We start from the raw sequence: 56,303 nt of genomic DNA on the forward strand, positions 1-56,303 counted from the left end.
GGTTCTACACAGGCTCATGCAGCAATTCGAACCCGACGCGGTCCTCACGAACGAAATCTTCTCCTACCTGTGGGGCAAGCTGGCCTACGGTTCGCTGCTGTTCGCGCAGGCGGTCGGGCAACTGGGCATCGCCGATTGTCTCGAACGTCCCGAACTGCTGCCGCTGTGGCGCGAGATGGCGACCGAAGTGTTGCAGGTAGCGCAGGCGGAAGGCGTGAAGGCGCGCGGCTTCAACGGCTTCGATCCGATGGCGTTCACGCCGCAGTCCGATGAAGACGCGGCCCGCGCAAGCGTGGCGGCGATGGTGGCGTTCAACCGGCCGAACGCCAAGACGCACTCCGGCGTATGGCGCGATCTTGCGGTGCGCAAGCGTCGCACGGAGGTGGACATGCAGATCAAACCGGTGGTGGAGACGGGCCGTACGCACGGTATCGATTGCGCAAAGCTGAATGCCTTGTGCGACATGATCCACGAGATCGAGGACGGCGAACGCACGCTCTCCGACCGCAACCTCAACGAACTACTCGAGACATGAACATTTCCTTCGAAGGGCAGGTGGTGGCCGTCAGCGGCGCGGCCATTGGTTTTGGGCGCGTGATCGCCACGACGTTCGCGGAACTCGGCGCGCACGTCTATGCCTGCGATATCCGCGCCGACGAACTCGCGACGCTCGCAGCGCCGCGCATCGAGACGCAGGTGGTCGACCTGACCGATCGCGCGGCGGCTGCGGCGTGGATTCGCGGGATCGAGGAACACAGCGGCCGCGCGCTCGACGTGCTCGTCAACAACGCGGGCGGCGTGGCGGGACAGGCGCCGCGTCCCGTCGATGAAGTCACCGACGAACAATGGGACCGCGTGATCGAGATCAATCTCGGCACGACCTTTTCGCTGAGCCGCGCGGCGGCGCCCGGCATGAAGCGCGCGGGACGCGGCGCGATCATCAACATCAGTTCAGGCGCGGCCTTGCAGGCTTCGCTGACTGGCGTGCAGGCGTATTGCTCGGCCAAGCATGCGGTGCTCGGCCTCACGCGCCAACTCGCGCATGAACTCGGACCGTATGGCATTCGTGTGAACTCGGTCGCGCCCGGCTTCGTGCGCACCAACGATGCCACGGAAAAGCAATGGGCCGCGATGGGCGAAGCGCGCCAGCGCAGCCTGCTCGACGGCATTGCGTTGCGCCGCTTCGGCACGCCCGAGGACATCACGCGCGCGGTGCTGTTTTTTGCGTCGGAGCTATCGGGCTTCGTCAACGGGCAGATCCTGTCCGTCGATGGCGGTCGATGAAGCCCGTCTCAACCCGAATCAAAGGAAACCAGGATGACAAACGATACTTCGAAGCAGACCCTCGAACCCTGGCAATGGCCGGAAGAAACCTGGCGCGCGAAGGTGAACCACACGCGCGCGGGACGCAGCCTGCGGCCGGCGCATTGGCCGGACGGCAAGCGATGCGCGGTGGCCCTGTCGTTCGACAGCGACCATGAAACCAATGAACTGCGCGACGGCGGCAAGTCCATCAGCCGGATGAGCTGGGGGCAATACGGCGCGCGCGTCGGCATGCCGCGACTGCTCGAACTGCTGGAACGGCACGGTGTGAAGGCGAGCTTCTATGTGCCCGCGGTCGCGGCCATGCTGCATGAGGACGAACAGCGTCGCGTGATCGCTGAAGGACACGAGATCGGCATTCATGGCTGGATTCACGAACTCAATTCAGTGCTGCCTTACGAGGCCGAGCGTGATTTGATGCTGCGATCATCGGACGCGCTGGAGAAGATCACCGGCGTGCGGCCGGTCGGCCTGCGCACGCCTTCGTGGGACTTCAGCCCGCACACACTGCGCATCGCGAAGGAAATGGGCCTGCTCTACGATTCGTCGCTGATGGCGGACGAGGACTGCTACGAACTGATGCTCGAAGGTGAGCCGACGGGCGTGGTGGAACTGCCGGTGGAATGGATTCGTGACGATGCCGTGTATTTCAGCATGCATCGCTTCCAGTCGCTGCGGCCTTATACGCCGCCTACCGATGTGTTCGAGATCTTTCGCCGTGAGTTCGACTACGCATATGAAAGCGGCGGTCTGTTCCAGCTGACGATGCATCCGCACATCATCACGGCGCGCTCGCGCATCTGGATCCTCGACGAGTTGATCCAGTACATGAAGACCAAGGATGTCTGGTTCGCCACGCACGCGGAAGTCGCCGCGTATGCGAAGGCGAATGCGGCTTGATTATTTTGACTCTCCGCGATTCCTGTCGTGGAGTGCGTTCAACTATCCGGACCAAGCATGACGAGTATTCTTTTTTCCCCATTGCGCATGGGTTCCGTCGAACTCGACAACCGTATCGTGGTGGCTCCGATGTGTCAGTACAGCGCCAACGATGGTTGCGCCAGCGACTGGCATCTGATGAACCTCATGCAGCTCGCCGTCTCGGGCGCGGGTTTGGTCATGCTCGAGGCGACCGCCGTCGAACGGCACGGGCGCATCACGCATGGCTGTCTCGGGCTCTATAGCGATGTCACCGAAGCTGCGCTGGGCCGCGTGATGGCCGCGGCGCGCGGTGTCGGGCAGGGCGTGCGCTGGGGCATTCAACTGGGTCACGCCGGCAGGAAGGCTTCGGCGCAGCGTCCGTGGGAAGGACGCGGCGCGCTGGCCGAGGGCGAGGATCCGTGGCAGACGCAGGGGCCGTCGGCGCTCGCGTTCACGGACGGCTGGCATACCCCGCAGGCGATGACGAAGGACGACATCCGCCGCGTGCGCGACAGCTTCGTCGATTCGGCGAAGCGGGCGGCGCGCCTCGGGTTCGAGGTCGTCGAGATTCACGCGGCTCATGGTTATTTGCTGCATCAGTTTTTATCGCCGCTGGCGAATCAGCGCGATGACGAATACGGCGGTAGTATCGAGAACCGCATGCGTCTGCCGCTCGACATCGCCGCCGCTGTGCGCGACGCGCTCGGCGCAGGCGTCGCGCTCGGCTTTCGCATCACCGGCACGGACTGGAAGGACGGCGGGATTACGATCGACGAATGTGTCGCGTTCACGAATGCGCTCAAGGCTATCGGCGTGGATTATGTCTGCGTGACATCGGGAGCGGTCGCGCCGGCTGCCATTCCCGTCGAGCCGGGTTATCAGGTGCATCTCGCTGAAGAGGTGAAGCGTCGTACGGGCATGGTCACGCGGGCGGTCGGCTTTATTGCTGATCCGCATCAGGCAGAAGCCATTCTTGCGAACCGGCAGGCCGATTGCGTGGCGCTCGGTCGTGCTTTCATCGATGACCCGAGATGGCCGTGGCATGCCGCTGAAGTGCTCGGCGAGGTCGGGCGGATTCGCTATCCGGGGCAATACGAACGCGGCGGTGCGCAGTTGTGGCCGGGGGTGGCGTTGCGGCGGAAGAAGCGGGAGACGGTGGTGAGCTGATGCGTCGGGCCGCGCGCGGTTCTTCTTGCGCGCGGCGTTGAAGCGTCATGAAGGCATGTCCGTGAATTGCGGAATGTCAGGATGCTTCAGCCATACGTGACGGCGCTTCGTGAACATTTCGAGCATCGGCTGGATCGTTTCGGCATTGTCCAGGCTGCCTAGCATGACGAACACCGTTCCGGGGAAGGCCCCGGCGTGATTCGTGAAGAGGCGCGAGCCACAGTCGGGGCAAAAGTTGCGGTCGATTCCCTTGCCGGAGTCGGCGATGTAGGCGAAGGACTTGGGCTTGCCGCTGAGCAACGTGAAGTCGTTTTCCGGAATGCCGAAGAACGTGGCCATCACGCCGCCGCTCGCCCGCTGGCAGTCCCGGCAGTAGCAATCGGCGATGAAGCCGGGTTCGGTGTCGAATTCGAATCTGACCGCGCCGCATGCGCAGCCGCCTGTGTGTTTTTTGGGCATTTCGAGGCATCTCCGACGTTGAGGTATCGATGTTCGGATAGCGTCGCAGATGTGGGATCTTCCGGTGGTGTCGCAGTGCGAATGTGATGGTATGCGGGCTGAATGAGAATTTCGAAGTGGTGGAAGGCCCTTGGTTTCGCTCAGCGCAAACATGCAGTCGATTTATTCAAGACTCACGCAACTGCTGCCGATAACAAAATAATTCGTGACATCGACTGTCGCTGTTCCGATCTATAGCATCGGTGCGTGAACGTGCATGCGTCATCTCTGCGCTTTTACAGGCAATTGATCTTCGCAGCCACAGACTACTCGATTAGACCTGCGTGCCTGACGAGATTGCGCTACGCACGTCATGTCTCCCGATCTCAACCTGTTTTAATCGCCGCGTCCGTTCACAGGATGTCAGCGCGGCGGCCCAAGCGTTGAACGATTCCAACAATGAAAGCCTTCTCGACTCTCTCGCTGCCGCTTTCCTCGTTTTCGTTACTCATCTCGCTGCTCTTTGCCGCGCTTGCCGGCTGCGGTGGTGGTAGCCCGCGTCGGTGCAAGCAGCGGCGGCGCGACCTCGGCCTCGATGAGCAACGGCGGTGGCAATGGTGTCAGCACGCTGCCGCAGAAGGGCACGCGGCCGAAAGGTATTGCCAGCTTCGGGATCATACTGACGCCACTCTTCGCAAAGCAGGAACAGGATCGCTTCGGCATGCCGTGCGCGAACGACAACGGACCGCTGCTGAGTGCGCTTGGCATCGAGTCGATGATCGACTACCGACGGCTATCGCATATGGAACCGAAGCGCCTTTATTCGTTCAATTCGGCCGCCAACAACCTCGATCCGTTCTACAAGTCGGATACGGTGATGCGGTTCGCGTGGCTCGACGGCATTCCAGCTTGGGCCAGCCCGACTCACACGACGCACGACTATACCAATCCGTCGTGACGGTTGCGGAGTATTCGTTCACGGCTGGCGTCGGCGTGTCCAGGCGATAAAGCAAAGCTCGATCCATGAAACCGTCTAATACCCCTTCTTTCAGTTCAATGAGTATTACCGATACTCAGGTTCTTTTATACTACTACAAGGGTGCTGCGCCGCTACCGGACTCATCCATAGTGATCTCGTCAGTGACGGCGGCTGAGTTTCTCCTTATTCAGTCTACGACTCCGAACAGCGCAAACTATTACCCCATTCTTCCCGACCGAGCTAAGCATCGCATAGGCTGGTTTTCACCTGCGGAGTCAAGGCTGCCACGGAGATTGTTCGATTCCAGGAGGCATGCGGCTCGTAGAAAACATCGAACAGACCAACTGATTCTCAACTTCAATGGTCGAATGCCATCGTTCATTGAATTTGGAAGTGCTGCGATTAGTCGGATTATCAACGGTGGTTATGAGGATATCTTTTCTGCAAGCATCACTTTGCTCGAAAAGGAAACTCAGAAAAAACTACGAGACAAGCTGCGGTTTCTTATCAGCTCCAATGTTCGATGTCTTGCGATCACGCCAGCTATCGCGGACGTTGGAATGAATATCCTTGACAAATTCCTGGAAAGATACCAGGCCAAACGGAACCTGAGGAACACCATCAATGACGTTCTAATACTTTCCACAGCGGTTGCACATTCCCTGCCACTACTGACAGAGGACAATTTGCTCAAGCGCTTCACCGCGGAACTTTTCGGAGCCTCGCTTTCCGAACAGCCCCCTGACAGGCTGATCGTTGATTTCAGACCTTCGGAAGTTGTTGATCGTCGAAGGCCATTTGAGTCGAAGGGGTACATCCATCGAGGGTGGCGGGTTATGGAGCGCCGTGGTTTTTTCTGATACCAAGCCTGACCTCGCGGCCAGCACTAACCTCGCGCATGGGGCCGGTTATCTCGAACGCTTGATATTACGTCTATTACTATGACCCAACTCAGCCAAGACCTCAAAGAACAGTTAGCCCCTGTTGCTGCAAAACTGCGTGAATGCCTCTCTGTTGTTAGACCGGTGAGCCAGGTAACGCTAAGGCTTCGGCCGGCAAAAGGTCATGACCGATTTACTGAGAGCATCAAGCACGTCCTTAAGTGGATGAATCGTCGGGCCGGTCGCAGCCTTCCTGACGCCGCTTGGCGGGGACAGTCATTCGAGTTGAATGACATAGGGGCGCAACGCACCGCCGCAGTCGCTCTGCCGGAGCATGAATTTTGGTCTGCCCGGCTCGACGACGCCGACAAGACCGTACCGCTACGCAGCTGGGTCACGGAAATCGGTGTCGGCATGGACGCCAACGGCGACACTCTATTTGGAGCACGCCTTATCTGCGTCAGTCGTGGCACTGACGAACCCTTTCAGAGAACAGTTCCGGGCTTTGTGCGCGCCATCATGAGCGATGGACCCGTGGAGGTCGATGGCACTCCACTCACGCGGGATGTACCGCTAATTTCCACAGTTGCCGAGGTTGACCAGTTGGTCGCATTGCTCGAAAGGCCGCACCGACAAACCGACGTGTTGGTGTTCGCGCTCCCTGATGGATCAAGCAATCCATCCGAGGCCGCCGCGTCCGCCAATATGGTGCATGAAGCTACGCTTGGGGCCGCACATGTCTACGTCGTCACTGGACCGGCGAGTTTTCTCTTGACTGATCGCGTAGGGCGCGAGCTATCGGTTTTCAGGCAAGCGGTGCGCACTTACCGCCCAGGCTTCCGCGCTTGGGTCGACGAACCATCCAGACATCCTTTGGCCTTGCCCGACCGAATTGCGTCGTGCTCCCAGACTACTACCGGAGAGTTCGAGCGATGGCTTGTGAACCAATCGCTCGGAAATTCTGCACATGCGCCGGGGCGCGAAGAACGTCTTCCTAGTTTCAACAAGGTTCGCCAACTCGCGGGACAGATTGAGCGGGAACGACTCAGGAAAGCAGGCGGCACAGACGCTGAATTGATTCGGCTTTTCGAGCAAGACAATGAGCAGTTACGGAACGATCTTCAAGAACAAAAGGATCAGTATGACGGCTTGCTCGTCGCTGCGGACGCGGAGCGAGAGGCGGCCATTCAGGAGGCTAGTGCAGCAAAGGCGCAGGCGCTGGAGCGACTTCACAGAATCCGGCAGCTCGAGAAACGGTTCACTGAGTCTACCGCTCCGCAAATAACGCCAATCCCGGATTCATTGGACGAATTCGAATCCTGGTGCAAGGAGAACGTGGTGGGATCGGTTGAGATAGCCAACCGAGCATATCAAGGCGTTCGGAAGTCAGAGTTTCACGATCCCCAATTCATTTATCGTGCGCTGCTACTCCTTCGTGACCACTACGTTCCGATGCGAATTCAAGCAACGCCTGAGCGCAGGACAGCATATGAAGAAGCGCTACGTGCGCTGCAACTCGAAGATAGCGCGACTGGTGAAGCAGTGAAATATTCCCCGGATCTTTACTCCGTGCAATACGGCGGAATGAGGCGGCCTCTCGATCGGCATTTGAAGGGGAGCGATTCTCGTGATAGACGCTACTGTTTCCGCCTCTACTTCTTCTGGGATGATGAGAGTCAGGTAGTCGTCGTAGGCTGGTTGCCGTCACATCTCGATAACCGCGCAAGCTGAATTGGCCCGTGATGACGAAACCGCTGTACATCTGAGCTGCGCGGATTCGAAGTTGCTTGATTGGCGCAGGCTTAACCTTAACCTTTCGGTGACTAAGGGTGTGAGTTGGGTAGATCTTGTCGAACATTCAGTTCTGAAAGCCCACGGACCAGAAGAAAGCCTCTCCCGGCCACCGCGAATTCAAAGCAAGAAAACAACAGCCAGCGCCCGAACTCCCGGGCGCTTCCCACAAATCAACCAACTTCCTTAATGGCAGCGACGTTCCCAATGATGATGCACGCGCACCTTATGGCACACGGCATGATGATGGGGCGGCGCTGCGAAGGCGGGGGCGACGGACAGGAATGCGAAGCCGGAGGCGAGTACGGCGATGACTGCTTTCTTCATGGGTCGAGAGGTTAAACGAGTGGAAAGAGGCGCCATGCTAGCAACTGGAGATTACGTCCAGCTTTGGGTAATTTGTGCCGTGCTTCCTGAGCTACAACTCGCCCGAGCTACTGCTTTCCGCCACCCATAATCGCCCCTGGCGCAAGCATGACCGGCGCTGCGCCGTGCTCGAAATACCTTGCATCATGCAAGCCCCGCAACGTAACGCCGGCAGGCGTCACTTCGATCCAGTCCCCTTCCGGCAAACCGATCACCTTCGCTCGCGGATTCGCCACAAGAAACTCCTCGATGCGCTGATCCCGCGTCTCGCCTTGATGCCCAAACGGCAGCGCATTGGTGTAATGCGGGTTGATCTGAAAGCCGACCAACCCGAGCGCGTCGAAACCACGCGGATCGACGATCGGCATGTCATTGGTCGTGCAGATAGTGGGACATGCGAGATTCGCCCCGGCGCTCCAGCCGAGATAGCGCGCGCCGGCCTGCACGGCCTCTCGAATCGCCTGAAGCAAACCACGCGCACGGCATTGCGCGAGCAACTGGAACGTGTTCCCCCCGCCCACGACGATCAATTCCGCCTGAGCAACAGCCGCCTGCGCCTCGGCATCGCTCGCAAACGCATGCACCGAACGCAACGCAATGTCAGCCGGCGCCAATGCAGCGGCAACCGTATCCGCATACTCATCCCAGCTCAGCGTAACCCCAGCGAACGGCACGAAGAGCGCCTGCGTCCTGGTCTGCGCACGGCTCGGCGTGAGTGCGCGGATGGCATCGAGCGCATGAACGAGGTAAGCGCCATCGGGACCTCTTGAATTACTCAACAAAAGGGCGTTCATCAAAAGTCTCCGGAAACAGTCGCACAATCAGCGCAAAAGGAAAGCCCAGTCACGCTCCGCACTCACCGGACGTCACGCGCGACGCCCCGTCAGATGCACAAGCGACCCATAAAGTTCAAGCAGCCTCGCATAGTCCACCTCATCGTAAAACGAACACGTGCCGCGCCCGAACTCCTTCGCGACCTCAACCGCGAACTTCACCACCAGCGCAATGTTGGTTTCATGACTCGCCCCCGTGCCGCACCCCGGCACCGCGACCTGCGTCGTGAGCGCGACACCGACAACCGGCGCGCTCGTCGCGATCGACGGCTGCATGATGCTGTTCAGATGATGCACGCCGTTGTCATAAGGCGTGATGTCCTGCGTCGTCACCGGAAAAGTGACGGCGGGCTTGCCGGTCGTCATCTCCATGATGCGCAGCAGGTCTTCGGAGACACGCAAAATATACCCGTCCTTCACCGTCGGCGAGAGGGCATAGCCGCTGTGATTGATGACGCGGTTGCCTTTGGTCGTGTCGAGCGAGAGCACGGCGTCCATTTCACCCCGGACTTCATGCGCAAGAAGGCGGTCGGTTTCCACCGGCGTGTCCATGAATTCGACCGGATCGTGCGGGCGCGTGGGCGCGGTCGGGCAGATATGCGTCGTCAACACGACGTCGCCCGGCAGCGGGTCGCCATTGCGGCGCATCTGCGCAAGCTTGAGCGCGCTGGCAACGGCGGCGATGGCGCCATCGGCGTCCGACACCATGCCGATACGCGACGGCCGCGCGCCAATGCCGCCCAGCCGCCCGACGACGCCGAGCGTCTTCGCATCGCCGCCGCTGTGCTTGCCCCAATCGCCCGGAATGCCGATCCGGACGAAGTCAGTCGTGCCCTTCGGGCTGCTCAGTTCGAGCACCTCCACGCTCACGCCAACGTCGGCGAACGGCGCGAGGAGATCGATTACAGTCTGGCCGCTCGCGTGGCGGCTATCGAAGGCTTCGAAGACTTGCAGGGTCTGCGCGAGGCTCATAACGGCGATCTCCGGGTTGGGCACTGCGTTGAAAAGGTGGATGAATCAGCGCGACTTGATGAGCGAGCCGCCGAAGCTGGTCAGCGCGTCTGCCGCAATCACGCCCGCTGCGAACACTTCCGTGCGGCTCTTCGCGCCCGGTCTGAGCCGTCCGATCACGAGGCGAATGCCGATCCCCACGAGCAGCGCCCATCCCGCGAACGGACTGGCGATCAGCAGGCCATTCGCGAACAGCACGCCGAGCTGGCGCTTCGGCCCGCCGACCCACTGGAGCGCGGCGCCGGCCACGGCCCACACAAGCAGCGCATGGACGACGCCGGGCGCGATGCCCGCCTGAATGGTCGAGACATACACCCGCGCAACAGGCGGAATCAGCCCTTTCGCAAAGAGCCCGCGATACGCGAGCAGCACGACCGGAATCGCGATGACGAACGCAAGCATCGCGGCGATCAATTGCTGGCGTCGGCCCGCGAGTTCGAACGCCGGATCCTGGCCGTGACCGCGCAGGATGAACCCCGCCTTCAGGTCATAGCCCATGTCGGCGAAGGCTGGCCCGGTGGCGGCAGAAAACCCGCACAACATCACGAGCGACACCGCCGGAAAGCCGATCAGCATGCCGATCAACAGCGTGATGAGCGCCACGGCGAAGGCCGGGAACCAGCCCGAGTGCATGGCCGCGATGCCGACGATCAGTTCATGCACGAACGCGGCCGCCGCCGCATACAGCACGAATGCCGCCAGCATGCCCGGCGACATCTCGCCCCAGAATCCGCTCAATAGCGCGACGAGCGCCGCGAGCACGAGGTAGGCGACTCCGCCGAAGCGCAGCGAACGCGCGATGACCGAAGCCGTACCGGACGCGCCCGGCGCACGGCCTGGCGGATTGCGGTCGCGCAGCACGAGCATGCCGACCTGGAGCAGCGCGACGAGCCCCGCGCCGATCATCATGCCGTGCGGAATGAGGGCCTTGCTGATGTCGACGTGGAACAGCGGGTTCGCATAGCCCCGAATCAGGAAGCCGATGCCCAGCATGCCGAGCGCCCACACATTGCCGATGAACGCCGTGCCGAACGCGGACATGGGAATGCCGAGCCACGACCCGGTCAGGCCCATCACGATGCCGGCGCCGAGCAGACGCGCCTGCTTGCCGCCCTGGTCGCCGGCCTTGATGGCTTCCGCCGCCGCGACGCCATGCGGCCACGCGCCGGAAGCAGGAAACACGCTGGTGTTGAACAGCCGGTACAGCATGTAGCCGTCGAGCAGCATGCCGAGGGCGACGCCCGCGAACATCGGCACAACGAGGTCCTCGCGGCCGAACAGGAACGGAATGGCGATGGGCAGCAACAGGCTGTTCGCCGCGCCGAAGGTGGCGGCCGAGATGGCGCTTTGCGCGAGGTTCTGCACATGCACCGAGCGGTACGCCCGAAAGAAACGCAGGGGCACGCGTGCGCAGATCATCGCGGCCAGCGCGCCGACAATGGACGTATTCGGTGTCACGCCCACCCGCACCAGCAACTCGATCCCGATAATCGCGCCGATCACGCCCAGCACCGCGAGCAGCAGCAGGCTGGACGGGTTCAGTGCCGAGGGATGGGTCCGCAACGCGCGCGGCGCGTCCTGGAGGACGGATGCCGTCGCGCAGGAGGGACGGTGTTCGGACGATGGTGATCCATGCATGGCGTGTTCTGGTTGATTGCCCGCCGCGATGGCGGTCGTGAAAACAGTTCTATCTTTCGGCGCCGACCCAGAACGGGTCGCCGAGCGAGCGGCCGATCGTGATCGCCTGGTCCAGCAGCGCCTGGCCCAGTTCGGCGAGCGCGGCGTAGTCCCGCGTGCCCGCCGGAAGGCTCAGGCAGAACGCCAGGCATTCGCCGCTCGATGGATCCGCGACCGCGCAGCCGAGCGAGCACACGCCGTACAGCGCCTCGTTTTCCGCGAGCGCATAGCCACGCGTGCGGGTCACGGTGATCTCGTCGAGCAACGCGTCGAGCGTGGCGGGGCCGCGCGCCGGCGCGTACGCGTCCTCCGGCGCGGCGTGGGTGTTCGCCAGGCCGGCCGTGGGTGGCGTGTTGCCGCCCCGCAGTCCGGACGCAAAGCGCGCGCGGATGGCCTGGTCGGATTCGCGGGCCAGCAGCGCGCGGCCCGTGGACGTGGCCCACGACGCCGATCGATGGCCGGGATGCGTCGTCGCGCGGAAGGCAAGCGAGCCAGGCTGCACGCGCAAGACCACGACGTCGTTGCCTTCCAGCACCGAGATGTAGCCGGTGTGGCCAAAGCGTGCGCCGAGCGTTTCGAGCGCCTGCGCGCACATGACGATCAGCGGACTGGCCGAGCGCACCAGATGGCTCAGTTCCAGCAGCAACATCGACGGCCGATAGGCCAGCGATTGCTTGTCGCGTTCAAGCAGACCGCAGTCAGTCATCTGCTTGAGCACACGCGATGCCGAACTCTTCGGCATGTCGAGGTGATCGACGAGGTCGATCATCCAGACTTCCCGCTGATGCCGCGCCATGAAGCGCATGACGTTCGTAGCTGTGTCCAGGATGCTCATGTGGCTCGCTCTCCTTGATTAGGGTTCCGTATTTTGGAACCGAGTTCCAGCGCTTGATTTATCGTAGCGAAGGACACGCGCGGCGAGAAGCGGCACAAGAGTGTTTTGTGTGAATTGGTCCTGCTTTTCAGAAACTACGACGTCGTTGCTTTCAGACCCGGAAACGGGGCTTCAGCGTCGGTGTACGGAAACGGAGAGGAGAGCGCCCAGTGTTCAATACACTGGCGTCTGTTTGGTGAGAAAGGCCTGCACGCCGATGCGCGCGTCGGCGCTCGACCGCATGTCGGCAACCCGTCGGCGTTCCGCTGCTTCGAGCGTCTGCCAGTCGGACGCGCGGCGCAGCAGCGCGGATTCCTTGGTGAAGCGCACGGCCATCGGGCTATTGCCCGCGATCCGCCGGGCCAGCGCAAGCGCGGTGTCCAGCACGGCATCGGCCGGCACCACGCGATTGACGATGCCGTATTCCCGCGCCTCTTCAGCGCAGATGAGCTCGGCCGTCAGCAGCAGTTCCATCGCGCGCGCGTGGCCGATCTGCTCGATCAGTTTCATCGCGCCGCCGCCCGACGGCACGATGCCCCAGTGCACTTCCGGCAGGCCGAGCCGCGCGTCTTCGCTCGCGATGCGGATATCGCTCGCCATCATCAGTTCGAAGCCGCCCGCGACGCAATGGCCGTTCACCGCCGCCACCAGCGGCTTCGGAAAGAACACGGTCTTGAGCAGCGCGCGGCAGACCATGTCGTCCACCTTGGCGATGCCCGAGAAATCCGCGCCCAGTTGCGCACCCGAACAGAACGCCTGCGTGCCGCGTCCGGTGACGACCACGCAGCGCACTTCGGGGTCATCGGCCAGGCGCGGCCAGGTCTCGCCCAGCGCGATGAAATCCTCCGGCGCGAGCGCGTTGCGGCGCGCTTCGTTGCACAGCGTGACGAGTGCAATGCCGGCTTCGGGACGCGTGACCTCGATGCTCATCGTGTGGGCGGTTCCGGTTTCGCGCCCGCGATGCGCAGCGCATAGCGGGCCATGTGATCGGTCAGTTCGTCGACACTCAGGCGCCCGGTAGGCCGATACCAGCTATATGTCCAGCTCAGCATGCCGCCTATCGCGAGCGTGGCGGTGCGGGTGTCGTCGAGTTCGAATTCGCCACTCTGCACGCCGATGTCGAGCAGCGACGCCAGCGCATCGTCGAATGCGCCCTTGCGTTCGTTCATCACTTGCAGATGCTCGGGGTCGAGCGAACTCTCTTCACGGAAGAAGATGGTCACCGATTCCCGATGTTCGATACAGATCAGCGTGAGCTTGCGCGCGACCTGCGCCAGACGTTCGCTCGCGATGCCTTCGCCGTGCAGCGACTCGTTCACGGCGTCGAGCGCAAGCGTGATGTTGCGCAGCACGATGTCGAAGAGGATGTCGGTCTTCTTGTCGTAGATGCCGTACACGAACGGCTTGGTGACTTCCATGGCGTCGGCGATGGCTTCGAGGCTTGTGCCCTTGAAGCCGCGCTCGAAGAACAGCTGCCGCGCCACTTCGAGAATGCGTTCCTTCTTGAAGTGGCGCAATTGCTCGCGCATGTTCTGCGAACCGGTGGGTGGTGTATCGGACGATGTCAGCATGGAAGGTAATGTACGGCTAGGGCTAGACCTGGGCAGGCGCGCGTGCCTGCCGGGCCAGCAGGAAGCGCTGGATCTTGCCGGTGGGCGTGCGCGGGAATTCATCGACGAAACAGATGCGGCGCGGCACCTTGTAGTCGGCCATGTGCGAGCGGCAATACTCGATGAGCGCTTGTGCCGCCGCTTCTTCGTGTTCTTCACTTTCCGGCATGTCGTGCAGTTGTACGAAGGCGTGGCCGACTTCGCCCAGCCGATGATCCGGCACGCCGACCACGACAACCTGCTTGACCTTCGGATGGCTCTGCAACATGCGCTCGATCTCCGCCGGATACGCATTCGACCCGCCGACGATGAACATCTCCTTCAGCCGGCCCGTGGTCTTCAGATAACCGTGTTCGTCGAACAGGGCAAGGTCGCCGGTGCGGAACCAGCCGTCGGGCGTCATGACTTCGGCGGTTGCCTCGGGATTGCGGTAATAACCGAGCATGACGATATGGCCGCGCACCCAGAGTTCGCCTTCGCGATTCACCGGCATTTCGCGGCCTTGCGGGTCGCGAATGGAGAGTTCGAAGTCGCCGATGGGCTTGCCTTTATTGTCGCATAGGACCTCCAGCGGCGCATCCCATTCGCTGAGCGCGGTGCAGGCCGTGGTCTCGGTCATGCCGTAGGTGCATTGCAGTCCTTCGATGGTCAGCGCCTCGCGCGCCGCGAGTGCGATCTCCGGCGTGACGGGCGCGCCGCCGATCCATGCCGACTTGAGACACGTCGTGTCGCGCGGCTTCTTGCGCAGCGCGTCGAGACAGTCGATGAAGTGCGTCGGGATGCCACCGAAGATCGTCACGCGTTCGCGCTCGATGATGTCGAGCACGTCGTCGGCCACCCAGTGCGGCACCGGCACGAGCGTGCAGCCCGCCATCATCGACAGCGCGACCTGCGCGACGCAGCCCGCGACGTGATAGAAGGGCATGTGGCCGAGCAGCACGTCGTCTGCGAAGACGCGTTCCGCGCGCGCCATGTTGGCGGCGTTGCGCAACAGGATGTGCGAATGCATCGCGCCCTTCGGATGCCCCGTCGTGCCCGACGTGTAGACGATCACGATGGGATCTTCCGCATGCGCGTCGGGCAGCGTGGCCCCGGCCGCGACCCGCGCCTTGCCGCGCCCGGCAATCTCGTTCAGGCTGAAGAAGCCCGGCGCCTCGACGTCCTTCCAGACGATCATCGAGCGCAGCATCGGCAGGTCGTCCGCGTGCAGCGCGCCCGGCGTCATGTCCGCCACGCCCGGTATCATCTCGCGCGCCATGCCGAGGAAGTCGATGTTCCAGAAATGGTCCATCAGCACGAGCGCGCGGGCGTCGGACTGCTTGAGGATATAACGCACTTCGTCGGTCTTGAAGCGCGTGTTGATCGGCACGACCACCGCGCCGATGCGCGCGCACGCCACCCAGCACGCCACCCAGTCCGCGCAGTTCGTGAGCCACACCGCGACATGCTCGCCGCGCGCGATGCCGAGATCGCGCAGGCCGTGCGCGAGCGCATCGACACGCTGATCGAGCTGCGCATAGCTGATGCGTTCCGGACCATCGATGATGGCGAGCGCGTCGGGACGCGCCGCGGCGTTGCGCGCAAGCGCCTCGCCGAGCGTGAACGTGTTCCAGTCCATGGTCTAGTCGTCTCCTGCTGTCGCGTGGATGTCGGGGCGGCCGCCCAGATAGTGCTGCACGAGCGCTTCGTTCTGCATGAGTTCGTCACGGCGGCCGCGCAGCGCGATCTCGCCGTTCACCAGCACGATGGCCGAATCCGCGAACTTCACGGCCATCGATGCGTTCTGTTCCACCAGCAACACGGAAAGGCCCGTGCGGCGCAGACGTTCGAGCGTCGCGTAGATCTCGCGGAACACGATACGAGCAAGCCCGAGCGAAGGTTCGTCGAGCATCAGCAAACGCGGCCGGCCGAGCAGCGCGCGGGCGATCGCGAGCATCTGCTGCTGTCCGCCCGAGAGATTGCCGGCGGCTTCGTCGCGGCGCGTGGCGAGCAGCGGAAACAGGTCGAACACTTCGTCGAAGGCATGTCGCGCATTCGACGGCTCGTTGAGATTGTCAAAGGCCACTTGCAAATTCTCGAACACCGTCATGCCGCCGAAGATGTCGCGCGTCTCGGGCACGTGCAGCACGCCCAGGCGGGCGATGCGGTCCGGCGAAAGGCCGGTGAGTTCGTCCACGCCGAAACGCACGCGGCCCGAACGCGGCCGCAGGCAGCCGGAGATCGCCTTGAGCAGCGTGGACTTGCCCGCGCCGTTCGGTCCCACGACCGCCAGCACTTCGCCGGGATTCACGCTGAAGCTGAACTGGTCGAGCACGAGCGAGCGGCCATAGCCCACGCTCAGGTTCTCCACATGAAGCGCCGGCGCGGCAGGCGGCGCAGCGCGCTCGACGGCGGTGTCGCGTGCGTTCATGCGTCGTCGCTCCCGAGATAGGACGCGATCACGTCCGGATTGCGCTGCACTTCGCCGGGCGTGCCCTCGGCGATCTTCCTGCCGAAGTTCAGCACGACGACCTTGTCCGACACGCTCATCACCATCGACATGTCGTGCTCCACCAGCAGCACCGTCACGCCTTCGTCGCGGATGCGCCGCACGTCGCGCACGAGCTGGGCCGTTTCCTTCTCGTTCATGCCGGCGGCCGGTTCGTCGAGCAGCGCGAACCGCGGCCGGCCCATCAGTGCGCGCGCCAGTTCCACGCGGCGTTGCGTGCCGTAGGGCAGGTCGGTGGCGATCTCGTCGGCGAGCGCGGTGAGGTCGAACATCGCGAGGACTTCGTCGGCGCGGCGGCGGCCGGCGGCGTCGCCCAGGTTCATCGGCAGGAAGCGGTGCAGCCAGCGCCGCCCCGACAACTGCCGGTAGCCGCCGACCGTCAGGTTCTCGCGCACCGTGAGCTTGTCGAACAGCCGCACGGTCTGGAACGTGCGCCGGATGCCGAGGCTCGCGACCTGATGCGGCCGGCGTCCGGCAATCGGCTGGCCGGCGAACAGCAGCGCGCCGCGCGTCGGCGCGAGCACGCCGGTGATGACGTTGATCATCGTCGTCTTGCCGGCGCCGTTCGGGCCGATCAGCGAGGTGATCGAATTCGGCTCGATGCGGAAGCTCACGTCCTCGATCGCGTGGATGCCGCGGAATGCCTTCGATACGGCCTGGACTTCAAGCATCGTCGGCTCCTTGTCCGGTGACGGGCACGGGCAGGCGTTTCGCGGCGCGGCGCGGCGTCACGTCACGGCGCGGCTTGAACCAGCGGCCCAGCCGGTGGCGCGGCAGCAGTCCCTGCGGCATGTAGATGGTCATCAGCATGACGATCACGCCGTACAGCGCGGGCGCCCATTTCTCCAGCGATGTCACGACCTGCGGGATCGCGCTCAGCACGGCCGCGCCGAGCACCGCGCCCGCCGGCGTCAGCCCGCCGACGATCAGGAACATCAGCACGTCGGTGCTGCGCAGGAAGCCGAAGTTGGCCGGCGAGATGAAGCTGTAGAAGTGCGCGAAGCAACCGCCCGCCAGGCCCGCAAGCGCGCCGCCGAGCGCCAGCGCCGTGAATTGCAGTGCGGGCACGTTCAGGCCGTGACACGCGGCCACGGTTGGGTCCGAACCGACCGCCACCAGCGCCTTGCCGAAGCGCGACGCGAACAGCAGCCCCGAGATCACCGCCGCGACCACGGCCAGCGCGAGGATCGGCACGGCGCCGAGATACGGAATGCCCGCGAGTCCCATCACGCCGCCGGTGGTCTCGTAGTGCGAGAAGAACAACTGGATCAGCTCGGCTGCCGCGAGTGTGGCGATGGCGAGATAGATGCCGCGGATACGCAGCGTAAGCAGCGCGAAGGGCAGCGTGACGAGCGCGCCGGCGAGTGCGCCCATCGGCAGGGCGGCGGCCACGGGCCACGCGTGCGATACCGTCAGCCACGACGCGGTATAAGCGCCGACTGCCATGAAGCCCGGCAGGCCGAGCGACCACACGCCCGCCGCGAACGGAAAGAGCAGGCTGAGCGTGAGCAGTACGTTGATCGAGATGAGCGCCTGTACCGGCTCGGAAAGAAGAACGTCCAATTCAGATCTCCCTCGATTCGACGCGCGCACCGAAAATGCCGGACGGCTTGATCAGGAACACGGCGATCAGGAACAGCCAGATGAACGCCTCCGACCATCCCGGCGAGCCGTATGCGGCGAACAGCACTTCGCAGACGCCGAGCAGCAGGCCCGCGAGCATCGCGCCGCGCACGTCGCCCAGGCCGCCGATGATGATGATCGCCAGCGCCTTGATCGCGTAGGTGTCGCCCATGAAGGGCGTGATCGATTCGAAGCGCATCGCGACCAGCAGACCGGCGAGTCCTGCAAGTCCCGACGACAGCAGGAACACGAGAATCACCGCGCGCTGCACGCCGACGCCGAGCAGCGCCGCCGCCGTGGGATTCAAAGCGATCGCGCGGATGTTGCGGCCGAAGCGCGTGCGGCGGATCACGTAGAGCAGCGCGAGCATCAGCACGGCGGCGATGCCGAGGCTCGCGAGTTGCATCCCCGAAAGGATGACGTTGCCGATGGACCAGTCGGGCAGCGCGAGCTTCGCGGGAAACGGCTTCGAGAGCCCGCCCCAGCGATTCACCGCGATCACCTGCAACACGATGCCGAACGACAGGCTCGCGACGAAGCCGCCGAGCGCGTGTTCGCGCGGGATCGGCCGGAACACCAGCAGATACAGCACGAGCCCGAGCAGCGCGGCGCCGATCAACCCCAGCGCGAGCGCGACGAACGGCGGCACGCCCGCCTCGACCGCGCCGAGCACGATAAACGGCGCGGCCATGAAGACATAGGCGTGTGCGAGATTAAGCATCCTGAGCACGCCGAACACCAGCGTGTAGCCAATGCCGATCAGCGTGTACACGCTGCCCAGCATCAGCCCGTTGACGATCTGTTGCGCGAGCATCGGGCGGTTCCTCGTGATGACTGCGGCGCGGCGGCTGGCGTTACTGCCGTTCCCACTTGCCGTTACGCGTGCGATAGACCATCGTGTCCTTCAGCGCGTCGCCTTCCGGTCCCATGGTGATCGTGTTGCCGAGGCCCTTGTAGTCCTTCACCGCGCCCAGATAGGTGCGCAAGCCCTCTCGCACCTGCTTCGGATCGGAAGCGGGCGTGGCCTTCAGCGAGCGCAGGCCGTCGGCGAGCACGTAGATGCTTTCGTACGCGCTGGCATCGATATAGGTCGGCGAGGTGTACTGGCCCGGCAACTGTTTCTCGACGCGCGACTTGAACTCGTTCACGAACGCGACCACCTTCGGGTCCTTGATCTCCGGATCGAACGGCTGGCCCGCCCACAAGTCCACGCCCGCCGCCGCGCTCGCCGTCGAGGTCGTGATGAAGCCCTGGCCCGCGAACATCGGCGCGGCGAGTTTCTGGCGGTTGGCCTCGCGCAGGAAACCCTGGCTCGGCTCCTGGTTCATCTGGATCAGCACGAGATCCGGATTCAGGCTCTTCACGCGCGTGACGTAGACGCTGAAGTCGCTGGTGTCGGCGGGGACGTCGATATTCGCGCCCTTGTTGATCAGCGTGAGCCCGTTCTTCTCGGCAATCGGCGGGATCACCGTGTTGGCGAGGAACTGCGAATAGGCATCGCGGGGATCCACGACGATGGCAACCGTCTTCGCATTCGGATGCGCCTTGTGCATTTTCTCGACGACGTTGGTCATCGTCACCGAATCGATCGCGGAGATGCGGAAGGTCCATGGCCGATTCTGCGCAGTGAGTCCGGGCGCGCTCGATCCCGGCGAGATGGTCGGCAGCGCCGCGCGGTTCGCCGCCGGGAACGCGGTGCGGCATTGCGAGGTCTGGATCGGCCCGAGCATGGCGACGACTTTCTCGCGCTCCAAGGTGCGCGTGACGATCACCGCCTGTTCCGGGCTGCTGCGGTTGTCTTCTATGACGAGCTTGAGCGGCGCGCCGTTCACGCCGCCGGCGCGGTTGATTTCATCGATGGCGATCTGCGCCGCGATCAGCATGTGCGTGCCGTAGCCGGTCGCGACGCCGGTACGCTCGACGTTCACGCCGAGCGGGATGCTCTCCTGCGCCATCGCGGGCGCAGCGCTGTACAGGGCCGTGGCGAGCACCACGGCCAGGAAGTGTCTCCTGCTCCTCATTCTTCAGTCCTTCGATATGGGTTGAAGGTCGTGATCGACTGCGGTTTCCTTGCACAGCGGGTGGTCGTGTCGGGCGGCGCTCCTCGTTCGGGTATGGGTGTCAGCGTGAGACAGGTTCAGCACTGCGCGCGTGAACCATCGCCATCGCCATGGCAGCGAGCTTGTCGCCGATCTGTTCGGGCGTGTCGCGGCCCTCTTCGGAATACCATCGATGCGTCCAGCTGACCATTCCGGTTATCGCCAATGCGGTGACGCTGGCATCGTCGATGTCGAAGTCGCCGCTACGCATGCCTTCTTCCAGCAGCGCGCGCAAGCCCTGGTCGAACTGGTTCTTGGCGGCGTTGATCTCCGCGAGCTTCGCCGATGGCAGGTAAGGCTCGTGATGAAAGAAACTGCGCGTGACGGGCGAGTGCGCGAGGTTCAGCGAGGTGAAGCTTTTCACGAACATGCGAAGTTTGTCGGTGGGCGAGCCCGCGTGGGCAACTGCCTGATCCACCGTCTTGATGGATTGTGCGACCGTCGCACCATATTGCTCGATGGCCGCGCTGTTGGCCTGGATCAGGCTGGCCCATTCGCCGTCGAGGAACAGCAGCGGATGGTCGCCGGGATTGACCCGCAGCGCGCGCACATCGCCGATCAGCAACAGATGCGTGCCGATCTCGACCGTCGATTCGATCACGCAGTCGAACGAGGCGGCGGCGTCGTGCAGGACCGGTGCGCCGGTGTCGAGCACGCCCCAGTCGCCGTGTTCGAAGCGCGCTTCGCCGCGCGTCTTGCTGCTCGCGAAGCGGCTGGCGATGGCGTCCTGGTCGTAGCGCAGCACGTTCACCGCGAACGCGCCCGCGCCGAGGATGAAGGGCAGCGCGCTCGCGCTCTTGTTCACCGCGATGGCGAGACGCGGCGGCTCGGCGCAGACCGACATCGCGGCGGTCGCCGTCAGTCCGTTGCGCGCGCCCGCGTGCGTCGCCGTGATGACCGTGACGGCGGCCGCGAGTTGCCGCATGCCTTGCCGATAATGTGCTTCGCTGACGGCCATGATGTCTCCCTCCTACGCTTCGGCCAGCGCCCGTTGCTTCTTCAGGCGCGGCAACACGTGCTCCGCGAAGGTGCGCATGTTGTTCTTCGCCAGATCGAAGGGCATGCCGCCGTAGCTGAAGATGCCGAGCACGGCGTCGGCATCGACCATGTCGACGTATTCCATCAGCTTGTCGTGCACCTGGTCCGGCGTGCCGCGCACTTGCAGGTTGGCGAGGAACTCCACGAACTTGTCGATGCCGTGCTTGTTGATGTTGTTCGCGAGCGCGGCGTAGTACTCGTAGCCCTTGATGTCGGCGAGGCCTTCGTTGTGGAACTCGTAGTGTTCCAGCGCCGAGCGGCTGTAGCGCAGCACGTACTTCTGGTACATCTCGTTGGCCATCGCCTCGTCTTCATGACAGGCAATCCAGCACGCGATGATCGGCTTGGGCGGCTCGCAGTTGTTGATTTCGCGGTAGATCTCGCGATACATCTCCAGTTCCGCGACGGTCTTCTCCCACGGCTTCTGCGCGATCACGAGCAGCCCGATGCCGAGCTTCGCCATGATGCGCGCCGATTCCGGCGACACCGCCGCCGCGTAGGTGCGGCCCCGGAAGCTGCGCAGCGGCGCGGGACGGATCTGCACGCGCGGTTGCTGGTACGCGGGCGAGTCGCTTTGCAGATAGCCGGTTTCGAGACTGTTCAGGATGGCGTCCGCATAGGCAACAAAGCGGTCGCGCGATTCGCCCATCGGCACGCGGAAGCCTTCGAACTCGATGCGTCCGAGACCGCGCCCGACGCCCAGAATGGCGCGCCCGTTCGACATGTGCTCCAGCACCGCCACCTCTTCCGCGACGCGGATGGGATCGTGCCACGGCAGCACGTTGACCATCGAACCGAGCTTCACGCGCTTCGTGCGGCCGGCCATGTAGGTCAGGAACTGCGTGACGTTGGGGCACATCGTATAGCCGTTGAAGTGATGCTCGGCGGCCCAGATGGAATCGAAACCCAGCGGCTCGGCGAGATCCGCCATCGAGAGTTCGTGCTGGTAGATCTCCTCGTCCGTATGCCCGACGCCGAGATTCTGAAAGATCGTCGTCATTCCCACGTGCATGTGCTGCCTCCCTGTCGTCGGCACCGCCGGTTGATCTCGCTGGAGATCCGCTTGTGAATTTCTACATTCCAACCAGTATCAAAAATACTGAGCGGAATGTCAATGAACCTTTAAGAATGGAAAGGTAGGGAGTTTCCCGCGTATGGGGAAGGAGGCGCTGAAGAGGGAGAGGTGCGACGTGTCGCGCGAACGGCGACGAGAGGAATGCGCCCGGCGGCGAAAAAGCCGCGCGGGCGTGTGCAGCGTCAGGCCGATGCGATTACAGCGATTTCGACCAGCAAGGTCGGCGATGCAAGTTGCGCCTGCACCGTCGCGCGGGCGGGCGCGCAGCCTTCCGGCACCCACGCGTCCCACACTTCGTTCATGCCGGCGAAATCGCGCGCGATATCCGAGAGCCAGACTTGCGCCGACACGAGCCGCGTCTTGTCGATGCCGGCCTTCTCCAGGAAGCCGTCGATTTTCTCGAGCACTTTTGCGGTTTGCAGCTTGATGTCGGGCGTGGGATCGGCGGAAGTCTGGCCGCCGACGAACACGAGACCCGCCGCCTTCACGACGCGGCTCATGCGCTGATTGGTGTCGATGCGAACGATATCGCTCATGCGTTGTTCTCCAATGGGGTGAGTGAAACGAAGCCGCCGCTCGTGAAACATTGCGAGCGTGCGGCGCAGGAAAGGATGCTCAGTGAGCCGCGGCGCGTTCGGACGCGGATGCGGCGGACGTGGCGCCGTGTCCAAAGCGGTCGATGGCGAAGGCATCGAGCGACAGCGAAGGCGCGCCGTCGAGCATCAGTTCGGACACGAGCTTGCCGCAGCCCGGCCCGAGCTGGAAGCCGCTGCCGCAGTAGCCGAACGAGTAAAAGAGGTTTGCGGCCGTGCGGCTCGCGGAGATCACGGGCAAATCGTCTTGAATGAAGGCTTCGACGCCGGCCCACGCGCGATTGACGCCCAGATGCTTCAGATGCGGAAACAGGTCGGTGACGGTACGAGCGCTCTTCACGAGTCGCACGAAGTCCACTTCGCCGTGACGATTCGGCAAATCAGCGATGCCGATGAGCTTCCCGCCGATCACCACCGTACCGTTGTCGAACTGCTTGAACGACAGCGGCCGACCTGTGCCGATCAGCGTCGAACGGCAGAAGGGCGCGACGCGCTGCGTCACCATCAACATCAATCCTTCGGGACGCACGGGCACCGTTTCGCCGACTTGCTGCGCGAGTTCTCCGGACCACGCGCCCGCGCTCACGAGCAGTTTCTCGGCGCTGAACACGCCGCGCGGCGTCTGCGCGATCCAGCGGTTGCCGCGCTGCTCGATGCACTTTACCGGCGTGCCTTCCAGAAAGCGCGTGCCGAGCCGCTGGGCGGCGCGCCGGAACGCGGTGGTCGTGCGAAAGGGCAGCGCATAGCCGTCGCGCGCGGCCCAGATGCCGCCGGTCACATGCGGCGCGATGGCGGGTTCGAGTTCGAGCACGGTCTTGCGGTCCACGAGTTTCTCGTGCGTGAAGCCCTGTGCTTCGAGCAGCGCGACGCGCTGACGGCAGGCTTCGAGATCGTCCTCGGACTCGGCGATCTTCAACTGGCCCGATGCCACGAAGCCGCCGTTCTCGCCGATCAGATCGGTCATGCCGTGCCATATCTCGCGCGACATCAGCGCGAGCGGAATCTCCGGCAGCGGCCGTCCGAGCGTGCGCACGCCGCCGGCGTTGACGCCCGACGAATGACGCGCGACGTAATCGGCTTCGAGCACGATGACCTTCGCGCCGCGCCGGGCCATGTGGAACGCGCTGCTTGTGCCGTGCAGCCCGCCGCCGATGACCAGTACATCGGCTTCGGTAATCGGGTTGGCGTCATTCACCGGCGAGTTCCCCGAGCGTGAGCGGCTTGATCGGCGGACGGATGCGGTAATAGCCGACTTCGGCGGGCGAGACGCGCCGTGCATCCGCGATGACTTCCGTCACGGTCAGCCCGCACATGCGGCCCTGACACGGACCCATGCCGCAGCGCCCGAACGACTTCGCCTGATTCGGCCCGACGCAACCCAATTCGACGAACTCGCGCAACTGGCCCGCCGTGACTTCCTCGCAGCGGCACACGACGGTTTCGTCGCGCGGGATGCGGTTGATGTCGCGCGGACGATAGAGGCTGTCGAGAAACGGCCGGATGCGCATCACGCCCGCAAGCGCACGGCGCAGCGGGGCGGCTTCGGCATCGCGCCGGGCGATGTCGAGCGCGCCGAGCTGCGCGGCCACGCCGAGCGCCGCCAGCGTGCCCTGCAACGCTGCCGCCTGCGCGCCGCCGATGCCCGCGCCATCGCCTGCGACGAAGATGCCGGGCACATCCAGTTCGCCCCATGCATCGACCTTTGGCGTGAAGCACAGTTGTGCATCGTCCCAGCGATGCCCCGCACGCAGCGCCTGCGTGAACTGCGTGTTCGGCACGACGCCCTGATGCAACAGGATCACGTCTGCCTCGATGCGATGCGCCGCGCCCTGCGTCGTGAAGCTGAGCGCAGCCGCGCGCTCGACCCCGTCCGCGCCCTTACTGGACTCCACACGCAAATCGTCGGCGGCTTCGAAGATCGGCACGTTCGCTTCGCGCAGCGTGCGGATCAGTTGCAGACCCTTCGACAAAAACGGCCATGCGCGCAGCGCCGACAACATGTGCTTCTTCGCGCGCCAGCGGTCTTCGTGGCGCGTCGTGTCGACCAGCGCGCGGATCGGCACGCCGGCGCGCACGTATTGCCAGCCGAGCAGATACAAGAGCGGCCCGCAGCCCGCCAGCACCGGCGGCGCGGCGGGCACTTCGCCCGCGCTCTTCAGCAGGATCTGCGCGGCGCCTGCGCTCAGCACGCCGGGCAGCGTCCAGCCGGGAATCGGAAACGGACGCTCCAGCGCGCCGCTTGCAAGGATCACGCGCTGCGCATCGAACGAACCGATCTTGCCGTCCTTCAGATAATGGACGCCGTGCTCGCGCGTGACCTGCCAGACGCTGGCCTGCGTCACGTGCCGCGCGCCGGACGCCGCGAACGCTGTCGCGATCGCCGTTCCCGCCGCGTAGTCGGGACCGAGAATCTGCTTGCGGCGCGCATCGGCCTTTCCGATCGCGCGATAGATCTGTCCGCCCACGGCGTCCTGTTCGTCGATCAGCACGGTCGACAAGCCCGCGCGCGCGGCACGCGTCGCGGCACTCATGCCGGCGGGACCGGCGCCGATCACGACGACATCGACGGCTTCGGAAGTGAAATCAGCGGCCATGGACGTTCTCCAGCGGAGCATCGAATGCAACCGAAGGCGGCAGGTCGCGCGCGCCTTCCTGCGAGCGCACCCGCATGCCGGCGCGCACTTCCACCATGCAGCTCTGGCGGCTCGGCACACCGTCGATCTCGACGAGGCATTCGAAGCACGCGCCCATCATGCAGAACGGCGCACGCGGCGCGCCGGAAACCGGCGTGGCCCGGAACCGCGAGACGCCCGCCGCAAGCAGCGCCGCCGCGACCGAACAACCGGCGGGCACGGTGAGCGGCTGATCGTTGAAGGAGATGTCGAGCGTGGCGACGGCGTCGCCATCCAGGGGCTTGAAGAGTGGGTGATGCGTGTGGACTGTCATGTCGAACTCAATGTGCGGGAGTCAGTTCTTGTGCATGCTCGAAGCGGCGCGCGGAGAAGGTGGGCAGTTCGTCCGGGATCGGCGCGCCGGTGATCCACGGCGCGACGCGCATCGCATGCGCGGCGGCGAGCGTCACGCCGCTGTGGCAGGTGACGACGAACGCGCCCGGATGCGCCTCCGACTGGTCGTAGACCGGAAAGCCGTCCGGACTGTAGACGCGCAGCGCGGCCCACATACGCACGAGCCGCACGTGTTGCAGCATCGGGAACGCGCGCACGCCGCGACGGGCGATGTCCGACAGCACGGGCGTCGTCGTGAAGTCGTTGAAGCCGACTTCCTCCATCGAATCGCCGAACTGCACGCTGCCTTCGTCGGTCTGGCGCACGTTGAGCGTCGGATAGTCGAGGAACGGCGCGACCCGTTCGCTCACCAGCACCTGTCCGCGATTGGGCGCGACCGGCGCATTCAGTCCGACAAACGGCGCAAGCGTCCGGTTGCCGAGCCCGGCCGCGAGCACCACGCGCGCCGCGCGATGCGTCCCGCGCCGGCCATGCACGGTGAAGCCGCCGGCCTCCGGCACGATGCGCTCCACGCGCTCGCCGGAAACGAGCTTCACGCCGCGCGTCTGCATCGCTCCGTGCAGGCCGCGCAACAGCTTGAGCGGGTTCACGTGGCCGTCCATCGGCGTATAGCTCGCGCCGATCACCGCCGGGCCGATCTGCGGAATGCGCGCGCGCACCTCGGCGGCGTCGAGCATCTGGTACGGGTAGTCGCCGAGTTCGGCTTGCAGCGTCGAGAGACGCTTTTCGCGTTCGGCGAGTTCGGCGTCGTCGAAACAGAAGTGGAAGCCGCCGGGCTGGCGCAGCGCGACATCCACGCCGGTTTCGGCCCGCAGCGCCGCCGCGAAGTCCGGCCAGCGCGTCGCTGAACTGCGCGACCAGCGCGCGTAAGGCGACAGGCCGTAGCCCTTGCCCTGGATCCACACGAGGCCGAAGTTGCCGCGTGAGGCGCGCAGGCCGCCGTCGTCTTCGTCGAGCACGGTGACGCGCGCGCCTTCGCGGGCGAGGCCATACGCCACGGCCGAACCGACCAGGCCGCCGCCGAGAACCAGGACGTCGGGGCTGGCGGAGGAGGAAAGAGTCATCGGGCTTCTCCGATCAGGATTCGGTCCAGTCCGACCATCCGGTCGAGCAGGATCATCAGCAGAACCGTGCCGACGATCAGCACCGCCGAGACGGATGCGACCAGCGGGTCGATGGTCTGCGCGATCTGGTTGTACATGGCGACGGGCAGCGTCGTGGTGCCGGGCGTCGCGACGAAGATGGTCATGGTCAGCTCGTCGAAGCTCTGGATGAACGACAGCACCCAGCCGCCCGCGACGCCGGTGCGGATCATCGGCAGGACGACGCGGCGAAACGCGGTGAAGCGGCTCGCGCCACAGGAGAGGGCGGCGCGTTCGGCGTCGCGGTCGAGGCCAACGGCGGCGGACAACGCGAGCCGCAGCGCATACGGCAGCACGATGATCACGTGCGCCGCCACCAGCGACCAGAACGATCCCGACAGATGCAGCAGCGACAGGAAGCGCAGGAACGCGATGCCGAGCACGACGGCCGGAATCATCATCGGCGAGAGGAAGAAGCTCGTGAGCGCGGCGCGCCCCGGAAAGCGATAACGCGCGATGGCCAGCGCCGCCGGCACTGCCAGCAACACGCCGATGCTGGCCGCCGCGAACGCGAGCCGCACCGAGAGCCAGAACGCCGAGACGATGTCGCCGTTCTCGATGATCGCGTGAAACCAGCGCAGCGAGGCGCCGTCGAAGGGCATCGAGATGAAGCCCTTGTCGGTGAACGCGACGAGCATCACCACGACGAGCGGCGCGGCGATGAACGTTAGGAACAGCGCATTGAAGGTGAGGCCGAGCCAGCCGTTTTCTTTCATGACGGGAGTCCTCCGCTCAGTCGAAGATGTGCTTGAAGCGGCGTTCCGCGAGACGGCTGCAACCCATCACGATCGCCACGTTGGCAATCAGCAGCAGCACCGCGATACTCGCGCCGAGTGGCCAGTTGAGCGTGCCGAGGAACTCGTCGTAGGCGGCAGTTGCGACTACTTTCAGACGCCGTCCGCCGATCAGCGCAGGCGTCGCGAAGGCCGAGGCCGACAGCGCGAACACGATGATCGACCCGGACAGCACGCCCGGCATGATCTGCGGCAGCACCACGCGGCGGAACACCTTGAACGAAGAGCCGCCGAGCGAGCGGCCGGCCCATTCCACCTGCGGATCGAGCTTCTGCATCGTGGCCCAGACGGACATCACCATGAACGGCACGAGTACGTGTGTCAGCGCGATGATCACGCCGGTCATCGTGAAGACGAGGCGAATGGGTTCGTCGGTGATGTGCAGCGCCTGGAGCGCGTTGTTCAGCACGCCGTTGTTGCCGAGCAGGATCTGCCAGCCGAGCGTGCGCACGACGACCGAGATCAGGAGCGGCCCGAGCACGATCAGCAGGCACAGCGACTGCCAGGGCCGCTTCATCGCGCCAGCACGATGGTTTCCGGCACGCCCAGCACGATGGACAGTAGCGTCACCGCGAAGGCGAGGCCGGCCGTGCGCAGGAAGATGGTGCCGTAGTACGGGTCGCTGACCACTTCCCAGTAGTTGCCGAGCGTGAAGGCGGGCAGGACGCCGGCCGTGTCGCTGAAGACGCGGAACGACAGCATCAGCGTCAGCAGCAGCGGCACCAGCAGCAGACCGATGAACAGCAGCAGCGCGGGGCCGGACAGCAGCCACGGCGCGGCGCCGGGGCGGGCGTCTTCAAGCGTGGCCATGGGCGTTCCCTTGCAGTTCCTGCGTGAGCACGCGCAGGTCGTCGTCGGTCCAGGCAAGGCCCACTTCGTCGCCTTCCTCGGGCGGCGGCGCGCCATGGTTCGGCTGCGCGACACGCAGCTTGCCGAGGTCCGTTTCCACTTCGAGCAGCCACTGATTGCCGACGAACACGCGCGTCGCAATGCGGCCGCGCACGCGGGCCTCGCCGGTCTTGCCATTGGCGAGATGGACCTTCTCCGGGCGGATATAGACGTTCACCGCGCCATCCACGTCACGGCCTTCGTGCGGCACGTGCAGCGTGGTGCCCGCGACATCGACGATCGCGCAGCGCGGATTGCGTTGCAGCACTTCGCCCGCGAATGCATTGGTGCGGCCGAGGAACGTGGACGCGAACGGCGTGGCCGGACGCTCGTAGGCGTCATAGGGCGTGGACAGCTGTGCGATCGTGCCGCGATGCATCACCGCGATACGGTCGCTCATCGTCATGGCCTCGACCTGGTCGTGCGTGACGAGAATCGTCGTGATGCCGAGCCGCTTCTGGATCGCCCGCAATTCGATGTGCATCTCTTCGCGCAGCTTGGCGTCGAGGTTGGACATCGGTTCGTCGAGCAGGAGCAGTTGGGGCTCCATCGCGATGGCGCGCGCAATGGCCACGCGCTGCCGCTGTCCGCCCGACAGTTCCTTCGGATAGCGATGCCCGAGGCCGTTCAGACGCACCAGCGCGAGCGCTTCGGCCACGCGTTCATCGCGCTCCTTGCGCTTGACCTTGCGCATCTCCAGACCGAAGCCGACGTTGCCGGCCACCGTCATGTGCGGAAACAGCGCATAGCTCTGAAACACCACGCCAAGGCCGCGTTTCTCCGGGCGTTCGCGGGTGATGTCGCGGCCATCGAGCAGGATGCGGCCGGTGGTCGGCGTGACGAAGCCGGCCACCATCTGCAGCGTGGTGGTCTTGCCGCAGCCCGACGGGCCGAGCAAGGACAGCAGTTCGCCGCGCTCGACCGAGAGATCGAGTTGTTCGATCGCCGTGAAATCGCCGTAGCGTTTCGAAATGCCTTGCAGTGTCAGAAAGGCCATGTGCCTCGCTCCTTCGTCACGTCAACGGATCGCGTATGCGGCTCAGCGCTCGACCGAACGGTTCCAGCGCTCGGTCCACTCGGTGCGATGCTGGTTGATCGTGGCCCAGTCCATCGCGGTCAGCTTCGCGACCTGATCGGGACCGTAAGGCACGCGCGCGGCGACTTCAGGCGTGAGCTTGACCGTCTTGTTGACCGGACCCAGGCCGATGTTCTGCGCCTGGAGCATCTGGACTTCGGGCGTCAGCAGGTACTGCACGAACTGCTGCGAGAGCTGCGGCTGCGCGTTCTCCGCGATGGCGCAGGCGGCCACCTGCAAGGCCACCGCGCCTTCCTTCGGGTAGATGAACTTGAGCGGGAAGCCGGTGTTCTGCAACGCGACGGCGCGGCCGCTGCCATAGGGCGCGAGGATCACGTCGCCGGACTGCATCTGGCCGTCCATTTCGCCGGGCGTCGGCGCCCACGAGAGCACGTTCGGCGCGACCTGCTTCGTCATCTCGGCGAAGCCCGGGTCGATGTTCTTCTCGCCGCCGCCCGACAGCCGCGCCAGCATCACGAGCGTGTGCAGGCCATAGGTGTTGGTGATCGGCGGGACGCCGAGCTTGCCCTTGATGCGCTTGTCGGTGAGCACCTTCCACGAATCCGGCGGCGGCAGGCCGGCTTTCTTGAAGGCTTCCTCGTTATAGCCGATGCCCGTCGCCACCATGCCGACGCCCACGGCGGTCGGCCCGAGCTTCGCGAGCGGATACACGTCCTGCATGATCGGCGCGTCGTCGAGCTTCGCGCACAGGTTCATCTGCATGGCCTGGTACATGGGGCCGTCGTCCATCACGGCGACGTTGATCTGCTGATGACCCTTCTGCGCCTGGAGCTTGGCGAGCGTGTCGCTGGAATTGCCCGCGACGTAGACGATCTTGACGTTGTGCGCCTTCTCGAAAGGCGGGATGATTTTCTGCCGATAGAGCTGCTCGTTCGAGCCGCCGACATTGGCGACATAGAGCGTGGTTTCGGCGTGGGCAAGGAGCGGCGCAGCCAGCGCGCCGGTGATCGAGACGCCCGCGAGAGCGGTGCGGGACAGGACGGACAGACGGCGGTTCAGCGCGCTTCTCATGACGACGATCTCCAGATCCGGTAGGTGGGGAGCGGGCTTATGCGCCCGTCGCTGAAAAGCAGTGTCGCGCCGTCAAACCATATCGTCCAATACGAATAAAATACCTATCCATGCAGGAATGATATGGACTCGGCTTAACGAGAACAGGGAAAACACGGGGAGAAACACACGATGAACCTGAAGCATATCGAGGCCTTTCGCGCGGTCATGGTGTCCGGATCGATGACCGCCGCAGCCAAGGCGCTGTTCACGTCGCAACCCAACGTGAGCCGGCTGATCTCGCAACTGGAGCGCGAAACCGGCCTGCAATTGTTCCAGCGCAGTGGCGTGCGGCTGATCCCGACCAGCGAGGGCACCGCGTTCTTCCGCGAAGTGGAGCGCGCGTTCGTCGGCTTGCAGGGGCTCGCCAACGCGGCCGCGCAGATCCGCAATCTCGGCAGCGGCCGTCTGCGCATTGCGGCGATGCCGTCGGCGGGCATCACGCTCGTGCCGCACGCCATCAAGCGCTTCGTCGAGCGCTTTCCGGAAGTCACTGTGTCGCTGCATGTGAACACGTCGGGCACGGTGAATCACTGGACGGCGTCGCAGTTCTGCGATCTCGGCGTGGCCGTGTATGTGAGCGAGGCGTCGGATTGCGAAGTGGAGCAGCTATCCAGCGTCTCGGCCGTGTGCGTGCTGCCCGCGCAGCACAGGCTCGCGGCCAAGCGTGCCATCCGGCCGGAGGATCTGGAAGGCGAGTCGTTCATCTCGCTGTGTCACGGCGACGGCACGCGCGCGCTCATGGACGAAGTGTTTCAGCGCGCGGGCGTCAAGCGCGTGCTGGCCATCGAGGCGCAGTACACGGCCATGTGCTGCGAAATGGTGCGGCATGGAATGGGGGTGACGCTGGCGCATCCGATCGTCGCGCGGGACTACCGGGGGCCGGATATCGCGATTCGTCCGTTTTTGCCGGACACGCGCTTTCCGACGTATCTGCTGTTTCCGCCGCATCGGCCGCGCGAACGATTGGCTTCGGCGTTCGTGGACGTGCTGCGCGAACTGCACGAGGAACTGCTGGAGGATGTGGTGGGACCGCCGCCGCGGCGGGCGCGGCGCGCGGTTGCGGCCGGCCGCTGAAGAGGCGCGCGCGGGCAGGGCGCCCGCGCGCTTGAAGCATTAGCCGGGCTGACGCTCGGTTTCGGCCACGCTGTGCGCGTTGTACGAGGCCGCGCCGGCATCGTCCGGAAGGGACGATCCTTGCGCCGCCGAGAGGAAATGTTCGACCGACGGGCCGATCGCATCCGTGAAGGTCTTCGGATGCACGCCGATGCCGAGCACCAGCACTGCCATCGCGCCGAACAGCACGAACTCGCGCTTGCCCAGGTCGCGCAGCGAGGCCACGCGCTCGTTGCGGACTGCGCCGAACATCACGCGCTTGACCATCCACAGCGTGTAGGCGGCGCTCAGGATCAACGTGGTCGCGGCGATGGCGCCGATCCAGAAGTTCAGGCGGATCGCGCCCATCAGCACCAGGAATTCGCCCACGAACCCCGACGTGCCCGGCAGGCCGACGTTGGCCATCGAGAACAGCATCGCGTAAGTTGCGAACTTCGGCATGGTGTTGACGACGCCGCCATAGGCGTCGATGGAACCGTTGCGCGTGCGGTCGACCAGCACGCCGGTACACAGCAGCATCGCGCCCGAGACCACGCCGTACGACAGCATCTGCACGACCGCGCCTTCGGTGCCGAGGCGGTCGAAGGTGAAGAGGCCGAGCGTCACGAGGCCCATGTGCGCCACCGACGAATACGCGAGCAGCTTGCGCATGTCCGTCTGCGCGAGCGCCACGAGACTGCCGTAGATCACGGCGACTAGCGCCAGCGTGATCATCGCGGGGGCGAAGAAGTGCGACGCGTCGGGCACGATGGGCAGCACGAAGCGCATCAGGCCATAGCCGCCCACCTTCAGCATGCCGAGCAGCACGGCCGCGCCGGTCGGGCCTTCAGCGTTGACGTCGGGCAGCCAGGTATGCACCGGCCACATCGGCACCTTGACCGAGAAAGCCGCGACGAAGCACAGGAAGATCACGACCTGCGGGGTGAAGTCGAGCTTGAGCGCGCGCCAGGCCTCGATGTCGAAGCTGTGCGCCTGCGTCCACAGGTAGACGAGCGCTGCGAGCATCGCGAGCGAACCGACCAGCGAGATCAGGAAGTAGCGCAGCGCGGCATAGACGCGCCGCTCGCCGCCGCCCCAGGTGCCGATCAGCAGGTACAGCGGAATCAGCGAGGCTTCGAAGAACACGAAGAACAGCATGCCGTCGAGCGACGCGAACACGCCCTGCATGCAGCCCGAGAGCACCAGGAACGCGCCGTAGTACTGCGCCACCTGCTTCGTGACCGATTGCCACGACGCGATGAAGATGATGAGCGTCGTGACGGCCGTGAGCACCGTGAACCAGAGCGAGATGCCGTCCACGCCGAGGTGGTACGAGATGCCGAACTGCGGCAGCCAGTCGATCTGCTCGACGAACTGCATGGCGCTGGAGGACGCGTCGAAGTGGCCGAGAAGCGGGAACAGCGGCAGGATGCCGAGCACCGCGCCGAACAGGGCGACGGCTCGCGAAAGGGTGGCCGACGCGCTGAAGGTCAGCACGAAGATGCCGGACACCACGGGGATCCAGATAAGAAAGCTGAGAACGGACGGCAGATGCATACGGTTGCTTTAGATCGGGCAAAAAAGCGCGGCGGGCACGCGATGAGGCGGGCTCGCGACGGACTGCGCGGCGGCTTGAGGGACGACGGGCGGGAAAGTTGCGCGTAAGGAAAGGCCTCGCGCGCCTATGAAAAGAAAATGAAAGCCAGTTGCCTAGGGTTAACGAGGATAACCCAAAAGAAATAATTTCGTGGAATTTGCCGCGTATCAAGTTCATTGCGCGCATGGCGTTGACATTGGGGAATCGTTTGCCCCATGCGATGCAACCTGTCTCCGGGCTTGCCCTGATTTGCCTCTCAAAGGCTGGCCCTTAGCCTAGAGCCAAGGAGACACGCATGAGAAAAGCATTCAACATTGCTGTATTCGCGCTCGTTGCCTATCTGGTCGCCGATCGCACCGCGCTGCATGCGCAGGGCCGCGACGTCGACAGCGCGTCTTGTGTCCGCCACGCCTCGCAGGTCGAGTTCGATGCGCTCGGCAAGGGTTTGAGCCATGCCGCCGCGAGCAGTCAGGGGGAAGCGTTCCGGGCGCAATGCCTGGTGATGGGGTCGGCGGAGCGGGTTCGCTGACAATTGGCTTTCCGTTTCTCGCTTTCAATCCCTTTCGTTTTTCTGACGCGGCGCGGTTCGGCGTTCGATCGCTGTCGCATGCCGCGCGTCGATTAGCCCGTTTCGTCGACAGGTGTATCCAGGACAGGCCTCTTTTTGCCGGCCGGCGGCCTTCTTAAGCTATGGCCCTGAAGCCGTGCTGTCACGGCACATTCGAGCCGAACCTGTCCACACCCTGCCGCAGCAATGTCCAGCGCGGCGGGATTCAACCCGGAACACCTCATGTCAAGCTCCCACACTCCTGTCTGGTTCATCACCGGCTGCTCGACCGGCCTCGGCCGCGCACTGGCCGACTTGATCGTCAAGCGCGGCTGGCGCGTCGTGGCGACGGCGCGCGATGCGTCGAGCCTCGCCGAACTCGCGCGCGGCGCGGAAGACCGCGTGCTGGCATTGGCGCTCGACGTCACCCGTTCAGCGGACATCGACGCAGCCGTGGCGGCGGCGCGCGCGAAGTTCGGCCGCATCGACGTGCTCGTCAACAACGCCGGCTACGGCTATCAGGCCACGGCAGAGGAAGGCGTCGAAGCGGAGATCCGCGAGCAGTTCGATACCAATGTCTTCGGCCTGTTCACGATGACGCGCGCCGTGCTGCCGGTCATGCGCGCGCAGCGCAGCGGCAACATCATCAACATCACTTCGGTGGCGGGGTTCATCGGCTATCCGGGCTCCGGATACTATGCGGCCTCGAAGCATGCGGTCGAAGGCTGGTCGGATGCGCTGCGCGCCGAAGTGGCGCCGCTGGGCATCGGCGTGACCTGTGTCGAACCGGGCCCGTTCCGCACCGACTGGGCGGGCCGCTCACTGCGCCAGACCGTGACGCAGATCGACGATTATGCGGAGACCGCCGGCAAGCGCCATGCGGGAACCCGCGCGACCAGCGGCACCCAGGCCGGCGATCCGGTGCGCGCCGGCGAGGCAATGATCTCGATCGCCAACAACGCCGACGCGCCGCGTCACCTCGTGCTGGGCGCATGGGGCTACGACGCGGTGGTCGAGCGGCTACATCGGGTGGTGAAGGACATCGAAGGCCTGCGTGAGCTGAGCCTCTCGGCGGACTTCGATCCCGAATAAGACGGTCAACAGTCGTCGCGGTCGTGCTTGTCGAGAGAACGCATGCGGCGTTCGAGTTCGGCGATATCGGCGGCGTCGCGCAGATACGTATCACGCCGGCCGTGCTCGGCGAGATCGAGCACCTTCTCGAACAGCAGATAGAGATAGAAGATCATGCGTTCCTCCGAACCATGATGCCGCTGCGCGCCTTGCCAAGGCCACCGGGCCAAGGCAAGGCGCGCATCGTCAGGCCGCTACGCCATATACCGAAAGCACGAAACGAAACGCGAAGAAGCACATCGACGAGCACAACGGCAGCGTGACCAATACCGGGCCGTAGCGAAGCCTCGCGAGGAAGACGAGCGATCCGAGCTGCGCACAGACCGCTGGAGCCGCGCAAAGATGACGTTTGAGCAGGATCATTTTCGTTCCACCACCACTTCGAGATATTCACTGGGCAACACGAGCGTCCGGTCGCCGGAGCAGTTGCGGCTGTCGATCAGCGCGGTCAGGTCGCGCAGAAACGCGGCTTGCCGTTCCCCTTCCAGCGCGGCGAACGCCTTGTTCATCGGACCGTAATACGTGCGGAACACGTCGATGAAATGCGCCACTGAGCGATAGCGGAACACGAACTGCCGGCTCATCGCCGAGATGCGCGCCTCATGACCGCCGAACAATTCCGCAAGGCGTGCCTCGCTGCCCCATAGCGCCGGCGACATCACGCCCGCGGGCGGCGCGATGTACTTCCCGATCGTCCTGAACACCTGGCCGATGAAACTGTCCGGCGTCCAGTTCGCAAGCCCGATCTTTCCACCCGGTCGGCACACGCGCATGAGTTCGCTCGCGGCGCGTTCCTGGTCGGGCGTGAACATCACGCCGAAGGTGGACATCACGACATCGAACGAGGCGTCCTCGAACGGCAGTGCTTCGGCATCCGCTTCCTCGAAGTGCACATCGAGTCCTTCCGCTAGCGCCCGCGCGCGGCCTGCATCGAGCAACGCGGCCACGTAGTCGGTGGAGGTGACCTCGCACCAGCGTCGCGCGGCGGCGAGGGTCGCGTTGCCGTTGCCCGCCGCGACGTCCAGCACGCGGCTTCCCGCACGCAGGTCAAGCGCCTCGCACAGTGCTTCGCCGACGATCTGCAACGTCGTGCCGACGACGGCATAGTTGCCCGTCGACCAGGCGGCTTGTTGACGGCTTTTGACAGCGGAGAGATCGGTGACGGACGGGATAGCGGAAGCGACTGCGGACATGTCGTGACTCCTGATGGATGAGTTGAGCGAAGGCAGCCGGACGTCTCGAATCAAGCTTTTGTCTTCGGCACTTCCTTCATCGTCTCCGGACTGCGCTGTTGGGCTGCGCCGCATGCGGCGACCGTTTGCGGGCATCCCCCGCAGTTGCGGGTTGGCGTTTCGGTCCGGTGCGCTTAACCTCTTGTCGAAGAGGCATCGCGTGAGAAGAAGTATTGGCGCGCGGGCGAATTTTATGAATGACCGTGCGTCCAGATGTCTTGCGCAGGACGCCGGATCCTGGACTCCTCATGGATGCGCTTTCCGATGTTCTCCGGCTGTTGCGTCTCAGCGGCGCGGTGTATCTCAACGGCGAGTTCACCGCGCCGTGGTGCGTGATCGGTCACGTGTCGCCTGCGCTGTGCTCGGCCTTCCTGCCGCGTGCCGAGCGCGTCGTGTCGTATCACCTGATTGTCGAAGGCAGTTGCTGGGCGTCGTTGACCGATGACCCCGCTTCGGCCATGCGTGTCGATGCAGGCGAACTCATCGTGGTGCCGCAGGGCGAACCCCATCTGATGGGCAGTTCGCTCGCGCTCGCGCCCGTGCCGGCGGACGTCATGGTGGCGAGATATCTGGCAACCTCGCCGGGCGAAGTGATGCGTCTGAACTATGGGCCGGACCCGACGAATGTGGCGCATGTGGAAGAGGGCGCGCGCACGCGCATCATCTGCGGCTTCCTTGCGTGCGACGACATGCTCGCCAATCCGGTGCTGTCTTCCTTGCCGCGTCTGTTCAAGGTCGACATGCGCAACGATCCGCACTCGGCGTGGCTCGAATCGTCACTGAAGTTCGCCGCGGCGGAGGCGGCCGAGTGGCGGCCCGGCAGTGCAACGGTGCTGGCGCGGCTGTCGGAACTGCTGTTCGTCGAGGCGGTGCGGCGCTGCATCACCGCCATGCCCGCCGACCGGCGCGGCTGGCTGGCGGGGGTCGGCGACCGCTTCGTCGGCAAGGCGCTCGCCGCGCTGCACGCGCAGCCCGGCCATGACTGGACCGTCGATGAACTCGCGCGCCGCGTCGGCCTGTCCCGCTCTGCGTTCGCGCAACGCTTCACGCAACTGCTCGGGCAGGCGCCGATGCAATACCTCGGCAGTTGGCGCCTGCAAGTGGCAGCACAAGACCTGTTGTCCGGACCGCATTCGATTGCAGCAGTCGCCGAGCGCGTGGGCTATGACTCGGAAGCCGCGTTCAACCGCGCGTTCAAGCGCCAGTTCGGCATGCCGCCCGCGAGTTGGCGGCGCAGTCAGGGCAAGGGCGTGATGGACGGAACGGCATCTGACGGCATCGCTGCCTGAAGCTTCATATGCGGCTTCATGCGCGCTCGCGGCGTTGCTTCGATGTGCGTTGCAGCGATGGCGACCGTTCGGTCAGACGCGCCTCTTCATCCTGCGCGGCGGCGCGTTCAGTCGCGAAGCGCCGCCGATATTCAGCCGGCGTCATCAGCTTCGCAGCCTTGAACTGCCGGTTGAAATTGGCGACGTTCGCGAATCCCGAACGCGTGGCGATCACAGCGATGGGCAAGGACGTGTCGCCAAGCATCCGGCACGCATGACCGATGCGAACCCGCGCGATATACCGCCCGACACTCTCGCCGATGTGCTGCACGAAGTAGCGCGTGAGCGTGCGTTCCGAGAGGCTGGCAGCGGCGCTCAAGTCCGCGAGCCGCAAGGGTTCGGCGAAGCGTGCGTCGATGAGGGACAGCACCCGGTTGATGCGTTCCGGCTCGTGACCGGACGGGCCGGTATCGGTCTGATTGAAGGCGCTGGGCGAAGCGAGCGGACGGCCGGGCGCATCGGCGAGTGTGCAGAGGATGTCGAGCGCGGCGCTCAGGCGTTCGCGCGCCACGTTCGATAGCAGCGCGTCCAGACGGCCGCGCATCCATTCGCCGGCCGGCGGCTCGAACGCCAGCCCGCAGGCGGCGCGACGCAACAGCCTGCGCAGCGGCTCGTATTCGCGGCAGCAATCCGCCATGCGCCGTGCCCAGTCGCCGTCGAACCAGATGACGATGGCCACCTGCGGCGCGGAAGGCTCCACGGACCGGTTCGACGACCACGTATGCGGCAGATCCGGCGGCACGAGCACGAGATCCTGCGCGGCGTAGTCATCGACGGAGTCGCCGATATAGCGCCTGCCGTGACTGTTCATCGTGAGCGTGAGCTCGTACTCGGGATGATGGTGCCATTCGAACGGAATGCGCGGCAGCCGCCGATGGTATACCCGCACCGAACAATCCTCACCGAACTCCACGTGTTCGTACGCTGGTTTCATGACCGGATACGCGAAGAGATTGCCTGAATAGTATCACTGGCTTTTTGGCGCGCGTCATATGCTCTCGCTCAGGCTATTCACGAGGGAGACGATCATGGCGCTGCATATCGATGACCTGCCGGGCGCGATCCGTCAGGCAAAAAAGGAGTTACGCGCGGCCTTGCCGAACTATCGCGAGGTGTTCGCGGAGGTGGAGCAAGCTATCAGCGAAGAGGCCCGGCATATCGCTGCACAACGAGATCGTGGCGAGAACGTGATCCCCGAAATCCAGTATGCGGATATCGCCGAAAAACGCGTCTCCGATGCGCACATCGCGCTCATCAAGGCGCGCGGCGCGTGCGTGATTCGCGGCGTCTTTCCGCGTGCGCTGGTGCAGGGCTGGGACGACGACATCGCGGCCTATGTCGAGCGCAATCATCTCGATCAACGTCTCGAACATCGCGCCGAAGACAAGTACTTCGGCCAGTTGGCGTCCAGCAAGCCGCAGATCTACGGCGTGTACTGGTCGAAGCCGCAAGTGCTGGCGCGCCAGTCGGAAGCGCTGACCGGGGCGCGCATGTTCCTCAACGCGCTATGGCGTCACGAGAGCGAAGGGCGCGTACATTTCGATCCATCGCGCGTGCCCGTCTACGCCGACCGCTTGCGCCGCAGGCCACCGGGTTCGGCATCGCTCGGGCTCTCGGCGCATTGCGACGGCGGCTCCGTCGAGCGCTGGATCGAAAGCAATTTCCGCAAGGTCTATCGTCACGTGTTCGCGGGCAACTGGCGCGCCTACGATGCCTTCGACGCCGCGCATCGCACGGAAGTGGAAGAGATCGCATCGCCGGCCGTGTGCTCGATGTTCCGCACCTTCCAGGGCTGGACCGCGCTGACGCCGCAAGGTCCGGGCGACGGCACGCTGCAACTCGTGCCCATCGCCAACGCGATGACGTACATCCTGTTGCGCGCGCTTCAGGACGATGTCGCCGATGGCGACCTGTGCGGCGCGATGCCCGGCCGCGCGCTCTCCATCCGGCAGGAGTTTCATGCGCCCTTGTTCGAGGCCTTGTCGTCGATCCCGAAGATGGAAGCGGGCGACACCGTGTTCTGGCACAGCGACGTGATTCATGCGGTCGAGGACGAGCACAAAGGCGCGGGCTACAGCAACGTGATGTATATCGCGTCGGCGCCCGCGTGCGCCAAGAACGATGCTTATCTCAAGCGCCAGCGGCCGAGCTTCCTGAAGGGCGAGAGCCCGCCCGACTTTCCCGCCGATCACTTCGAGACCGACTTCATCGGCCGCGCCACGGCGGACGACCTGACACCGCTCGGCCGGTCGCAACTCGGGCTCGATCTGTAGTTCGGCGCGTATGCGTTGCATTGCGTTGCATCGATAACAATACTTCGGAGACTGGAATGAAACGACACCTGACGTCGATGGCGGCAGCAGCCGCTTTGCTCGTCGCGGGCATGCATGCGGGACACGCGGCAGAAGCGCTTTCTGTGCTGCACTGGTGGACGTCGGGCGGTGAATCGAAGGCCATCCGCGTGCTCAAGGACGACATGAGCAAGCAAGGCTACGAGTGGAAGGATTTCGCCGTGGCGGGCGGATCGGGCACGGCTGCGATGACGGCGCTCAAGACGCAGGTGATCTCGGGCAATGCGCCATCGGCGGCGCAGATCAAGGGGCCGCTGATCCAGGACTGGGCCGACCAGGGCGTGCTCGTCACGATCGATCAGGCCGCCACCGACTGGAAAAGCCATCTGCCTGCGCCGATCGATCAGGCGATGAAGTCGGGCGGTCACTACGTGGCCGTGCCGTTCTCGGTGCATCGGATCAACTGGCTGTGGATCAACAAGGCCGACCTCGACAAGGTAGGCGGCCAGCCGCCGACCACCTGGCCGGAGTTCTTCGCGCTGGCCGACAAGTTTCGCGCGGCGGGCATCACGCCGGTCGCGCACGGCGGACAGCCGTGGCAGGACATGACGATCTGGGAGACAGTCGTGCTGTCGCAGGGCGCGGAGTTTTATCGCAAGGCGCTCATCGATCTGGATCAGAAGACGCTCACTTCGCCGCAGATGGTGCAGGTCTTCGAGACCGTGCAGAAGATCCGCAGCTATTTCGACAAGGCCTATCACGGCCGCGACTGGAACCTCGCGACAGCGATGGTGATCTCCGGCTCGGGCGGCATGCAGTTCATGGGCGACTGGGCCAAGGGCGAGTTCCTGAACGCGAACAAGAAGGCGGATGTCGATTTCGTGTGCGCGCCCGCGCCAGGCACGGCGCAGGCCTTCACGTACACGGCGGATGCCTTCGTGTTCTTCCAGCAGAACGGCAAGAAGGACGCAACGCCGGGACAACTCGCGATGGCCAGGACGATCATGTCACCCGCGTTTCAGGAGCAATTCAGCCTGAACAAGGGATCGATTCCGGTCAGGCTGGATGTGCCGATGGACAAGTTCGACAGTTGCGCGAAGAAGTCCCGCGCCGACGAGCAGGCGACGCTCAAGTCGGGGAGCTTCTTTCCGTCGCTTGCGTTTGGCGAACTGCAATCGCCGGTGACGGCGGGCGCGATCACCGACGTCGTGACCACCTTCATGAACTCGAACGAGGATGCGAAGGAGGGCGTGCGGAAGCTGGCCGCTGCGGTGCAGGTGAAGTAGCGGCTTCGCGCGTAGCGCTTACTCGGTGGGCTTCGGCATCGGGCGCATGTCGCGGCTGGCGGTCGTGGACGTGTCCCTGTCCTGCTGGCGAGCACTGCTGCTCATGCTCATGTCGCCCGGTACGCGATTCCACGGACTCGAAACGGGCTCGCTGTGATAGGTCATGCCGGACGTGGCGGCGCCGTGCGAGCCGCCGCTGCCGTTTCCACCATTGCCGTTCCCGCCCGCACAGGCGACGGACGAAGCGAGCGCGATCAATACGCCCGCACCGACGATAAAGACCCTGCTGGAAGCATTTGACTGATTCATGGCCATCTCCTGATGGTGTTCCTGTGACCGATCCCAAAGCAGCGAAAGAGCGTCTGGGTTGTTCACTTGAATACGAGCGAAGCGGTGTGCCGGATGCAGGGAGGACCTCGCTTACTCGGACTATCGGTTCAGGTTGCCCGGCGAACCGCCGGGTCCAGCCGGATCCGGATTGCCGAAACGAGGCAGGGCGCCGCTGCTTCTTGCCGCGCGCAGTTCGTCTTCCACTTGCTTGCGGGTTTTGGGGCCTGCCGATGTCTCGATTGATGGAGTCGATCGAACCGGTTCGGGTGCCGTCGTGTTGGACAGCGGTGGCTCGCTTGGCAACACGGCTGGCTTCGCTGTCTCGGCCGCTTGAGGTTCATTGACGGGCAGCGGATCAGCCTCACGCGCCGGAGGCGGTTGAGAGGCTGTCGTCGGCTTGTGAGCCTGCGCTACGTCATCGCGAAGACGCGCGGATCGTTTGGCTTGTGCTTTCGCGCTCGACGGGCGGTCCGAACGGACGCTCTTCGCCGCCGGAGCCGGTCTGGCTTCTGCATCGGGCCGATTGGCTTCGGGTGGGCTCTTGCTCTCTTCCTGCACGTCACTTGCCACGCTGGGCGTTTGTACAATCGGAGCCGCAGGAACAGGCTGCTCCCGTACCGGCCCCGCGGACACCAGGTCGCGTTGCCGTGCGGATTGCATTTGATCGTCCACGCGCGGCGCATCATGTTTGAGCCACAGGCCCGCGAGCGCCACGGCCAACGCCGCAACGCTTACACCGACAAGCACGGATCGATCGAATAGCCGGATCATCAAAACGTGTTTTCCTCCTGATAAATGGATTCAAGTGAAGATTGAAAAACGATCAGTGCAACAGGCTTCACCGTAAGTGAAGCAATTGCAACGCCACGCCCGTGAGCAGGAATGAAACGCCCATCACGAGCCGGATTCGGACACGCCATGCACCCGCGGACAAATCGCGCATGAAGAAACTCCAAAGGTTTGTCGGCCCGATCGCGAGCCTTGCAGCCGTCGCGACCGGACATCCAGGTGATTGAATCTGTTTTAGGCGAAAGCGCTGCTCATGTGAAGCGTGCCGTTGACGCCGGCAGGAAAGAAACCACCCTGCGACACCGCACCCTTGTTCAGATAGACGATGTTGAGCACGTCGTCATAGCTTCTGCTGAAGGCGATGCCGTTGTTATCGAGCGGCACGATGTTGGAGATATCCGCGTTCACGCCAGCGATGCCTTGATCGACGTCGGTGGATGAATCGAGCGAGTCGCGTGCATCCGAGATGGCTTGCGTTGCAGTCACCAGACTGGGTGTCTGGAGGCCTTTCGAATAGAGCACGGTCCTGACGAGGCTCGCATGATAGGCCTCGGCTGCGAGAATGCCGGCGGCTGCTTCGAGATAGGTCTTGTTGGTGATGAGCGGCGCAGCGCCCTTGTACGCCGTGACCCCCACATCTTCAAAGATGAAGGCGCCGAGCAGAAAGTTATTGTCATTCAGATAGGGATTGAACGGAGTGCCAGCGGGCGCAAGGCCCGCAGCCTGAGCCGCGAGCGAGAACGCGCCGTTGGGATCGGTGCCGCCAACATCGAGCGCGGGCATGGCCACGGCCGACGTGCCCAGCGCCGTACGGAGAAAGGCCACGTGTTCGAGTTCATCCTTTGCGATCTCGCGTGCGTAAGCGGCCACGACGGGATCTGAGAAAGTCACCTGCTGACCTGGAATTACCTTGCCGGGCGTGCCGATCCCGCTCATGAGATTGGCGGGCAGGCCGGCGCCAGTGGTCGCATAGGCGTAGAAGGTCGCTTCGAGATACTCCAGGTTCAGCGCGAAGTTGAGAATCTCGGCATCGGTCGGGCCGGTTGCCGCGTTGGCGTTATCGCCCGAGCCGCCCCCGCATGCGCCCAGGATGGTCCCGCCTACCAGCCCTAAACCGAGACCGCCTGCGCTGCGAAAAAACTGGCGGCGCTTCTCGCGGCGTTCGACGCGCCGCTCGAGTACGTGGGTGATTGAAGCATTGTCTGCCATGTCCGTCTCCTTGCTTGTGAGAGTTGGACGGTGTCTGCCAGCCTGTGTCGGGATGAGCAGGAACACCGCGGAGAGCGGACGCGTTGGATTGAGCCTTCCCGATCAGCTCGTACCGCTCACTCGGCGATACGGGAAGCCATGGCAAGCCGGATTCGCGCCGTAACACATGCTTTCACTTCCTTCATCGCTTCGCGCATCTTTACCGGGCCGGGATGCGGCGGTCGGTATTGCACGCCCATTCAAGAACGGGTTCGCACACAACGAAGCAGCTGCGCCTCGACCGTCCGCTATCCGCGTGAATCGCTTAGCCAGCCGCGCAAGTCCTCGACAAAGAATGCTGGCGCCTCCATCGCGGCGAAGTGTCCGCCTTGCGGCGCCACGTTCCAGCGCCTGAGGTCGTAGCCCCTGCGCACCCAGCTCTGCGGCGGCGCCGGCATGCGTGGATCCGGATAGGAGGTCACGGCCGTCGGAACGTCGACGGTCTGCCCGGACGGCATCTGCCGGACGCCTTCCATCCGGCTGCCGAGATAGAAGGTCGTCGCCGATGCAAAGGCATCGTTCATCAGGTAGACCAGAATGTTGGTGAGCAGCCGCTCCTTCGTGAAGATTTCTTCGAAGCGTCTTTCCCGCCGATCCGACCAGTCGTGGAAGCGTTCGAGTATCCATGCCGCCTGTGCCGCCGCGTTGTCATGCATCGCATAGGCAAGCGACGCCGGCTTGCTCTGCTGAAGTTGCGCATATGCGCCGAGTGTCTGTTGCGTGCGCTCGACTCGGCTTCTCCATTCGCGTTCTTCGTCGGTTTGCGGCTGCGTATCGGGATGGACGAGCACGTAGTTCAAGTGGATGCCCTCAATGGCCTCACGATGCTCGATACCCAGCCACGCCGCGATGCCCGAACCCCAGTCGCCGCCTTGCGCCCGATACCGGTCATAGCCCAGTTGCTGCATGAGTGTGTTCACGATGCGGGCGGTCGTCCGCGCGCCGATCGGGGAAGCAGGCTTCCCGCTGAATCCGAACCCCGGCAGCGAGGGAATCACGAGATCGAATGCATCGCTTGCGCTGCCGCCGAAGCGTGACGGAAAGGCCAGCGGCTCGATGACATCGCGAAACTCGACCACCGAGCCGGGCCAGCCGTGAAGCAGCAGGAGCGGATTGGTGCCGCGCGCCTCGCCGACGACATGAATGGCGTGGATATCCAGGTCGTCGACGCGGGCCATGATTTGAGGGAAGCGGTTCAGTTCGCGCACACAGGCGTCGAGGTCGAACTCGTTGACCCAGAAATCGAGAAACGATCTCAGGTAGGCCGGATCACAACCGTAAGACCAGCCGTCCCCTGGCGGGAGAGAAGGAAGGGTAAAGCCTTTGACCTTGCTGCGGAGTTGATCGAACCTGGCTGCGGTCCAGTCGACCTTGAAAGCGTTCATCTGAGTCTCCTTGTGAAAATGCGATCAAGCGCCTCGCGCTCCAGTTGCATGAAAACATAGAAGCGCCTAGATTGACGTGGTTACCTTCATGTCTCCAGTGACGTGGGTCGGCCCGCTCACCACGCGGGCCTTTGTTTGCCGGCTCGGTGGGTCGCAGGCATTGCGCGATTCGGCCAAAAGCGCCCGGGTCTTGCCTCTGTCGCGCCTCGAAGAAGGCACTTTTACCGGCGAACGTCACGCCGGATTCGAACCACATGCATAACGACGAACTCAGCACACTGCGTCAGCGGATCGCAGAACTCGAAGCGCTCTTGCAAGCCTCGCCGCCTCAAGAATCCGTAGGCGCGATGAGTCAACCCCCCGGCAGCACCCAAACCGTTGCGGAGCAGCGCCTTCGCGCGATCTTCAGCAGCAGCGTGGATTTTGCGATCATCGCGACGGACCGGGCCGGCATCATCACCGACTGGAACCGCGGCGCAAGCCAGATCTTCGGCTGGTCCGCCGATGAAATCTGCGGTGACTCCGCGCGACGCCTCTTCACGCCGGAAGACTGCGCGGACGGGCGCGTCGAACACGAAATGAGCGACGCGCTGACCCATGGCCGCGCTGACGACGAGCGCTGGCATTTGCGCAAGGACGGCACGCGTTTCTGGGCGTCCGGCGAGATGATGCCCTTGCGCGCCGATGACGGCGCGCACCTCGGCTTCGTGAAGATCGTCATGGACCGGACGGCCGAGCATCGCGCGGGCATGGCGCTCGATGCCGCCGAGCAGTCCCGACAGCGCGCGCAGCACATGCAGCTCGCGCTCGCCTTGCTCAGCGAGCGTATTCGCGATCTCGCGTCGCCCGACGAGATCTCATTCGCCGCAGCCGAAGTGCTCGGCACGACGCTCGACGTATCGCTCGTCGGCTACGGCATTGTGGACAGCAAGGCGGAAACGGTCACGATAGAGCGGGACTGGGTGGCCGGAGATGCGCAGAAGCTGCACGGCTCGCTCCGGTTTCGCGACTACGGCTCGTATATCGACGACCTCAGGAATGGCATCACCGTCGTGATCGACGATGTCAGGCACGACAGCCGCACGCGCGCGCATGCGCAGGCGCTCATTGACAAGAGCGCTGCTTCGTTCGTGAACGTGCCGATTCACGAGCAGGGGAAGTTCGTCGCCATGCTGTTCGTTCTGAATGCGCAGCCGCGCGACTGGCGCGACGACGAGCTGATCTTCATCCGGGAAGTTGCTTCCCGGGTGCGCGTGGCGGCCGAGCGCTCGCGCACCGAACGCGCACTGCGCATCAGCGAAGCCCAGTTCGGCGCCTTTGCGCAAGCCATGCCGAATCACGTGTGGGGCGCGCACGCCAACGGTGACTTCTACTGGTTCAACGAACCGGCCTTGCTTTATACCGGCAAGACGGCGGGCAGCCTGATCGGCCCGGACGCATGGTTCGGCATCATCCATCCCGACGACCGGCAAAGCGCGCGCCACGCCTGGCAGCGGTCGCTCGAAGCCGGTGCGCCGCTTCAGGTGGAATGTCGCGTGGCCCGCTTCGACGGTGCGTATCGCTGGTTCCTGGTGCGCGCAAGACCGGTCATGAACACGGCCCTTGAAGTCGAAGGATGGGTCGGCACGAACACGGATATCCATCAGCAGCGTCAGCAGTCTTCGGATCTCGAACGGCTGGTCAGCGAACGCACCGAGGATCGGAACGCGCTCTGGCAGTTGTCATCGGACATCATGCTGCGCTGCACGTTCGAAGGACGGATCACCGCCGTCAATCCCGCATGGGAAGAAGTGCTCGGCTGGACGGAAGGCGAGTTGCTCGATTCGAATCTGTTCGATCTCATTCATCCCGAGGATCGAACCCGCACCGAGCAGGCTGCCAGGACCTTGTCCGAGGGCGGCGCGCATCATCGCTTCGATAACCGCTACCGGCACCGTGACGGCAGTTATCGCTGGCTCAGCTGGTCGACGAGGCCGGGTGGAAACCTGATCAACGCGGTCGGGCGCGACATCACCGCCGACATGCAGCAAAGCATCGCGTTGCGCGACTCGATGGACTTCACGCGACTGGCCCTGAGTGCCGTGGGCGGCGTCGGCGTATGGACCTATGACGTGGCGAGCGACGAGTTCACCTGCGACCGCAACATCTCGGATCTCTATGCAATCGACGCCGACGAAGGCGCGGCCGGCATCAAGCGCGAGCGCTTCCTGGCGAATGTCCATCCCGACGACCGCAAGTCGCTCGCGGCCACAATGGCGGGAGGGCTCGTCAATAGCGGCGATCTCGAACTCGAATATCGCGTCTGCCACCCGGACGGATCGGTGCGGTGGGTGCTGTCGCGCGGTCACACCTATTTCGACGGCGACAACAAGCCGCTGCGGCGCACGGGTGTCGGCGTGGAGCTGACGCGTCAGCGGCATCTGGAAGATCAGCTGCGGCAATCGCAGAAGATGGAAGCGGTGGGGCAACTCACCGGCGGCCTCGCGCACGATTTCAATAACCTCCTGATGGGCATCACCGGCAGTCTCGACTTGCTGCGCCTGCGCATGCAGCAAGGCGATCTGCAGCACACGGAGCGTTATCTAAGCAACGCGCAAAGCGCCGCGAAGCGGGCCGCCGCGCTGACGCACCGGCTGCTGGCGTTTTCGCGGCGCCAGACGCTGGACCCGAAGGCAACCGACGTCAACCGGCTCGTTTCTGGCATGGAAGAGCTGATCAGACGCACGGTGGGACCCGGAATCGTGATCGAGGTCGCCTCCATGCCGGATCTCTGGACCACGCGAGTTGATCCGAACCAGCTTGAAAACGCGCTGCTGAACCTGTGCATCAACGCCCGGGACGCGATGCCGGATGGTGGCCGGATGCGAATTGAAACGGCGAACCGTTGCTTCGATGACGAGACAGCGCGTGCGCAAGACGTGACGCCCGGCGAATACATTTCGTTGTCTGTTGCGGATACGGGCGTCGGGATGACGCCGGACGTCATCGCGAAGGCTTTCGAACCGTTCTTCACCACCAAGCCGCTTGGCGCGGGTACCGGTCTCGGGCTGTCGATGACGTATGGCTTCGCGCGTCAGTCCGGCGGACAGGTCCGCATCCTGTCCGAAGCGGGGCAGGGCGTGACGGTCTGCATCTATCTGCCGCGGCACGTGGCGGCGCCCGTCGAGGAAGAGCCGGCGACGATGCTCGACGACGTGCCGAAAGCCCGCACCGGCGAGACAGTGCTCGTCGTCGACGATGAACCGGCGGTGCGCATGCTCGTCATCGAGGTGCTGCGTGAGTTGGGCTATGTGGCGCTCGAAGCGGGAGACGGCGCCGCAGGGCTCGCGGTGCTTCAGTCCGGCGTGCCGGTCGATCTCGTGGTGAGCGACGTCGGCTTGCCGGGCGGCATGAACGGCCGTCAGATGGTGGACGCGGCACGCGTGCACTACCCGAGCCTCAAGGCGTTGTTCATCACCGGTTACGCCGAGAACGCCGTAATCCGCAACGGCCATCTCGAACCCGGCATGCATGTGATGACCAAGCCCTTCGCACTCGATCATCTGGCCGCGCGGATTCGGGAAGCGATCGAGTCAACTTGAATGCGGCGGCAGAGCCGTGCTGTCACATATTCAGAAGCGTCGAGTTTTTGCCGAATGCTCAAGGTAAAAAAGTCCACGGGCTTTTGATAAAAGCGGGATTTGGCTTGATCAGCGGGGCTCGGAAAGGAGTCTTGGCATGGGACAATCACAAGCCCTGGCAACATCCTTTTCTCATTGAAACGACCGTGGTCACCTCCGAAGGCATCGACTTCTCCGAGACGGTAGTTCGTCCCCGTTCCTGTGCGGGATGGCGCATCGAATTTCCGCACGGCAACGGCTGTTTCATTGTCGTCACCGCGAGCCAGGCCGAAGCGCTCCGCCTCGCTGTGCGAGTCCGGCCCGAAGTCCCCGTTCGAATGCTCCTCGACGCGTCGGCGTCGCTCTAAACCTCTTCTTTTCCGCGGCCTGTCTCGCGCAGATGCCGTCCCAGCATCAGCGCAATCGGCACGATGACGAGCGCTGTCAGCGCGGTCGCGATCGTGGCGTCCTGCACGCCGATGCGGTCGCCCAGCAGCCCATAAGCCACCGGCGCGAGCGCGCCCGACGCGATGGTGCCGGTGTAGAACAAGGCGAAGGCGCGCTCGGTGCGTTCCACGGACGTCAAATCCGGCACCGTTCCATACAGCACGGACGATGTGCCGTTGAGCATCAGCCCGAGCAGCGGCAACACGGCAAGCGCAGGCGCGAGCGGCAGATGAATGACGGCGAGAATCAGCGCCGCCGTGCCGCCTTCGGTGGCAAGCACGGTGCCGATCGGACCCATGCGCGCACCGAGCCAGCCGCACGCGAACTTGCCCGCCGCGCCGCCGATGAAAACCAGCGCGAGCGCCGTGCCCATCATCGACGGAGAGATGCCCTTGGCTTTCAGCAGGAAAGGCAGGAAGGTCAGCAGACCCATGCGCACGGCGGTGTCGAGCACACCGATCGTGAGCAGCAGCGAGAAGCCGGAACGCGCGCCCTGAGCGGCCTGCTGCGAAGGCGCTTCGACAACGGTGGCGCTACGCGGGATCGACGGGAAAAAAAGTGCAATGACGGCCGCAACCAGCATGCCGATGCACGACATCGCCCAGAGTGCGTGCCGCCATGGCATGACGGTGATGAGCAGTGAGATGGACGCGGGCAGCGCGGACTTGCCAAGGTCGCCCGCGAAGTTGTAGACGCTCAGCGGGCCGCGTGCCTGGCATCCGTACGCGCGCGAGACGGCGCCGGAAGCCAGCGGATGTTGCGTGCTCGAGCCGCTTCCGGAGAGGGCCAGCGCCACGCACAAGCCCAGCAGGGTTCCCGACAAGCCCGCGACCGCATAACCCAGCGCGGCCAGCAGCGTGCCGAAGGCGAGCGTCGTGCGCGTGCCCCATAGGCGCGCGAGACGTCCGGCGGGCAACTGGAGCGTCGCCATGGTGCCCGCGTACACGCCGCGCAGGATGGCCAACGCGCCGTAGCCCAGGCCGAAGTCCGACTGCCAGACGGGCAGCAGCGCATAGATCATGTCGGTGTAGCCGTCGTGCAGCGCATGGGCCGTGCAAGAGAGCCACAGGACACGCTTGCGCGTTTCGACGCCCGGCCGGCCGCGTTCGTCAGCCACGGGCGTGGCCGGGGAGGAAAAAGAAAAGAGTCGCATGCCTCGATAAGCGTGAATGTTCCGAGCCTCCGAGTCTAGGTCGCCCTGGAATGCACGTCACCTGACGTAAAATCGGGTGAGACGGGAGAAAAAGTCACCTCATGAGCCTGACGAGAACACGCGGCCACACCTCGCACGAGCCCGACAGGCTGCCGCCCCTGAACGCTTTGCGGCACTTCGAGGCCGTCGCGCGCCTGGGCAGCTTTGCCGCTGCGGCGGAAGACCTGCACGTTACGCACTGGGCGGTCGGCAAGCAGATCCGCCTGCTGGAAGACTGGTTTGGCGTGCCGCTGTTCGAGCGCCGGTCGCGCGGCGTCGTGCCCACCGACGAAGGCGCCGCCTTGCTCAATGACGTCAATGGCGCCTTCGCGCGCCTGAGCAGTTCGGTCACTCGGCTGCGCCACGAATCGATCACGCGCCGGATCACCGGCGTCGTGCGCGTCAATGCGCTGGCGAGCTTCGCGCTGTGCTGGCTGATCCCGCGCCTCGCAGATTTCCAGGCGCGCTATCCGGATATCGACGTGCGGCTGTCCACCACGTCGCGCAGGCTGCGTTATGTCGGCGATGCCTTCGATATCGGCGTGCGCTCGGGCCCGGAGGAAGCCAGCGGCCTGCTCTCGAAGACGCTGATGCCCGATGTCCGTCTGCCCGCGTGCAGTCCGTCCATGCTGCTGAGCCACCCGATTCATACGGTCGCCGATCTGCGCCACCACACGCTGCTGCATTCCACGAGCACGCGCACGGCGTGGTCCGACTGGCTGCGCGCGGCGGGCGCACCGGGCATGCAGGGCGCACGCCATCTCGACTTCGATCACGTTTTCCTGCAACTGGGCGCGGCGTCGGAAGGTCTTGGCGTGACGCTGGCGTCGCTGCCGTTGATCGAACGCGACATGGCCGCCGGACGGCTCGTGTGTCCGCTCGCGGGGCCCGTGTGGCGCGGACCGGATTACACGCTGGTCGTGAACGCCGAGCGCGCGGACGATGACGCCGTGATCGCCTTCGAGGGCTGGATCCGGGAGCAGGCGTCACGTCACGCCGTGGAGCGCTAACGCGTCTTCTCCTCCAGAAAGCTCTGCGCAAGCTGCTTCCACAAGTGATCCGCCGCCGGCGACAAACGACGTCCGACGCGCGTCATCATCTGGCTGGCGAAGCCCGCCGCGATCGGATGATCGATCGGCACCGCCACCAGTTCGCCCAGTTCGATGCCGCGCCGCGCCGTGATCGACGACATGAACGCCACGCCCAGTCCCGCCGCCGCGAGCGTCTGCGCCGTGTTGAACAGATCCACGCGATACGCCGGGATCACGGTGAGGCGCACGTCGTCGAGCAGGGACTGCACGAACTGCTGCACGCCGAATGCCTCCGTCATGAAAATGAGCCGCTCGCCGTCCAGCTCGACGGGCGGCACCTTCGGCATCGAGGCGAAACGGTGCGTCGGCGCCACCACCGCGCACAGCGGACGCGCGGCGAACGGATGGATGCGCATCGCGGGGTCGTCGGCGGAACGGGCGGAGAGGCCGATATCCACGGCATCGTCACGCACCATCGAGAGCACGGCGGGCGTCGGCCCCGAGCGGATCTCGACAAGAATGTCCGGATACTTCATCGAGAAGCGTTGCAGCGCGCGCGCAATCAGATTGCCGATGAACCCTTCGCCGACGCCCAGCGCCACCCGGCCGCGCCGCAGATGCCGGTATTCCTCCAGCCGCGCGGCGAGGTCGCGCTGACGCCGCTGCCCGTCGCGGTAATGCTCGATCAACACCTGGCCGATTTCCGTCACCACCACCTGCCGGCCGCGCCGCTCGACCAGCGGAAAGCGCAGCCGCCGCTCCAGCGCGGCAATCTGCCGGCTGATCACCGACGGATTCACCCCCAGCGTCTCCGCCGCCATCCGCATGCCGCCGGTCGCGGCGATCTCGGCGAGATAGCGCAGCGGGCGCTCGCCGATGTCCTCGATCGAATCGCTCACTTCGTCCGTCCATTGTTGACCTGAAAGCAACATTTTGGATGCGTTGCAGTCATCGGTCGAGTTTTTCGTCGGTGCAATACTCGGCGTTCGACTTCCGCGCAGCCATAACAGGAGGAGCCCCGCGCCATGACTCAATCCCATGACCATCATTTCTGCGAAATCGCCGATCTCGCCGACGCCCGTCCCCAACTCGACGAAATCCGTCATCACATCCATCAGCATCCCGAGTTGTCGTACGAAGAGGCGGCAACGTCCCAATTCGTGGCCGAGAAGCTCGAAGCCTGGGGGTATGCGGTGACCCGCAATGTCGGCGGACATGGGCTCGTGGCGTCGCTGACGGCTGGCACGAGCACGCGCACGGTCGGCGTGCGCGCCGACATGGACGCGCTGCCGATCAAGGAGCAGACCGGTCTGCCCTACGCGAGCGTCCACGACGGCAAGATGCACGCATGCGGCCACGACGGCCACACCACCGTCCTGCTGGGCGCCGCACAGCATCTCGCGAAAACGCGCAACTTCGACGGCACCGTGCACCTGATCTTCCAGCCCGCCGAGGAAGCCGGTTCGGACAGCGGCGCGGAACGCATGATCGCCGATGGTCTGTTCGAGCGTTTCCCTTGCGAGGCGATTTTCGGTCTGCACAATCATCCGGGCGTCGCGACCGGCACGTTCGGCTTTCGCGCCGGCCCGCTGATGGCGGCCTGCGATACGGTCAAGCTGCGCATCGTCGGCCGGGGCGGTCATGCGGCGCGTCCGCATCTCGCGGTGGACCCGATCGTGGTCGGCAGCAGCATCGTGATGGGCTTGCAGACCATCGTCGCGCGCAATGTCGATCCGAACGAGGCGGCGGTCGTCACGGTCGGCGCGTTCCGTTCGGGCTTTGCGGCCAACGTGATTCCCGAAGACGCGACGCTTGAAATGAGCGTGCGCTCGTTCTCGCCCACCGTGCGCGCGACGCTGGAGCAGCGCATTCGCGCATTGGTCGAAGCGCAGGCGCAGGCATATGGCGCGACCGTCGAGATCGATTTCATTCGCGGTTATCCGGTGCTCGTCAACAGTGCGGCCGAGACGGAATTCGCGCGTCAGGTCGCGGAAGAACTGGTCGGGCCGGAGAAGATCATCTCCCCGTTCCCGCCGATTGCAGGCAGCGAGGACTTCGCGTTCTATCTGCAGAAGGTGCCCGGCTGCTTCGTGCGGCTCGGCAACGGCGAAGCCCGGCCGATGCTGCACAACGCGCGCTACGACTTCAACGACGACAACCTGACGGTAGGCGCGGCCTTCTGGACGCGGCTCGTCGAACGTTTCCTGAGCCAGGACCGCGCATGAACGCCACGACGCAATCGCTTCCCCGCGCGGGCGCGCCCGATGTGCAGATGTCGCCCGCGCAGCAGCGCAAGATCGTGTTCGCGGCGGTCATCGGCAATCTGCTCGAATTCTTCGACTTCACGGTCTACAGCTATTTCGCGCTGACCATCGGCCGGCAGTTCTTTCCGTCGAACGATCCGGTGACGTCGTCGCTGCTCGCGTTCGCGGTGTTCGCGGTCGGCTTCGTGATGCGTCCGCTCGGCGGCTTCGTGCTCGGCCGTTATGCCGATCGCGCCGGTCGCAAGCCCGCACTCACGCTGACCATCCTGCTGATGGCGATCGGTTCGGCGTCCATCGGCCTTGCGCCGACGTATGCGCAGATCGGGCTGGCTGCGCCCCTGCTGATCGTGGTCGCGCGTCTGGTGCAGGGCTTCGCGCAAGGCGGCGAGTTCGGCGCGGCCACGGCGACGCTGCTCGAAATGGGCGGCACGGCGAGCCGCGGCTTCCGCGCAAGCTGGCAGCTGGCGAGCCAGGGCGCGGCGGCGCTGCTCGGCTCGGGTCTCGCGGCGAGCCTCGGCTTCCTGCTCTCCGACGACACCATGCACAGCTGGGGATGGCGCATTCCGTTCCTGATGGGCACGCTGATCGCGCCGGTCGGCATCTATCTGCGCCGTCATATCCAGGAGGAACCGCCTGCCGCGAAGGCTGCAGTCACGCGTGATGATCCGAAGCGCGGCCTCTACGTACGCAACTGGTTCCTCACGATCTTCTCGATCATGGGCATGTCGGTGTCGACGTACGTGATGATGTACTACATGCCGACCTATTGCATCCAGTACCTCGGACTGCCGTCGAAGATGTCGATGCTCGCGGGCGTCGCGTCCAGCGTGATCTCGCTCGTGATGTGCCCGATCTACGGCGCGTGGTCGGACCGCATGGGCAAGCGCAAGCCATTGACGCTGATCGGACGTGTCGCGCTGATCGTGCTGCTGTATCCGGCGTTCTGGGTCATGACGCATTTTCCGTCGCTGCCGGTCGTGCTCGCCGCGCTGATCGTGCTGATGCTGTGCTACACGATGGGCTCCGCGCCCGCCTATGCGCTGATGCCCGAGAACTTCCCGAAGCATCTGCGTGCCGGCTATATGTCGAGTGCGTATGCGATCGCGGTGTCGGCGTTCGGCGGCACCGCGCAACTGGTCGCGGCGTGGCTGATCCGCGCGACGGGCAACAAGATGGCGCCCGCGTGGTACATGATCGGCTGCGTGCTGATCTCGCTGATCGCCGTCTCGATGTTCGAGGAGACGGGCGGGAAGGCGCTGGACTGAGGCGTCAAGTGTGCAGAAGATCCGGAACGAAGCGTTCTTCGATCGTATGACGCCTGCGAGTGAGCCCTTGCTCGTGGTGATAGCGCAGGATGGCATCGAGCGCCGTGCGGTTGCGCTCGATGCCGTAGGGCCACCAGTCGTCGCCCAGCATCGCCACGTTTTGCTGAATGAGATCGGTGAGCCAGGGCACCATCGTCGCCATGTTGTTGAAGGTCATTCCTTTCGTTAATGCTTCGCGTGCGGCGTCTTTCGCGAGACAGAATGCGCGATAGATTGCCTTCACGATCTCCGGCTGTTCCTCCACCAGCGAACGGCGCACCGCCACCGTGTGCATGATGGGAAAGATGCCGGTGCGCGCGAAATAGTCGCGTTCCGTCTCCACGAAGTTCTCGAAGAGCCGGCCCACTTTGGGCGAGCCTTGCAGCACGCATGCGGGGACATCGGCGGAGATCAGGGCGTCGATCTCGCCTGTCTCTAGCAGTTGCCCGAGGTCGAGTTCCTTCGACGCCCATTCCACTTCCATACCTGCCGGATAAGGCCGTTCCACAAAATCGATGGGATCCATCGGGAAGTCGATTCCGCCTATCAGCCAGCGGGACTTTGCCGGGTCGAAGCCATGTTCGTCGGACAGCATGCCCTTTGCCATGACACCCGCATCGTGCCCATACAGCGCAAGTTCGCCGATCCGCTTGCCCGCGAGATCAGCGGGACTTTCAATGCCGCTCGCCTTGTTGACGTAGATGGCCGAGTGGCGGAAACACCGGTTCAGGAACACCGGAAGCGCGAGCAGATCCTCGCCTGAGTCTATCGCGCGCAGAAGATAGGTCATGCCGAGCTCGGCGACATCGAAACGACGCGCACGAAGCATGCCCTCGAAAATCTGCGTGACGATGCGCTCCGTGTGATAGCGCGCCTCCACGCCCTCGATGCCGACCGTGCCGTCCTTCAGTGCCTGAACGCGGTCGTAGTTCCAGAATGCGATGTCGAGTGGTATCTGATTCATGAAGCGTCTCCTTCGAGATGGGCTTGAAGAACAGAATAGTAAATATATTTACCATGCGCAAGTGGAGTTGAGTGTGAGATATTCTTCACAAAGAACCATGGAGCGCGACGGAGATGAAGATCAAAGCGAATGAACTGAAGGAGATGTTCGCGAGTGAGTCGCTGGGCGCGCCGGAACGTGCCATCGGCTTCGTGTTGTGGCGCATGTTTCATCGCTATCAGCGGGCCATCGACCGGGGCATGGCTGCGCTCGATCTGACGCATCTTCAGTTCACGGTGCTGACGCTGATCGCCTGGGCCACGCGACATGGCGAAGAGGTGTCGCAGGCCGAACTGAGCCGCACCAGCGACATCCACAAGATGCAGCTTTCACAGATCCTCAAGACGCTGGAATCGAAGGGCTGGGTGCAGCGGGTGTCGAGCAGCGTCGATGTGCGCGCGAAGAACGTGCAGTTGACGCG

At 64.3% G+C, this 56,303-nt stretch carries 54 protein-coding genes and 1 pseudogene (2 of these 55 cut by a window edge); 19 read left to right on the forward strand and 36 right to left on the reverse strand.

The annotated features are described in order from the left end of the window. The 4 genes in view from QCE88_RS16755 to QCE88_RS16770 are tightly spaced (at most 57 nt apart) and all read left to right on the forward strand, a layout consistent with a single transcriptional unit that may run on beyond the window. Window positions 1-535, forward strand: partial view of a 2-dehydropantoate 2-reductase gene (locus QCE88_RS16755; RefSeq protein WP_309904112.1) — the 3' portion only. Its footprint begins 485 nt before the window's first position; the window shows 535 of its 1,020 coding nt (coding positions 486-1,020); its start codon lies off the left edge, out of view; it ends in the stop codon at window positions 533-535. Then, window positions 532-1,284 (forward strand): SDR family NAD(P)-dependent oxidoreductase, encoded by a 753-nt coding sequence (locus tag QCE88_RS16760; protein WP_309904113.1) that lies wholly within the window; start codon window positions 532-534, stop codon window positions 1,282-1,284. The genes QCE88_RS16755 and QCE88_RS16760 overlap by 4 nt, the downstream gene beginning before the upstream one ends. Before the next feature lie 33 nt (window positions 1,285-1,317). Further along, a complete protein-coding gene (locus QCE88_RS16765) occupies window positions 1,318-2,223 on the forward strand; it encodes a polysaccharide deacetylase (protein ID WP_309904115.1) in 906 nt (301 codons plus the stop codon). A 57-nt stretch (window positions 2,224-2,280) separates the two neighbouring features. After that, on the forward strand, window positions 2,281-3,411 hold the full coding sequence (locus QCE88_RS16770) for an NADH:flavin oxidoreductase/NADH oxidase (RefSeq protein ID WP_309904117.1): 1,131 nt from the start codon (window positions 2,281-2,283) through the stop codon (window positions 3,409-3,411). Window positions 3,412-3,456: 45 nt separating this feature from the next. Here QCE88_RS16770 and QCE88_RS16775 read toward each other — a convergent pair whose 3' ends face one another. Next, complete coding sequence (locus QCE88_RS16775) at window positions 3,457-3,870, reverse strand: GFA family protein (RefSeq protein ID WP_309904119.1); 414 nt, start codon at window positions 3,868-3,870, stop codon at window positions 3,457-3,459. 526 nt (window positions 3,871-4,396) lie between these two features. Between QCE88_RS16775 and QCE88_RS16780 the strand changes: the two genes are divergently transcribed. From QCE88_RS16780 to QCE88_RS16790, 3 genes are all read left to right on the forward strand, one after another. Then, window positions 4,397-4,807 carry a hypothetical protein gene (locus QCE88_RS16780; protein ID WP_309904121.1) on the forward strand — a complete coding sequence of 137 codons (411 nt, stop codon included), beginning with the start codon at window positions 4,397-4,399 and terminating at the stop codon, window positions 4,805-4,807. 65 nt (window positions 4,808-4,872) lie between these two features. Continuing rightward, on the forward strand, window positions 4,873-5,688 hold the full coding sequence (locus QCE88_RS16785; protein WP_309904123.1) for a PIN domain-containing protein: 816 nt from the start codon (window positions 4,873-4,875) through the stop codon (window positions 5,686-5,688). 81 nt (window positions 5,689-5,769) lie between these two features. Next, the gene (locus QCE88_RS16790) at window positions 5,770-7,440 is read left to right on the forward strand and encodes a hypothetical protein (protein ID WP_309904125.1); all 1,671 of its coding nucleotides are present in this window, start codon (window positions 5,770-5,772) and stop codon (window positions 7,438-7,440) included. A gap of 494 nt (window positions 7,441-7,934) precedes the next feature. Here the strand turns inward: QCE88_RS16790 and pepE are convergent, their stop codons facing one another. The 23 genes and pseudogenes from pepE to QCE88_RS16905 all read right to left on the reverse strand — a co-directional run bounded on the left by pepE (window position 7,935) and on the right by QCE88_RS16905 (window position 30,744). Then, complete coding sequence (gene pepE / locus QCE88_RS16795) at window positions 7,935-8,660, reverse strand: dipeptidase PepE (RefSeq protein WP_309904127.1); 726 nt, start codon at window positions 8,658-8,660, stop codon at window positions 7,935-7,937. Window positions 8,661-8,732: 72 nt separating this feature from the next. Beyond that, a complete protein-coding gene (locus QCE88_RS16800) occupies window positions 8,733-9,671 on the reverse strand; it encodes a DUF1177 domain-containing protein (protein ID WP_309904129.1) in 939 nt (312 codons plus the stop codon). A 45-nt stretch (window positions 9,672-9,716) separates the two neighbouring features. Continuing rightward, window positions 9,717-11,348 (reverse strand): OPT/YSL family transporter, encoded by a 1,632-nt coding sequence (locus QCE88_RS16805; protein ID WP_309904131.1) that lies wholly within the window; start codon window positions 11,346-11,348, stop codon window positions 9,717-9,719. A 49-nt stretch (window positions 11,349-11,397) separates the two neighbouring features. Continuing rightward, window positions 11,398-12,222: an IclR family transcriptional regulator C-terminal domain-containing protein gene (locus QCE88_RS16810; protein WP_309904133.1), complete on the reverse strand. Its 825-nt coding sequence runs from the start codon at window positions 12,220-12,222 to the stop codon at window positions 11,398-11,400. Window positions 12,223-12,435: 213 nt separating this feature from the next. Then, entirely contained in the window at window positions 12,436-13,191 is a 756-nt protein-coding gene (locus QCE88_RS16815; RefSeq protein WP_309904135.1) for an enoyl-CoA hydratase/isomerase family protein, read from the reverse strand. Next, on the reverse strand, window positions 13,188-13,832 hold the full coding sequence (locus QCE88_RS16820) for a TetR/AcrR family transcriptional regulator (protein WP_309904137.1): 645 nt from the start codon (window positions 13,830-13,832) through the stop codon (window positions 13,188-13,190). The genes QCE88_RS16815 and QCE88_RS16820 overlap by 4 nt, the downstream gene beginning before the upstream one ends. A gap of 22 nt (window positions 13,833-13,854) precedes the next feature. Continuing rightward, a complete protein-coding gene (locus QCE88_RS16825) occupies window positions 13,855-15,489 on the reverse strand; it encodes an AMP-binding protein (protein WP_309904139.1) in 1,635 nt (544 codons plus the stop codon). Window positions 15,490-15,492: 3 nt separating this feature from the next. After that, window positions 15,493-16,281, reverse strand: coding sequence for an ABC transporter ATP-binding protein (locus QCE88_RS16830; protein ID WP_309904141.1), 789 nt, complete (start codon window positions 16,279-16,281; stop codon window positions 15,493-15,495). After that, window positions 16,278-17,030, reverse strand: coding sequence for an ABC transporter ATP-binding protein (locus tag QCE88_RS16835; RefSeq protein ID WP_309904143.1), 753 nt, complete (start codon window positions 17,028-17,030; stop codon window positions 16,278-16,280). Before QCE88_RS16835 ends, QCE88_RS16830 begins: the two co-directional genes overlap by 4 nt. Then, window positions 17,023-17,922: a branched-chain amino acid ABC transporter permease gene (locus tag QCE88_RS16840; RefSeq protein WP_309904145.1), complete on the reverse strand. Its 900-nt coding sequence runs from the start codon at window positions 17,920-17,922 to the stop codon at window positions 17,023-17,025. Before QCE88_RS16840 ends, QCE88_RS16835 begins: the two co-directional genes overlap by 8 nt. 1 nt (window position 17,923) lies before the next feature. Continuing rightward, entirely contained in the window at window positions 17,924-18,796 is an 873-nt protein-coding gene (locus QCE88_RS16845; RefSeq protein ID WP_309904147.1) for a branched-chain amino acid ABC transporter permease, read from the reverse strand. Window positions 18,797-18,836: 40 nt separating this feature from the next. Further along, window positions 18,837-20,003 carry an ABC transporter substrate-binding protein gene (locus tag QCE88_RS16850; RefSeq protein WP_309904149.1) on the reverse strand — a complete coding sequence of 389 codons (1,167 nt, stop codon included), beginning with the start codon at window positions 20,001-20,003 and terminating at the stop codon, window positions 18,837-18,839. A gap of 100 nt (window positions 20,004-20,103) precedes the next feature. Then, window positions 20,104-21,039, reverse strand: coding sequence for a flavin reductase (locus tag QCE88_RS16855; RefSeq protein ID WP_309904151.1), 936 nt, complete (start codon window positions 21,037-21,039; stop codon window positions 20,104-20,106). 12 nt (window positions 21,040-21,051) lie between these two features. After that, window positions 21,052-22,119: an LLM class flavin-dependent oxidoreductase gene (locus QCE88_RS16860; protein WP_309904153.1), complete on the reverse strand. Its 1,068-nt coding sequence runs from the start codon at window positions 22,117-22,119 to the stop codon at window positions 21,052-21,054. 257 nt (window positions 22,120-22,376) lie between these two features. Then, the gene (locus tag QCE88_RS16865) at window positions 22,377-22,730 is read right to left on the reverse strand and encodes a RidA family protein (protein ID WP_309904155.1); all 354 of its coding nucleotides are present in this window, start codon (window positions 22,728-22,730) and stop codon (window positions 22,377-22,379) included. 79 nt (window positions 22,731-22,809) lie between these two features. Further along, window positions 22,810-23,982, reverse strand: a complete 1,173-nt coding sequence (locus QCE88_RS16870) for an FAD-binding oxidoreductase (protein ID WP_309904157.1) — start codon at window positions 23,980-23,982, stop codon at window positions 22,810-22,812. After that, complete coding sequence (locus tag QCE88_RS16875; protein ID WP_309904159.1) at window positions 23,975-25,381, reverse strand: FAD-dependent oxidoreductase; 1,407 nt, start codon at window positions 25,379-25,381, stop codon at window positions 23,975-23,977. The genes QCE88_RS16870 and QCE88_RS16875 overlap by 8 nt, the downstream gene beginning before the upstream one ends. Next, a complete protein-coding gene (locus QCE88_RS16880) occupies window positions 25,371-25,733 on the reverse strand; it encodes a (2Fe-2S)-binding protein (RefSeq protein WP_309904161.1) in 363 nt (120 codons plus the stop codon). Before QCE88_RS16880 ends, QCE88_RS16875 begins: the two co-directional genes overlap by 11 nt. A 7-nt stretch (window positions 25,734-25,740) precedes the next feature. After that, window positions 25,741-26,877, reverse strand: a complete 1,137-nt coding sequence (locus QCE88_RS16885) for an FAD-dependent oxidoreductase (protein ID WP_309904163.1) — start codon at window positions 26,875-26,877, stop codon at window positions 25,741-25,743. Then, the gene (locus QCE88_RS16890; protein WP_309812589.1) at window positions 26,874-27,671 is read right to left on the reverse strand and encodes an ABC transporter permease; all 798 of its coding nucleotides are present in this window, start codon (window positions 27,669-27,671) and stop codon (window positions 26,874-26,876) included. Before QCE88_RS16890 ends, QCE88_RS16885 begins: the two co-directional genes overlap by 4 nt. Window positions 27,672-27,687: 16 nt before the next feature. Next, window positions 27,688-28,559 (reverse strand): annotated as a pseudogene (locus QCE88_RS16895) (ABC transporter permease). Beyond that, window positions 28,546-29,634, reverse strand: coding sequence for an ABC transporter ATP-binding protein (locus QCE88_RS16900; RefSeq protein ID WP_309904165.1), 1,089 nt, complete (start codon window positions 29,632-29,634; stop codon window positions 28,546-28,548). Before QCE88_RS16900 ends, QCE88_RS16895 begins: the two are co-directional and overlap by 14 nt. A 42-nt stretch (window positions 29,635-29,676) precedes the next feature. After that, a complete protein-coding gene (locus QCE88_RS16905) occupies window positions 29,677-30,744 on the reverse strand; it encodes an ABC transporter substrate-binding protein (RefSeq protein ID WP_309904168.1) in 1,068 nt (355 codons plus the stop codon). 171 nt (window positions 30,745-30,915) lie between these two features. Between QCE88_RS16905 and QCE88_RS16910 the strand changes: the two genes are divergently transcribed. Continuing rightward, window positions 30,916-31,860: a LysR substrate-binding domain-containing protein gene (locus QCE88_RS16910; RefSeq protein WP_309904169.1), complete on the forward strand. Its 945-nt coding sequence runs from the start codon at window positions 30,916-30,918 to the stop codon at window positions 31,858-31,860. A gap of 39 nt (window positions 31,861-31,899) precedes the next feature. Here the strand turns inward: QCE88_RS16910 and QCE88_RS16915 are convergent, their stop codons facing one another. Then, entirely contained in the window at window positions 31,900-33,435 is a 1,536-nt protein-coding gene (locus tag QCE88_RS16915) for an NADH-quinone oxidoreductase subunit M (protein ID WP_309904172.1), read from the reverse strand. A 335-nt stretch (window positions 33,436-33,770) separates the two neighbouring features. On the opposite strand from QCE88_RS16915, the gene QCE88_RS16920 reads away from it, so the two are divergent. Both QCE88_RS16920 and QCE88_RS16925 read left to right on the forward strand, forming a co-directional pair. Continuing rightward, window positions 33,771-34,004, forward strand: a complete 234-nt coding sequence (locus QCE88_RS16920; protein ID WP_309904174.1) for an adhesin — start codon at window positions 33,771-33,773, stop codon at window positions 34,002-34,004. 261 nt (window positions 34,005-34,265) lie between these two features. Then, window positions 34,266-35,114, forward strand: a complete 849-nt coding sequence (locus QCE88_RS16925; RefSeq protein ID WP_309904176.1) for an oxidoreductase — start codon at window positions 34,266-34,268, stop codon at window positions 35,112-35,114. Window positions 35,115-35,119: 5 nt separating this feature from the next. Here the strand turns inward: QCE88_RS16925 and QCE88_RS16930 are convergent, their stop codons facing one another. The 3 genes from QCE88_RS16930 to QCE88_RS16940 all read right to left on the reverse strand — a co-directional run bounded on the left by QCE88_RS16930 (window position 35,120) and on the right by QCE88_RS16940 (window position 36,346). Beyond that, window positions 35,120-35,269 carry a DUF3563 family protein gene (locus tag QCE88_RS16930; RefSeq protein WP_309904178.1) on the reverse strand — a complete coding sequence of 50 codons (150 nt, stop codon included), beginning with the start codon at window positions 35,267-35,269 and terminating at the stop codon, window positions 35,120-35,122. 70 nt (window positions 35,270-35,339) lie between these two features. After that, window positions 35,340-35,516, reverse strand: a complete 177-nt coding sequence (locus QCE88_RS16935) for a hypothetical protein (protein WP_309904180.1) — start codon at window positions 35,514-35,516, stop codon at window positions 35,340-35,342. Further along, window positions 35,513-36,346, reverse strand: a complete 834-nt coding sequence (locus QCE88_RS16940) for a class I SAM-dependent methyltransferase (RefSeq protein WP_309904182.1) — start codon at window positions 36,344-36,346, stop codon at window positions 35,513-35,515. Before QCE88_RS16940 ends, QCE88_RS16935 begins: the two co-directional genes overlap by 4 nt. Window positions 36,347-36,633: 287 nt before the next feature. Between QCE88_RS16940 and QCE88_RS16945 the strand changes: the two genes are divergently transcribed. After that, window positions 36,634-37,674, forward strand: a complete 1,041-nt coding sequence (locus tag QCE88_RS16945; RefSeq protein WP_309904184.1) for an AraC family transcriptional regulator — start codon at window positions 36,634-36,636, stop codon at window positions 37,672-37,674. Window positions 37,675-37,690: 16 nt separating this feature from the next. Here QCE88_RS16945 and QCE88_RS16950 read toward each other — a convergent pair whose 3' ends face one another. Then, window positions 37,691-38,647, reverse strand: a complete 957-nt coding sequence (locus tag QCE88_RS16950) for a helix-turn-helix domain-containing protein (RefSeq protein WP_309904187.1) — start codon at window positions 38,645-38,647, stop codon at window positions 37,691-37,693. A gap of 94 nt (window positions 38,648-38,741) precedes the next feature. Between QCE88_RS16950 and QCE88_RS16955 the strand changes: the two genes are divergently transcribed. Both QCE88_RS16955 and QCE88_RS16960 read left to right on the forward strand, forming a co-directional pair. Then, complete coding sequence (locus QCE88_RS16955; protein ID WP_309904188.1) at window positions 38,742-39,986, forward strand: DUF1479 domain-containing protein; 1,245 nt, start codon at window positions 38,742-38,744, stop codon at window positions 39,984-39,986. 56 nt (window positions 39,987-40,042) lie between these two features. Next, window positions 40,043-41,290 (forward strand): ABC transporter substrate-binding protein, encoded by a 1,248-nt coding sequence (locus QCE88_RS16960; protein ID WP_409018154.1) that lies wholly within the window; start codon window positions 40,043-40,045, stop codon window positions 41,288-41,290. An 18-nt stretch (window positions 41,291-41,308) separates the two neighbouring features. On the opposite strand, the gene QCE88_RS16965 is transcribed toward QCE88_RS16960, so the two are convergent. From QCE88_RS16965 to QCE88_RS16980, 4 genes are all read right to left on the reverse strand, one after another. Continuing rightward, complete coding sequence (locus QCE88_RS16965; protein WP_309904191.1) at window positions 41,309-41,599, reverse strand: hypothetical protein; 291 nt, start codon at window positions 41,597-41,599, stop codon at window positions 41,309-41,311. 120 nt (window positions 41,600-41,719) lie between these two features. Then, on the reverse strand, window positions 41,720-42,391 hold the full coding sequence (locus tag QCE88_RS16970) for a hypothetical protein (protein WP_309904192.1): 672 nt from the start codon (window positions 42,389-42,391) through the stop codon (window positions 41,720-41,722). 252 nt (window positions 42,392-42,643) lie between these two features. Beyond that, window positions 42,644-43,618: a ferritin-like domain-containing protein gene (locus tag QCE88_RS16975; RefSeq protein ID WP_309904194.1), complete on the reverse strand. Its 975-nt coding sequence runs from the start codon at window positions 43,616-43,618 to the stop codon at window positions 42,644-42,646. Window positions 43,619-43,905: 287 nt separating this feature from the next. Beyond that, window positions 43,906-45,042: an epoxide hydrolase gene (locus QCE88_RS16980; RefSeq protein ID WP_309904196.1), complete on the reverse strand. Its 1,137-nt coding sequence runs from the start codon at window positions 45,040-45,042 to the stop codon at window positions 43,906-43,908. A gap of 347 nt (window positions 45,043-45,389) precedes the next feature. On the opposite strand from QCE88_RS16980, the gene QCE88_RS16985 reads away from it, so the two are divergent. Together QCE88_RS16985 and QCE88_RS16990 are read left to right on the forward strand one after the other, a co-directional pair. Next, on the forward strand, window positions 45,390-48,623 hold the full coding sequence (locus tag QCE88_RS16985) for a PAS domain-containing protein (RefSeq protein ID WP_309904198.1): 3,234 nt from the start codon (window positions 45,390-45,392) through the stop codon (window positions 48,621-48,623). 131 nt (window positions 48,624-48,754) lie between these two features. Beyond that, window positions 48,755-49,009 (forward strand): hypothetical protein, encoded by a 255-nt coding sequence (locus QCE88_RS16990; protein WP_309904200.1) that lies wholly within the window; start codon window positions 48,755-48,757, stop codon window positions 49,007-49,009. Here QCE88_RS16990 and QCE88_RS16995 read toward each other — a convergent pair. After that, entirely contained in the window at window positions 49,006-50,241 is a 1,236-nt protein-coding gene (locus QCE88_RS16995) for an MFS transporter (RefSeq protein ID WP_309904201.1), read from the reverse strand. The two genes, QCE88_RS16990 and QCE88_RS16995, sit on opposite strands and share 4 nt — an antisense overlap. A gap of 101 nt (window positions 50,242-50,342) precedes the next feature. On the opposite strand from QCE88_RS16995, the gene QCE88_RS17000 reads away from it, so the two are divergent. Further along, window positions 50,343-51,290, forward strand: a complete 948-nt coding sequence (locus tag QCE88_RS17000; RefSeq protein ID WP_309904203.1) for a LysR substrate-binding domain-containing protein — start codon at window positions 50,343-50,345, stop codon at window positions 51,288-51,290. On the opposite strand, the gene QCE88_RS17005 is transcribed toward QCE88_RS17000, so the two are convergent. After that, window positions 51,287-52,210 carry a LysR family transcriptional regulator gene (locus QCE88_RS17005; protein WP_309904205.1) on the reverse strand — a complete coding sequence of 308 codons (924 nt, stop codon included), beginning with the start codon at window positions 52,208-52,210 and terminating at the stop codon, window positions 51,287-51,289. The genes QCE88_RS17000 and QCE88_RS17005 overlap by 4 nt on opposite strands. A 126-nt stretch (window positions 52,211-52,336) precedes the next feature. Here QCE88_RS17005 and QCE88_RS17010 point away from each other — a divergent pair, with 126 nt between their 5' ends. Together QCE88_RS17010 and QCE88_RS17015 are read left to right on the forward strand one after the other, a co-directional pair. Beyond that, window positions 52,337-53,536 (forward strand): M20 aminoacylase family protein, encoded by a 1,200-nt coding sequence (locus tag QCE88_RS17010; RefSeq protein WP_309904207.1) that lies wholly within the window; start codon window positions 52,337-52,339, stop codon window positions 53,534-53,536. Next, window positions 53,533-54,840, forward strand: a complete 1,308-nt coding sequence (locus QCE88_RS17015; protein WP_309904208.1) for an MFS transporter — start codon at window positions 53,533-53,535, stop codon at window positions 54,838-54,840. Before QCE88_RS17010 ends, QCE88_RS17015 begins: the two co-directional genes overlap by 4 nt. Before the next feature lie 4 nt (window positions 54,841-54,844). Here QCE88_RS17015 and QCE88_RS17020 read toward each other — a convergent pair whose 3' ends face one another. Then, window positions 54,845-55,843, reverse strand: coding sequence for an ABC transporter substrate-binding protein (locus tag QCE88_RS17020; RefSeq protein ID WP_309904210.1), 999 nt, complete (start codon window positions 55,841-55,843; stop codon window positions 54,845-54,847). Window positions 55,844-55,956: 113 nt separating this feature from the next. Between QCE88_RS17020 and QCE88_RS17025 the strand changes: the two genes are divergently transcribed. After that, window positions 55,957-56,303 carry the 5' portion of a MarR family winged helix-turn-helix transcriptional regulator gene (locus QCE88_RS17025; RefSeq protein WP_309904212.1) on the forward strand. Its footprint extends 151 nt past the window's final position, so 347 of the gene's 498 nt are visible here — the first part of the coding sequence; its start codon is at window positions 55,957-55,959; the stop codon falls past the right edge of the window.

The sequence above is a fragment of the Caballeronia sp. LZ035 genome, from assembly GCF_031451175.1.
Lineage (GTDB): Bacteria > Pseudomonadota > Gammaproteobacteria > Burkholderiales > Burkholderiaceae > Caballeronia.

Excerpts from the sequence above, each read along its gene's own strand:
- QCE88_RS16760 (WP_309904113.1), top strand. The coding sequence starts at position 532 with ATGAACATTTCCTTCGAAGGGCAGGTGGTGGCCGTCAGCGGCGCGGCC.
- QCE88_RS16765 (WP_309904115.1), top strand. The coding sequence starts at position 1,318 with ATGACAAACGATACTTCGAAGCAGACCCTCGAACCCTGGCAATGGCCG.
- QCE88_RS16770 (WP_309904117.1), top strand. The coding sequence starts at position 2,281 with ATGACGAGTATTCTTTTTTCCCCATTGCGCATGGGTTCCGTCGAACTC.
- QCE88_RS16775 (WP_309904119.1), bottom strand. The coding sequence starts at position 3,870 with ATGCCCAAAAAACACACAGGCGGCTGCGCATGCGGCGCGGTCAGATTC.
- QCE88_RS16785 (WP_309904123.1), top strand. The coding sequence starts at position 4,873 with ATGAAACCGTCTAATACCCCTTCTTTCAGTTCAATGAGTATTACCGAT.
- QCE88_RS16790 (WP_309904125.1), top strand. The coding sequence starts at position 5,770 with ATGACCCAACTCAGCCAAGACCTCAAAGAACAGTTAGCCCCTGTTGCT.
- pepE (WP_309904127.1), bottom strand. The coding sequence starts at position 8,660 with ATGAACGCCCTTTTGTTGAGTAATTCAAGAGGTCCCGATGGCGCTTAC.
- QCE88_RS16800 (WP_309904129.1), bottom strand. The coding sequence starts at position 9,671 with ATGAGCCTCGCGCAGACCCTGCAAGTCTTCGAAGCCTTCGATAGCCGC.
- QCE88_RS16805 (WP_309904131.1), bottom strand. The coding sequence starts at position 11,348 with ATGCATGGATCACCATCGTCCGAACACCGTCCCTCCTGCGCGACGGCA.
- QCE88_RS16810 (WP_309904133.1), bottom strand. The coding sequence starts at position 12,222 with ATGAGCATCCTGGACACAGCTACGAACGTCATGCGCTTCATGGCGCGG.
- QCE88_RS16815 (WP_309904135.1), bottom strand. The coding sequence starts at position 13,191 with ATGAGCATCGAGGTCACGCGTCCCGAAGCCGGCATTGCACTCGTCACG.
- QCE88_RS16820 (WP_309904137.1), bottom strand. The coding sequence starts at position 13,832 with ATGCTGACATCGTCCGATACACCACCCACCGGTTCGCAGAACATGCGC.
- QCE88_RS16825 (WP_309904139.1), bottom strand. The coding sequence starts at position 15,489 with ATGGACTGGAACACGTTCACGCTCGGCGAGGCGCTTGCGCGCAACGCC.
- QCE88_RS16830 (WP_309904141.1), bottom strand. The coding sequence starts at position 16,281 with ATGAACGCACGCGACACCGCCGTCGAGCGCGCTGCGCCGCCTGCCGCG.
- QCE88_RS16835 (WP_309904143.1), bottom strand. The coding sequence starts at position 17,030 with ATGCTTGAAGTCCAGGCCGTATCGAAGGCATTCCGCGGCATCCACGCG.
- QCE88_RS16845 (WP_309904147.1), bottom strand. The coding sequence starts at position 18,796 with ATGCTCGCGCAACAGATCGTCAACGGGCTGATGCTGGGCAGCGTGTAC.
- QCE88_RS16850 (WP_309904149.1), bottom strand. The coding sequence starts at position 20,003 with ATGAGGAGCAGGAGACACTTCCTGGCCGTGGTGCTCGCCACGGCCCTG.
- QCE88_RS16855 (WP_309904151.1), bottom strand. The coding sequence starts at position 21,039 with ATGGCCGTCAGCGAAGCACATTATCGGCAAGGCATGCGGCAACTCGCG.
- QCE88_RS16860 (WP_309904153.1), bottom strand. The coding sequence starts at position 22,119 with ATGACGACGATCTTTCAGAATCTCGGCGTCGGGCATACGGACGAGGAG.
- QCE88_RS16865 (WP_309904155.1), bottom strand. The coding sequence starts at position 22,730 with ATGAGCGATATCGTTCGCATCGACACCAATCAGCGCATGAGCCGCGTC.
- QCE88_RS16875 (WP_309904159.1), bottom strand. The coding sequence starts at position 25,381 with ATGGCCGCTGATTTCACTTCCGAAGCCGTCGATGTCGTCGTGATCGGC.
- QCE88_RS16880 (WP_309904161.1), bottom strand. The coding sequence starts at position 25,733 with ATGACAGTCCACACGCATCACCCACTCTTCAAGCCCCTGGATGGCGAC.
- QCE88_RS16885 (WP_309904163.1), bottom strand. The coding sequence starts at position 26,877 with ATGACTCTTTCCTCCTCCGCCAGCCCCGACGTCCTGGTTCTCGGCGGC.
- QCE88_RS16890 (WP_309812589.1), bottom strand. The coding sequence starts at position 27,671 with ATGAAAGAAAACGGCTGGCTCGGCCTCACCTTCAATGCGCTGTTCCTA.
- QCE88_RS16900 (WP_309904165.1), bottom strand. The coding sequence starts at position 29,634 with ATGGCCTTTCTGACACTGCAAGGCATTTCGAAACGCTACGGCGATTTC.
- QCE88_RS16905 (WP_309904168.1), bottom strand. The coding sequence starts at position 30,744 with ATGAGAAGCGCGCTGAACCGCCGTCTGTCCGTCCTGTCCCGCACCGCT.
- QCE88_RS16910 (WP_309904169.1), top strand. The coding sequence starts at position 30,916 with ATGAACCTGAAGCATATCGAGGCCTTTCGCGCGGTCATGGTGTCCGGA.
- QCE88_RS16915 (WP_309904172.1), bottom strand. The coding sequence starts at position 33,435 with ATGCATCTGCCGTCCGTTCTCAGCTTTCTTATCTGGATCCCCGTGGTG.
- QCE88_RS16920 (WP_309904174.1), top strand. The coding sequence starts at position 33,771 with ATGAGAAAAGCATTCAACATTGCTGTATTCGCGCTCGTTGCCTATCTG.
- QCE88_RS16925 (WP_309904176.1), top strand. The coding sequence starts at position 34,266 with ATGTCAAGCTCCCACACTCCTGTCTGGTTCATCACCGGCTGCTCGACC.
- QCE88_RS16930 (WP_309904178.1), bottom strand. The coding sequence starts at position 35,269 with ATGATCTTCTATCTCTATCTGCTGTTCGAGAAGGTGCTCGATCTCGCC.
- QCE88_RS16935 (WP_309904180.1), bottom strand. The coding sequence starts at position 35,516 with ATGATCCTGCTCAAACGTCATCTTTGCGCGGCTCCAGCGGTCTGTGCG.
- QCE88_RS16940 (WP_309904182.1), bottom strand. The coding sequence starts at position 36,346 with ATGTCCGCAGTCGCTTCCGCTATCCCGTCCGTCACCGATCTCTCCGCT.
- QCE88_RS16945 (WP_309904184.1), top strand. The coding sequence starts at position 36,634 with ATGGATGCGCTTTCCGATGTTCTCCGGCTGTTGCGTCTCAGCGGCGCG.
- QCE88_RS16950 (WP_309904187.1), bottom strand. The coding sequence starts at position 38,647 with ATGAAACCAGCGTACGAACACGTGGAGTTCGGTGAGGATTGTTCGGTG.
- QCE88_RS16955 (WP_309904188.1), top strand. The coding sequence starts at position 38,742 with ATGGCGCTGCATATCGATGACCTGCCGGGCGCGATCCGTCAGGCAAAA.
- QCE88_RS16960 (WP_409018154.1), top strand. The coding sequence starts at position 40,043 with ATGAAACGACACCTGACGTCGATGGCGGCAGCAGCCGCTTTGCTCGTC.
- QCE88_RS16965 (WP_309904191.1), bottom strand. The coding sequence starts at position 41,599 with ATGAATCAGTCAAATGCTTCCAGCAGGGTCTTTATCGTCGGTGCGGGC.
- QCE88_RS16970 (WP_309904192.1), bottom strand. The coding sequence starts at position 42,391 with ATGATCCGGCTATTCGATCGATCCGTGCTTGTCGGTGTAAGCGTTGCG.
- QCE88_RS16975 (WP_309904194.1), bottom strand. The coding sequence starts at position 43,618 with ATGGCAGACAATGCTTCAATCACCCACGTACTCGAGCGGCGCGTCGAA.
- QCE88_RS16980 (WP_309904196.1), bottom strand. The coding sequence starts at position 45,042 with ATGAACGCTTTCAAGGTCGACTGGACCGCAGCCAGGTTCGATCAACTC.
- QCE88_RS16985 (WP_309904198.1), top strand. The coding sequence starts at position 45,390 with ATGAGTCAACCCCCCGGCAGCACCCAAACCGTTGCGGAGCAGCGCCTT.
- QCE88_RS16995 (WP_309904201.1), bottom strand. The coding sequence starts at position 50,241 with ATGCGACTCTTTTCTTTTTCCTCCCCGGCCACGCCCGTGGCTGACGAA.
- QCE88_RS17000 (WP_309904203.1), top strand. The coding sequence starts at position 50,343 with ATGAGCCTGACGAGAACACGCGGCCACACCTCGCACGAGCCCGACAGG.
- QCE88_RS17010 (WP_309904207.1), top strand. The coding sequence starts at position 52,337 with ATGACTCAATCCCATGACCATCATTTCTGCGAAATCGCCGATCTCGCC.
- QCE88_RS17015 (WP_309904208.1), top strand. The coding sequence starts at position 53,533 with ATGAACGCCACGACGCAATCGCTTCCCCGCGCGGGCGCGCCCGATGTG.
- QCE88_RS17020 (WP_309904210.1), bottom strand. The coding sequence starts at position 55,843 with ATGAATCAGATACCACTCGACATCGCATTCTGGAACTACGACCGCGTT.